The sequence below is a fragment of the Actinotignum urinale DSM 15805 genome, from assembly GCF_000420445.1.
Lineage (GTDB): Bacteria > Actinomycetota > Actinomycetes > Actinomycetales > Actinomycetaceae > Actinotignum > Actinotignum urinale.
This window is the reverse complement of the sequence record NZ_ATUY01000012.1, coordinates 1-41,108: the sequence shown is the minus strand read 5'-3', so window position 1 is coordinate 41,108 and position 41,108 is coordinate 1. Positions and strand designations below refer to the sequence as shown.

Here is a 41,108-nt window from a genome sequence, read left to right as displayed (position 1 = left end):
GGTTTGGGTTTACCAATTTCATGAACTATAAAATTCGTGTTCTTTTATATGCGGGGAAACCTAACTGGCGTATCCTTAACAACATTTTCCCTGAATAAAAATACCCTCGGCCACACAAAGCAATGTAAGGGCGGGCACAAGCCTGCCCTTTTAACACCCAAACATGACGGGAATCCTTATAAACACACACCAACACCCCTGCAAACCACCTCTAATGGAAAACACGGAACCAATCCCTCAAACACACCCACTCACAACACCACCAAAACACCACCCCAACAACCCCAAAAAACCACCCCCACCCCACCAAAATCCGAAGAGCCAGAAAACATCCATATCTAGCGAGGTAGAGATTTTCTTGTGCAGCGCCATATTTTCAGGGATCTGCATTTTTGCACAGTACCAGGCAACGCTAGCCTTTTCGTTACGCCCGCTCGAGCAAGTACGCCCATTACGCCATACTTTCCCGGTACGTTTGGAAACGCCCACTACTTTGGCGGCTTGCGTAAAATTCAGTCCCTGACGCAAAAGCTCTACATAATACTCGCGCCGAGCAACACACATCTTTGAACGGGACGGGTAAACAACACCCGAATACTCATACAACACCGTTGAAACATCCTTTCAAACTCGGTGCTGCAACCACCACTAGAACCCAAGACGCAAAAGGGTACTTATCAAATCCGATGTCTAAGTGGAGCGAGTGAGGAGAATCGAACTCCCATCATCAGCTTGGAAGGCTGAGGTTTTACCACTAAACTACACTCGCGGGTACCAAAGAAGTACCCAACTAATATACCAGCACTTTCCGTTTCACGCACTTTTCCAGATATTACGTGCCTCACATTTTATGTACGACGAAAAAGCGTCTCGTTTCCATGCCTCTTCCCTTCCTCCCCTACAATCCACATCACATGAATTCTTTTTGAATAATTCCCTCATTACGGTTAAACTAGGTGAGGTTCGTTTTTCGCACTCGTGGCTCATTGCTTGTCACCTACCGCATGTTGTACACGTTGCTTATGTAACGTTGTATTGCACACCGCGCTAGGCAAACAGCATGAAGCCAGTGAAATCGGAAAGTTTCCAAACGTATGCAAACTTTCTAGGTGTACGTAACTTTTACGCAAGTGCATGAACGTTTCCGGGACGTGGCGCAGTTGGTAGCGCACCCGCTTTGGGAGCGGGGGGTCGTGGGTTCAAGTCCCGCCGTCCCGACCATATCGCCTCCCGCGCATCGTAACGATGCCGGAATTTTTTATTTTTCACGACGGCACATCGTCGTCGTCCCTTGCAAAATTCCCCTCACAAAACAGGGCGGGCACCACACAAGTAGCACCCGCCCCACACAACGTTATCTTTTAGCTCTTAAATCAACTTATGGGCACCCAATACTACCGCTAAACGCACAATATCGTTGAGTTCGTAGGCACTGCCCAGCAACCCGGAATCTACCGCGCGGTCGGTGTGGAAGGTTGCGCAGTCGCGCGTCGCCTCGGGATGATGCATATCCCACACCATGAGCGCCGCCATAATTCCCGCCGTGGTGTCCGCGGGCATCGGCTTATATCCGAGCCTCTTCAAGCCCGCATACGCCGCTTCCAAACCCTTTGAAATCAATACGGAACCGGTAATCGAGAGCGGCGCAATATTGAAGGAGACGTCGCGCCCCTTGGCACGCTCAATATCCGCCACCCACCGCGGGATACGCTTGGCGATTGAGTAGCTCGGGCCTTGGACTTCCAGCAAAAGGTTCGTCACCTCTTCACCTTCAGCCAACCCGGGCAGACGTGCAGGACGTAGCGTCCGCATCTTCTTCCACAGCCAAACCGTGCGCCTAGACATGTTTCCGCCCATACGGTATGTCGGAATATGTGCGACGGAATATGCGTCACTCGGCGTCCCATACCAGGCAAAGGAGGCATCCTCACGAGCCTGCCCAACCAAGCTCATGACCGCAGCGGCCCCGGCCTCAGAGAGAATAAAATCAGCGCCCGGAGCATACAAAATATCTGCCACGGCGAGGCGCCCTTCGCGCGAAGCAATCCATGCCGCGATTTCTGCGGGGTTTTTCGCTATATCACTCGCGTTTGCCGGCGAAATTTCGAGCTTCCCCGCCCATTTTTCGGGCGTCCCCGCAAGCGCCTGGATTCGCGCAGAAGTCGGCCGCGCAACAGCAGCCACGTTCGCGCCCCAACGCAACAGGTACGGCACCGGGGACAGCTCCGCGCCCGCCCCCAACACGGCAACGGTCCGCCCGCGAAGTCGCAACATTCCGGGATTGTACACGAGCTCCTCAATCGCTTCCGCAACACCTGGCCGAATCACATGGTTTTCTTGCCAACGGTAGAGCGTATTTACAAGATCCACTCCCCCGAGCTCTACGCCTTTAATAGGTATCCGCAACTCTTCGGGCTCCGCGGTGCCTTGAACAACGGTTTCTCCGTCGGGAATGAATGCGGCGGGTTTAAGATCCGCTAGTTTCCCGCCTTGTTTCAGGCATATATTGTCCCGCAACCACGCGAGCCCCGCCTCTGCCACAGCCGTTCCGCGCGCTGGATTATCGGCCTTCGCGAGCGCCACATAGCTTCCGCGGTAATCTTTGCGCCAGTTTTTCACGCCCTCAAGTGCCTCGCCGAGAGCTTCGCGAGCCGCCTCGTCAATATCCTCGTTCTTGGCGAGCGCCTGAATGACACCCCGCGATATTGCCGTACTTGAGGGTTTGCCTTTCGCGAGTGGCAATGCAAGCCCGCACTCAAGTTCGCCATGTTTGTCCGCTATACCTTCACCGCTGTAGGTGAGGTGGATAAAGTCGCGTCCGTTTTTCGGATCGACGACGGCGTAGGCGCCCGGCCCGACCTGCCGCAACTCCACCTGCGCGGGTAATAGAATCGGCGCCCGGAAATACGCCTGCCCGGATGCGGGATGTTGCCCGCCCAATCCGAGAGTTTTCGCAGCCCACACCTCTCCTGCGACCCCGTGCAGAATCGGCGATTTAAAACCGAAGAGTTTCGCCGTCGCCTTGGAAATATGAACCGGGTTAATATCTCCGGTGAGCGCAGCCCACGCGCGGGCATCTTTTAACGTAAATTTTCGCGAAGCTAAAGCGTAGTTTTCCGGTAGTTTAAGGTAGCCGGTTTCGGTTTCCCCGTAGGTTTCGCGCAGGTTCGCTACCCGAGGAAGATTCACGTATTCAGTGTCTTCATCTTCTCCCAGCTCGACGACGGCATCCTCGCCTTTCGTACTTTTGTCAAGATAAATATTTTGCTCGCGGTAGCACGGCTCTCCCCCGTTTTCGGTTGCGAGGGATGCGTTAACAACGATTTTTGTACCTTCTGGGGTTCGGACGTATTTCACAATCGCCGCATCAATCTCTAGGCGAGATAGCGCGGGTACCTGGGTGATGAGTTCCCAGCTGCGTTCCACATGGAGGGTTCCCGCCGGGCTAAAACCTGCTTTTGAATCCGTGAAGAGTTTCATAATGGCGCGGAAGCATTGTGCGTGGAGACGGTCGATGCTGAGCACGCCTTCACTGGTTTCTGCGCCGGGTATTGTCATAGATACTGTGGGTAGGTTTTCTTGTGAGGGAACTTTCGTTTTTGTTATTTTATTTTTGAATGAGGCACCTAATATGTGTGCGTATGTTGACATTGTTCCCATGCCCGTTTGCCTTCCGTCGTTACTTGTGTTCAATAATACCAATGAGGTGCCCCTGTTCGGGAGTGGTTTTGGGTATAGAAAAACCCAAAAATTCCGTGGCGAACTCATATTTCACAAGCACCACACAAATTGCGCAAATGTTGGGATAAGTGTCGGGTCGGGATAGGGATAAAAGGTTTCGGGTATAGAAAAACCCCGGAATCTTCCAGGGTTTTCTGTGGGTGGTTCACCACCATGAAGCTTTTAGTCCGAATGCAAATTAGTCCGAAAGCAAGCCAGTCTGATAAGCCTTGGCGAGCTTACGCGGGATACGCACCTCGCGACCCCGCACGCGGACGGTCTGAAGCTCAGTGAGTTCAGCCTTCCACTGGGAGCGACGAGAGCGGGTGTTGCTACGGGACATCTTGCGCTTAGGTACTGCCATGTCAACCGCTCCTCTCTAAATCTTCCGTTGAACCTTCCGGCTCGCATTTCGCATATCGCATGCCGATACGCACAGCTAACCACTTTACCTGATAACCCTCTCGGAATTCCACTGACATCTTGTGAGATAGAGAGCACTTATAATGAACGTATGGTTGAGCTTGTCCTTCCCAAAAATACACGTTTTGAAGCAGAAATGCTAGAGAAACGGTCACGTTTTATTACGTTGCTGACTCGCGTCTCCACCGCGGAGGAAGCACGCGCCGCCATTAACGGTGAAAAGGACCGTTTTCCCGACGCACGTCATTGGTGTAGTGCCTATATTGTTTCGGTTCGCGCAGCCTCTCCTCTTCTTCATTCTTCCGACGACGGTGAACCTTCCGGCACTGCTGGACGCCCTATGTTAGATACTCTTCTGGGTTCGGGACTCACCGACGTTGTCGCCGTCGTTACACGATACTTTGGTGGGACACTCCTGGGCACGGGTGGTCTTGTTCGGGCGTATTCTGATTCTGTTTCCTTAGCTTTAGAGCAAACTCGCGGAAAAATTTTAGAACGCAGGCATGTGCCCTTGTGGAACGTCCTTCTTCCTCACGCCCAGGGTGGACGCTACATTTCCGAACTCAATAATGCGGGCTACACATTTACCCCGAACTATCTCGCCGAGGGCGTCAGCATTTCAATACCTACCGCGAACGGCGAGAAACTTCAGTCGGAGTTGGCTGCCATGAGTCAGGGAACGTTGATCGCAACCCCCGCTGGTGAGGATGTTATTGAAGTCCCCGTCAAGAAGCAAAATTGACATCCTCGTCAAAAACCCCTCATAGACGACGCTACGTTCAACCTGTTGGCGAGGATATTTTTAACACCCCCACCAAGAAAATGACATCCTCTCCATAAAATAAAATTGACAACACACGTACAGAACACACAATAACTGTGCGCATGGAATAATCCACCAGATAAAACAGTTCACTACACGAAAGCTCGACACTGCACATTCGGGCAGAAAATAAGGAGAACACCGTGACCATTTACAATGACGCAACAGAACTCGTTGGAAACACACCCCTCGTTCGTATTAACAAACTCAACGACGGTGAAGGAAACGTTATCGCCAAACTGGAATTCTACAACCCCGCAAATTCCGTGAAGGACCGTACCGCCGTGGGAATCATTGATGCGGCGGAAAAGTCGGGCGCGTTGAAACCCGGTGGCACAATTGTTGAAGGAACGTCAGGGAATACGGGTATTGGTTTGGCGTGGGTCGGTGCAACCCGCGGATACAAGGTTATTTTGACGATGCCGTCCTCGATGAGCGTGGAACGCCGCCTCCTTCTTCGCGCCTACGGTGCGCAGCTCGAACTGACGGAACCGGCAAAGGGCATGCAGGGCGCCGTTGACCGAGCACAAGAAATCGTTGCAAACACGCCGAATTCGATCCTCGCCTCCCAGTTCACCAACGAGGCAAATCCCGCAACCCACGAAGCCACAACCGGCGAAGAAATTTGGCGTGATACCGACGGAAAAGTCGACTACCTCGTCTCCGGAATCGGCACCGGCGGAACGATTACGGGCACGGGGCGCGCGCTTCGTCGCCACAACCCGAATGTGAAACTCGTTGCCGTCGAACCAACAGAATCCCCGCTCCTCAGCGAAGGAAAAGCTGGCCCCCACAAGATTCAAGGGATTGGTGCGAATTTCGTTCCCGACGTTCTCGATACCGAATTGTATGACGAAGTTATTGCTATCCCCAGCGATGTTGCCATTGAAACCGCTCGGGAGGCGGCTCACAAGGAAGGTTTGCTGGTGGGGATTTCAGCTGGCGCAGCTATTGCGGCCGCGTTGGAGATTTCTTGTCGTCCCGAAGCTGCGGGAAAGAATATCGTCGCCATTGTTCCCGACTTCGGAGAACGTTACGTATCTACCGCTCTTTTCGACGGTTACCGCGACTAGACGTTAGGTAACGGACGCAAAACGTTACTAGGCGCTAGGAAACAAACGCAAAACGTTACTACGCGCTAGGAAACAAACGCAAAACGTTACTAGGCGAAAGGTTACGGACGCAAAACGTTACAGTCACGTACGTGAAAAGTAACGCGTCACATTAGAATAGGTACGACGGCGAGGGCGGGCTTCGTCGTCGTATCTCAACATTGGAGGAAATATGCGAATGCCACGCGTTTTAGCGCGCATGAAAGAAGACATCGATACGGCAAAATCTCACGACCCCGCCGCCAAATCTTCCCTTGAAGTTGCTTTAACATATGCGGGCGTTCACGCCGTGTGGGGGCATCGTGTGGCTCACGCCATGTGGAAGCGTCGCGGATTGCGGTTGCCGGCGCGGGCGGTTTCGCAGCTGAATCGTTTTCTGACCGGTGTTGAGATTCATCCCGGGGCGCAAATTGGCAGGCGTTTTTTCATTGACCACGGTATGGGTGTGGTGATTGGGGAAACCACCGAGATTGGCGACGACGTCATGATTTATCACGGGGTTACCCTGGGCGGTGCGTCCAGTGAAGATGTGAAGCGGCATCCGACGGTTGAAGATGGTGTCATGATTGGAACGGGCGCGAAAGTGCTGGGGAATATTACCCTCGGGGAAGGCTCGCGAATCGGGGCAAACGCGGTTGTGATTAAGGATGTGCCCGCGCGTAATACTGCGGTCGGAATTCCGGCGAGGACGAAGCCGAAAACAGCGGAGGAAGAATACTTTATAGACCCCGCGATGTACATTTAAGCAATGCACATTTAGTTTTTATTGATTTTTACCGGTGTCCTAACGAGGTTCTCTCCTGCCTCAAAAACTTCGCTACAACTGCCTCAAGAGGAACGGTGCGCACAACCCTTTAACGTGGGTTTCGCGCACCGTTTTATTTATGTGTTCTTGTATTTTAACTACGTGTTGTCAGTTTTTTAGCGCTTGTCTTCGTAGTCGGCAATTTGATTAATGCGACGCTGATGGCGTTCATCCCCGCTAAAAGGTGTTTCCAGGAAGAGTTTCACCAGATGGAGTGCTTCTTCCTTGGTGTGCTGGCGTGCGCCGATAGAAATAACATTGGCATTATTGTGTTCGCGCCCAAGCTGAGCGGTGTCCTCGTTCCAGGCGAGGATGGCGCGAATTCCCTTAACTTTATTTGCGGAAATTTGTTCGCCATTACCGCTACCACCAATAACGACTCCCAAAGATCCAGGAGTATCCACAACTGCTTGCGCGCAGGCAATGCAGGGTGCGGGGTAATCGTCGAGAGGGTCATATTCATAAACGCCGTGGTCTACAACTTCGTAGCCATCCTTGGCGAGTTCTTCGCGCAGATATTCTTTGAGTTCGAAGCCAGCATGGTCTGTTCCAAAATGTACTTTCATAGGAAATATTGTATCGTGCATCACGTTACCTGTCAGGTTCATGCCAGCTTTACAAACATGTGTTGTCCGTGATAATTCCCTTTTCCCACAATTATTCGTACCTAACCCACACCTTATTTTTCCTACGCAACCCACACTTCTCGTCGAACTTTGCCGTCGAACATTATGACCTCAACAAACGCCATGTTTTTCCTTAAAAATACCCCCAATAATAGGTGAGGATATCGTCGAAAAAAGTTCGAGCCAAAAATAATGCGGGAGGTGTTGGGTAGGATAGTCAGCATGAAGAATACAGAAATGTCTCGTGTTGTTGATGGTTGGGATTCCCAGGTGCGAATCCAAGATGATCTATACCGTGCTGTCAACGGTTCCTGGATGGATACCACACCCATCCCGGATGATGAATCTCGCATTGGCGCATTCATGGATTTACGGAACGTTGCGGAAGAGCATATCCGGGATATTTTAACGTCCCCTGAAGGTGGCGAAACTGCGGATTTTGCTAAGGCTCGGCGTTTATACGATTCGTGGATGGACGTGGAAACCCTGGAAGCGTTGGGCACCACTCCCCTTGATTCTGATGTTGCGGATGTTCGCGGGGCCACCTCCAAAGAGGAACTTGCCACAATTATTGGTCGGCTTTCAACGCAGGGTGTGGGAACTTTCTTCGGCTACGGTGTTGATTCGAGTTTTGATGATCCTAATCTCAATGTTTTCTTCATGGGTCAGGCAGGAATTTCTTTGCCCGACGAAGCCTACTATCGCGATCCCACTTTCGCGCCAATCCTGGAAGCCTTCAAGGAACACGTTCCGGGAATGTGGCAACTTGCAACCGGAGATAGCGAAGAAAAAAGCGGGGAGGTAGCCACAACAATTATTGGGCTGGAAACCGCTATTGCTTCCTCGCATATGAGTGTGGTGGATTCTCGAAATGTTGATTTATTGAATAACCCCATGAGTTTCAACGAGTTTGTGGAGAAAGCTCCCGGATTTGAGTGGGCTAAATGCCTGGTAGCTGCCGGATATAAGCCGGAAGAACTTGGCACAATTACCGTGTTTGCGCCCGATGCTCTTGCTGGGGCGGCTCAACTTTGGGAAACAACCAGCCTTGACGATCTAAAAACCTACACTCTGTGGCGGATTATTCGCGCGCGTGCAACCTTCCTTACCCCGGAAATAGATGCAAAGAATTTTGATTTCTACGGAAAAATTCTTATGGGAGCCCAAGAACAAAGAGACCGTTGGAAGCGAGGAGTTCAACTTGTTAACGGAACTCTGGGTGAAGCCGTCGGCAAAGTCTATGTAGAACAGCATTTCCCGCCCGCAGCTAAAAAACAAATGGACGTTCTTGTTGCAGATCTTCTTGAAGCATACCGTCAAAGTATTACCGCTCTTGATTGGATGGGAGAAGAAACAAAGAAGCGCGCCCTCGAAAAAGTTGATAGTTTCGTCCCCAAAATTGGCTACCCCGAAAAATGGCGCGATTATTCAACCGTTAATACCGGGGCAAACCTTGTGGACAATATGCGTTCCATTTCGGAATATGAAGCAAGCCGTGAACGCGCCAAACTTGGCAAACCCGTGGATAGAACCGAATGGTTCATGAACCCGCAAACGGTAAACGCCTACTACAATCCCCAATGGAACGAAATCGTGTTCCCCGCAGCAATTCTGCAATTCCCCTTCTTTGTTGAAGGCAGAGATGCAGCCCTCAACTATGGCGGAATCGGCGCAGTTATCGGGCACGAAATCGGGCACGGATTCGATGATCAAGGCTCCAAATACGACGCACAAGGTGCTGTTTCCAACTGGTGGACAGAACAGGATCGCGAAGAATTCGAGAAACGAACAAGCAACCTTGTTGAACAATTCAACCAGTATGTTCCCGCGCAGTTTGGAGATAACTCCGAATTCCACGTCAACGGCGAACTCACGCTCGGCGAAAACATTGGAGATTTAGGTGGTTTAAGTATTGCGGTCAAAGCCTACAAGATTCACCTCGAACGCAACGGGCTCACACCCGAAAACACGCCAAATATCGACGGTTTCACCGCGCTACAGCGAATCTTCCTTTCCTTCGCACGCATTTGGCGAGGAAAAGAAAGGAACGAATTCCTCCAGCAACAAATAGCCACAGATCCGCACTCGCCCGGAGAATTCCGTTGCAACGGCATCGTAAAAAACATTGACACATTCAGTGAAGCGTTCAACCTTAAGCAAGGAGATGCTCTTTATCTCCCTCCCGAAACGCGAGTGAAAATCTGGTAACCACGCAAAATTTATCGTCGTCGAAAGAAAGAGCAGAAAATATGGCAGGAACAAACCTTACACGTGAAGAAGCGCGCGAACGCTCCGCAAATATCAGTACGATGGCATACACGGTTGCGCTCGATCTAACAGGATCCGAAACAACATTTAAGACAATCACGGACATACATTTCGAAGCAACCCCAGGCTCCTCAACCTTTGTGGACCTTATTGCGCACTCAGTGCAACGCATATTCCTCAACGGACACGAACTCAACCCCGCAATCTACAACAATTCCCGAATCCCCTTAAAAGATTTGCGTGGCACCAATGTTCTCCACGTTAAATCCACCCAATACTATTCCAATACAGGCGAAGGTTTACATCGCTACACCGATCCGAGCGACGGAGAAATCTACCTCTACTCCCAGTTCGAAGTAGCAGATGCGCGCAGAGTATTCCCCAATTTCGAGCAACCCGATCTTAAAGCAGAATTTACGTTTAGCGTAACAGCCCCTGACAGGTGGCAAGTATTCTCCAACTCCCCCACGCCTGAGCCAGAATACGTTAAGGACGGGATTGCCCGGTGGGATTTCACGCCAACCGAACGCATCTCCACATATCTCGCAGCAATCGTTGCGGGCCCCTACGAAGGTGTGGAAGGCGAACCCTATCGTTCCATCGACGGTAGAGAAATTCCGCTCGGAATTTATGCGAGGAAATCCCTTGCGCCCTACCTGGATGCGGATGAAATTTTTGAGGTCACCCGCCAGGGCTTCGAATATTACGAACACAACTATGCACACCCCTACCCGTTCCGTAAATACGATCAAGTATTTTGCCCGGAATACAATGCGGGCGCCATGGAAAACGCGGGGCTTGTCACCATTGTTGAAAGTTACGTTTTCCGCACAAAACCAACCGGTGCGATTATTGACCGGCGCGTCATCACCATTCTTCACGAACTTGCCCACATGTGGTTTGGCGATCTTGTCACAATGGAATGGTGGGACGATTTGTGGCTCAATGAATCCTTTGCGGAATTTATGAGCCATTTGGCGGCCGTGAATAACACGCGCTGGCGTGAAGCTTGGACAACCTTCCTCACTTCCGAAAAAGTAGGAGCTCTCCATGATGATCAGCTACCCACAGCACACCCCGTTGCCGCCGATATTCGCGACATTGAGGACGTCCTCGTTAACTTTGATCAAATCACCTACGGGAAAGGTGCCTCCGCACTCAAACAACTTGTTGCCTATGTGGGGCTGGAAGAATTCCTTGCCGGAGTACGCGCCTACATTGCAAAACACAAGTGGAGTAACGCAACACTTCGCGATTTACTCGTCGAACTTGAACAATCCTCAGGTAAAGATCTATGCGAGTGGACCAAAGTGTGGTTGCAGGAAGCCGGCGTCACAACACTTCGCACAGAAATCGACACGGATAACAACGGAAAAGTGACATCCTTCGCCGTTGCCCAAACGCCCGATGCCCACGCATCATTACGTCCCCACCGCATGAAAATTGCGGGGTATTCCCTTCACGCCGGGCAATTGACACAAACCTCATCCCAATGGGTCGATATTTCAGGTGCCCGAACACAGCTGGATCTTTTCGTAGGCGAACAGCGCCCCGATTTCATCCTCCTCAATTCCGAGGACTGGGCGTATGCCAAGCTCCGATTCGACAAGGAAAGCCTCCATGCAGGTTTAACGCATATCAATGCCTTCACCAATCACCTTGACCGGACAGTATTCGTATTCTCCGTTTACGACATGTTGCGCGACGGCGATATTGATGCACACACCTACGCCGATTTTGCCCTCAATGTTTTACGCGACGAAACCGACGGAACCGTACTACGTTACGTTCTTGGCTCGCTTCACACCGCGCTACGTTACGCCGATCCCGCAACAAGCGCAGATTTCAAGGTATATCTCGGTGATGCTCTCTTCGATATAGCATCACATGTGAAGGGCGGAAGCGATGCACAACTGCAAATTCTTACCAACGCTATCCGTTTGAGTCACAACGCTCACATTGACACCATCCGAGGCTGGCTTGAAGGCATTAATGTTCCGGAAGGCTTCACCGTTGACCAAGAAGTCCGCTGGAATATTACGGTTGCCTTAGCATCCAGCGGGCACTACACCCAAGAGGATATTGATGCCGAATTTGCGCGAGATTCCTCATCTTACGGGCAGATTTTTGCCGCTCAAGCAACAGGTGCACTTCCTAGCCCGCAAGCAAAAGAAGCCACCTGGCAAGAAATCCTCAACCCCACATCCAATACGAGGCAACGAAATCTTGCCCTAGGATTCATGCGTTCCACCCCGGAATCCATGGTGATAATCGCAGAAAAATATTTCGACGAAGCAGCACGCATGTGGGACAACAACTCGGTAGAAATCGCGTCAAACATGTTGAACTACGCCTACCCGGCACAGCTAGCAGGACGCACAGACCTTAATGTTGACCTCCTGCAGCTCGGGAAAACCTGGCTAGAAACAACCGTTGCCGCACCAGCATGCCGTCGCCTTGTGCTAGAACAAATCGACGGCACCCAGCGCGCATTACGCAACCAGGCTGTCGATCGCGAGGCACGCGCACAGCACATCTAACAACGCGCACAACACTAAACTCGCTCCTGGAAAATATCCAAATATCGTGGTGGGGTGGCACAATCACATTGCCACCCCAACTCGATACTACGCAACATTATTAACTACAGCGCGATTGCTAACGCCACTGGTATTCCCCAAAATACAGGTGGGGCGGTACTAAATATCTACCGCCCCACCTTAGAAAATTATTTTATCCTCACCTATTCTCCGTGAGCACGTTCGTATTCTTTACGGTATGTGTCGAGAAGAGAATGAAGGCGCGGATGTTCGCTCATGTCTTCAAGCAGAACAACTTCTTCCGTACCATCGGCAAGTGGAATCTTCCAATTCGGATACTCCAAATGCGTGCCGGGAACATTTTGGGAACGTCGCTCACCAACCGCGTCAACCACGGCAATAGCCTGCAACTGGGCGGGAGTTTGAGCAATAAATCGGTACATTGCCTCAATAATTTCTCGTTCTGTGGGGTTATCCCCCACAAATCCCTTGTGTTGTAACGTCTCAACCAGTTTCTCCCGTTCGCGATCTGCCTCCTGGCGAACTTTATCTTCTGGCTCGACTAAAGCACCCAACTGGGCACGCAAATCAACGTGTTCACCGGCAAGATATCCGGCTAAAGGCGGCAAATCATGGGTATCAACCGTCACAAGCGTTGCGCTCTTATACTGCTCTGTAGAACGGAACTCTTCCCCGTCCTTTTCGAAAAGCATCACGGACGTACCAAAAATACCGCGCTCCGCTAAGAACTCACGAACCCAAGGTTCCACATTCCCCAAATCTTCACCAATGAGGAAAGCACCAGCACGGTACGCTTCCAACATGAGCACACCAATCATTGCCTCATGGTTGTAGTACACGTAGGCACCGTTGGCTGCTTGTTCACCTTCCGGAATCCACCACAGACGAAAGAATCCCATCACGTGATCAATACGCAAACAGCCAGAATGACGCAACACCGTGCGTGCCATATTCCGCACCGGCGCATAATGCTGATTATCCAACTCAATAGGATTAAAAGGCGGCGGGCTCCAATTTTGCCCGAGCTGGTTATACATATCGGGTGGCGCCCCAGCACTCACACCGCGAGCAAACGCATCCGGGTTCCCCCAAACATCGCTACCCTGGCGTTGCACACCCACAGCCAAATCGTGCATCACACCAATCTTCATACCGGCAACATGTGCGCTACGTTGCGCCTGCGCAAGCTGTTGGTCAATAATCCACTGCAGCCAGGCGAAAAACTCAATACGCTCCGCCAACTGCGGTTTCAGAGCGAGCGCGTCGGGCGTCGTCGGCGAAGAAAGATTCGCAGGGAAATCGTAACCATACTTCTCGTACAGGGCACACCAAAACGCGAAATCCTCTAACCCCTGACCCTCGTTTTTACGATACAACTCAAAACCGCGTTGACGCGCCTGGGAACGCGGAAGCTTAAAAATAACTTCCAACGCGCTCTTCTTTGCCTTCCACACCGCGTCGCGATCAATCTCCGTGTTGCGCAAACTCGACTGCTTCACCGGCTCGCCCGCCCAAGAAATAATTGCCCGCTGAGCAGAATCCATGTAGGCAACCTCGCGAATATCCTCCGGGCGAATATAAATGGGGTTAAAGAAACGACGAGATACGGGCAAATAAGGCGATGGCGTCATCGGAGCAGAAGGCTCCGATGCATGAAGCGGATTAATGAGGAAGAACTGCGCCCCAAACGAGCCCCACATGGACAGCAACTCGCACAAATCAGCCGTATCGCCAATTCCCCAAGATTCACGGCTACGCAAGGAATAGAGTTGCCCCATCGCGCCCCACCCGGAAGTCTCAGTTTCTTGAGGAGAAGGCAAGCGTTGAGGAACCACAATAAGAGCTTCCTCATAGTCGTGACTTTCCTGAGCGCCCGGCACTGTCACCTGCGCACAAATCGTGTGATACCCCAAAGGAAGAGTCGATGGTACGACGAAAGAGGCCTGCCCGGTTTGAATCCCGTCAATCATACGGGGTTGTTCATAATCTTCAGCTTGACGAACTTCAACACGTTCACCCTCCTCGGTTATGATGTGGAGAGCAACCTGTGCGCCGTGCGGAACATGAACCTGCACAGTGTATTCATTGCCTTGGCGCACCACTGTTGTGGAAGGAAGAACTTTTCGCCATTGGCGGTGTTCGGCATACTCCAACGCAACCCGCGCGGCGCCCTCAGTGGAGGCATCCACACCCATAGCTGCAAGTATTCGAACCAGGGTGTCCGGTTGAACTTTTACGCATTGCCCTGAAAAACTCCAGTATTTAGGTGCAACACCATAAGCATCCGCAATACGATGTAATAATTCTTCCGGAGGCAACTCCGCCATAAACCCTCCTACGCGCAACGGGACATCCCGTGTCAACAAACATCCTTATCAAGGATAACCCAGATAACCTTACGAAACCTATGCATCCCATATGTTTTCCAGATATTTTCACTCCTAGGTTAGATTTTTCCGTTCGCCACCCGCGCCAGTTTCCGTTCGCAACCAGCAGTAATTTTGTGTTTGTAACCGGAGCGAGTTTCTATTCGTAACCGCCAATATTTTTGTGTTTGTAACCGGAGCGAGTTTCTATTCGTAACCGCCAATATTTTTGTGTTCACAACAGGCTCTACTTTTGTGTTCACAACTGCCACTAACTTTGTGTTGACAGTAGGCGCGTTTTTTACTTTTTGTCATCGCCATTTTTTCTTTTTTGCCGCCTGAGAACTTTTCTTTCATCGACGACCACCACAAACACACATTTGTTTTGGCAAATATGTACACTTCTGAGCACTCGACTACAATAGAGAGAAGATAGCTACTTGCAAAGGGGCAACAATGGATTCAACTAATCGCGTAGATATTCCTAAAACGTACACGGAACCGCTGGCATCGATTCTCAATAACCTACGCCTTGAAAGAATTCAGCCCGGGTTGTACCGCGGAGATAATCTTGTTCAAGTCACGGGGCGAGTTTATGGGGGTCAAGTTTTTGGGCAGGCAACTGTTGCCGCCGCTGATCACGTGAAGCGCACCTTGGATATCGACGACGATGAACGGCTTTGCCATTCCATGACGGCAGCTTTTTTGAGGCCGGGACGCCTTGACGCTCCCCTGCTTTTCCATGTCGAACAAACGAATGACGGCCATTCTTTCTCCACGCGCACCGTTCACGCCATTCAGGACGACAACGTTATTTTTTCGGCACGTATTTCTTTCCAGCTCCGCCAACCTAGCGTGAGCTTGGGGCTCACTCAGCCTGAGGTGACGGGTCCAGATAATTTGCGTTCATCTGTTGATTATTTTGCGTCGATGGATCACTGGTGGGCAAAAAATATGTCCTCAACTAACGCGATTGATATGCGGTGGGTTGAGGGTGATATTTATACAAAACCCGATCCTGTGCGTAGGCCACATCAATATTTATGGCTTAAAAGCCGTTCAGCAATGCCGGAGGGAACCTCGCGAACAGTTCAGCGTGCGGTTCTTGGGTATTCTGCCGACCAGTTCATGTTAGAACCGGCGATGCGTGCGATGGGTTTGCATTGGATGAGTCGTAATATTAGCGTGGCAACCTTGGATCATGAAATTTGGTGGCATCGTAATTTCGATATGTCCGACTGGATTCTTGCAGATATGACCTGCCTTTCAGCACAAAACGGGCGCGCTCTATGTACCGCATCCTTCTTCCAAAATGGCAAACATATTGCGACGATGAACCAGGAAGGCATGGTTCGTTTTAAGCACCTGTCAAGTTCCGTACCCACAGAATAAGAAAGCCGTTTATCACGCTCACATGAGATTATTGCCTTCGGAACACGCTTATGCCGGTATCTCGGAACCCATGTAGCTATTCGTTCGAGATACCGGCATAAGCGTGAGATAATTCCGGATTAGGTTAATTCCTATCGGGTGAGGCGTCGATGAGCGCCCGCGCCGGGCGTCAATGCTGCTTCACCTAGGCGTTCCGCCTTGTTCTTTTCGTAGCCTTCGAAGTTTCCTTCATACCAGTACCATTGTGATGGATCTTCTTCCGTGCCTTCCCAGGCAAGAATATGGGTGGCGACTCGATCAAGGAACCAGCGATCGTGTGTAATAACCACCGCACAACCTGGGAATTGCAGGAGAGCGTTTTCCAAAGATCCGAGGGTTTCGACGTCCAAATCGTTGGTCGGTTCGTCGAGAAGAAGAAGGTTTCCGCCCTGCTTGAGTGTTAAAGCGAGATTCAAACGGTTGCGTTCACCACCGGAAAGAATACCGGCTTTCTTCTGCTGATCTGGGCCTTTGAAGCCGAATGCGGAAACATAGGCACGCGACGGCATTTCGACGTTTCCAACCTGAATGTAATCTAAACCGTCAGAAACAACTTCCCACAACGGCATTTCTGGATCAATACCTTCACGGTTCTGATCAACATAGGAAATTTTTACGGTTTCACCGATTTTCAGTTCGCCACCGTCGAGTTTTTCCATACCAACAATTGTTTTGAACAGGGTTGATTTACCAACACCGTTAGGCCCGATGATTCCCACAATGCCGTTGCGTGGCAAGGAGAAGGAAAGGTTGTCGATAAGAACACGCTCCCCAAAACCTTTCTTGATGTTTTTACCTTCAAGGACAAGGTTTCCAAGGCGAGGCCCGGGTGGAATCTGGATTTCTTCAAAATCAAGCTTACGGGTACGTTCGGCTTCTGCCGCCATTTCTTCGTAGCGTTCCAAACGCGCCTTGGATTTCGCCTGACGTCCTTTTGCTGAGGAGCGAACCCATTCGAGTTCTTCCTTCAGGCGCTTTGCTAGTTTAGCGTCTTTCTTACCCTGAACTTCCAAACGATCCTTTTTGGTTTCCAAATAGGTCGAGTAGTTGCCTTCATAGGGGTACAGGCGCCCGCGATCAACTTCAGCAATCCACTGCGCCATGTTATCCAGGAAGTAACGATCGTGGGTGACCGCAATAACGGCACCTTCGTAACTTTGCAGATGCTTTTCGAGCCACAACACGGATTCTGCATCCAGGTGGTTCGTAGGTTCGTCGAGAAGAAGCAAATCTGGTGCTTCCAAAAGGAGACGGCACAGTGCAACACGGCGGCGTTCCCCACCGGAAAGAACATTCACGGGCATGTCTCCGGGAGGGCAACGCAAAGCTTCCATTGCTTGCCCAAGCTGGGAATCCAAATCCCACGCATTAGCCGCATCAATTTCGGTTTGGAGTTTACCCATTTCGTCCATGAGTTTATCGAAATCGGCATCTGGATCAGCCATTTCTTCACCGATTTGGTTGAAACGGTGAAGTTTGTCAATCATGTCCTTACGTCCAAGTTGAACGTTTTCCAATACGGTTTTATCCTCATCGAGAGGTGGTTCCTGCAGGAGAATACCCACCGTATATCCCGGACTCAACCGTGCTTCACCATTCGATGCTTCATCCAAGCCCGCCATGATTTTCAAAATCGTGGACTTACCGGCACCGTTGGGGCCAACCATACCGATTTTCGCCCCCGGGAAGAACGCCATGGTAACGTCATCGAGAATTGTTTTATCCCCCACGCGCTTGGACGCATGGATCATTTGATAAATGAATTCAGCCACTTATTTATCCCGCCTTAAAATTATCGTTTACGGCGCTTTATAGCGGTTTTCCGCTTGCCAACCTAACTAATCCTACCTGGTTGGGCACGTATTGTCAGTTGAGAAAATAACCTCACATCTTCACGTGTTTCCGCTTGCGCAGTGTAACCATATGCACGACGTAACCACACACATTTCCGCCTCCACAGCGTAACCACATGCGCGACGTAACCACACACGCATTATAGTCACATGCGTAGCCACACCATGAACGTATGTGCATTATCGGGAATCACAACCCAATCACGCGGGAACCTTATCGTCAAAGTGTTCCCATTCGTTGCGGCAAACCACAGCGTTACCGTCAAAAGGGGGCTGATCTCCACCTTCCTCCGCTGCGGCTTGCGAACTCATCGCACTGCCTGCGCCCGAGCTCCCACCGGCCTTCCCGGCTTCAAACACACCAGCCGATTTCGATTCACCATTCCCAGCACCGCCAGAACCAGTACCTGCGCCAGAACCAGCCACGCCACCGGAAACAGTAGCGCCATCACTCGCAACCTTCGGTTGCTTCACCCGCACAAAATGCGCTTCCCCGGTGTTGAGATCGATTCCCACAGAATCAACGGCAAGCGTTAGTCGCGTATTTGTTTGCCCGTTATCCCCCACCCAGGTGCGCTCCGTCAGTTTCCCGCGCGCCAACAGCGGAGTTCCCGTTTTTACGCTCGCTGCCATATTCGTCGCCAAACTGCCCCGTGCCCGCAGGGAATACCACACGGTTTGCCCTTCTTCGTAACTTTGCGACGTCGGGGAAAAATATGAGGAAGTCACCCCAACGTTCACGGTTGCCGTCCGGCTCCCGTCCTTATTGTTATACAGCGTTACCGCCGACCCAGCAAAACCCCGAATTGTTACGATTGTATCGTTTGCCATTGCGCATCCTTTCGCTCTGTTTCTTGCTTACAAGGCATATCTTTAGGATGCACGACGAATGAGTTCCGTGTTTCCGTCGTCCCTCAATCTGTGGATAACGCAGAAACCTCACCATCTTGTGGATAACTTTTATCCCCAAGCAACTCGTGACGAACGTTCATATAGTCGCCCTGGATTTTTTGTACTGGAACAAGAAGATTTTCCGTAACAACATGATTGACAGCGTCGCGTGCGGATTGGATGTATGCAACACGTGCCGTACGTCTAGCGCGCACACGTAACGCACGCGCCCAGAGACCGCCACACAACAGCATCGCACAGCCCACCATCCAGAACAGCCATTGCATCTGGAGACTAACGAAGAAAGGCAGAGCACAGAGCACGCACGCAACACACACAAAAATCAAAAGAACAGCAAAGCTACCCGTGTCAGAAACCCGCGGAATATCAACCTTTGCCAGGGCTTTACCCGTCTCCCGTCGTAAAATTTCGGGACTGGGAATAGCATCGTCAACGCCTTTCACCCACGAATCGGGCATCCCGCGCCCAGCTTTCACAACCCACGCAGAGCGCAAAGCCGTCGTTACAGAAATCGCCGGTGGCTGAGGTTTAGGGAGAACTTTGGAGGCCGAACCGCCTTCAACAAGCGCCTCGGCAACTGCCGGCACACCCGCTGCATCATACAGTTCTTCCGAAATTTGCTGAACATAGTCGGCAGAAATATCCTGTGCTGGTTGCGAATAGGCATGCCCCACGCCCCGTTTGATATCTTTCAACTCCAACGTGGCCGTCACCGATGCGCTATCTTCTTTGCGTCCCGCGCTTTCAAGATACTCCCACAACTGTGGTAGCCCCTCCTCGGTTAAGGCGGAGACTTTCAGTACGGGAATGTCCCCAATGCCGTCGGCGACCAGCAACTTATGAACATCTTCCGCCACCAAATCGACACTGGATTCGGGAAGCGTATCGATTTGGTTCAGAACCGCAACCATGCGATTCTTACGAGTTTTCATGTTTTCAATATAGCTGGAGTGAATCAAATCATCGGCGTATTTTTGCGGATCGAACACCCACACCAAAACATCCACCTGCGGCAAAATCGAATCCACCAAAAGACTATTTTCAAAAGCAATCGAATCGTGATCGGGAAGATCCAACAGAATAGTGTGGTTCACGTCGTAATCAACCGTGCGCAGGATAGTATCCGCGATAACGGTATTCCGCGTAGAAATACCCATTGTGCGCAGGACCTCTTTGGCGCCCTCGTCCCACACGCACGCGCTTACCTCCATACTTGTTGGTCGAATATCGCCCACCTGAGCGAAATTCCAGCCCACAATCTTGTTAAATAACGAGGATTTTCCAGAACCCGTGCCACCTACGAGTGCCACAACCGTGTAGCCGCTCCCCGCTTGGGCGCGTTCGCGAAGTTTTTCTACATCTTTTGTGGCACGATCCAGAATGTAGGGGCTGAAATGCTCGGAATGTTTGTCCAATGTCGTTAAGAACGACGCGACCTCTTCTTCGTTCCAAGCGGTTGGGTTGCTCGCTTTTTTCGGAGTTACGACGGACGGCTCGTTCTTCTCGCCTGTTTCGTGAGCAACGTCAGTTTCACGAGCGTCGCCAGTTTCGTTACCACCCGCTTCATGAACACCAGTTTCGCGCCCGTCGGCGACACTTTCACCATCAACCGCACGTCGATCCGACACGTGACGTTTTTCGTCGTCCATTGTGTGAGAATCCTCAGCAACACGGCGCACCCTACGCCACGCACGTTTCCCTCGCTGTTCTTTCATCTTTCCACCTAAAACCGATCTTTAAAATCAACGGCGCGCAACCGCAAGGTTCGCCCGCTCCCGAGCGGCACATCTACCAATTGTTCACAATACGTATCCACAACACGACCACACGCCTCTGCGCATCGTTGCGCAAGATTGCTTCGAGCCATTTCCAGCGCCGCATCCGAGCACAAAGCCACCGCAATTTTCACGGCGCCCGCAACGCCTCCCGCGCCAGCACCTAAAACGGACGCCATTCCCGCCGCACCAAACCAACCCTTGCCGTCCTTATTCGCAACAAGTGTTTTAATGTCGCCCATCCACGCACGTAACGCTTCGTGCGAAATTTCCTCAACATTAACGGCGTCCCGAGCGCGCGAGGCCAACTCCGGGACATTCACATCTTGTGTTGTCCACGCCTGGTAAATTTCTTGCACAAGAAGTTCGAGCGCCTGAGTGAGGGCCAGGTGAATCGCTGCACGAACCGAATCAAAAACAAGAGTTGCGGAGGTATCACGCCTAGCAAGCCCGCCCCTACGGCGGAATTTCGCGGATTTCGCCGGCTGTATATCCGCCAGCGGCCCGCCAGAACTCGCCACCGACAACCACGTGGTTGTGGGCGCACCGCTCCCGTACCCTCCCTGCTCGGCATGTTCCTGAAGTTTCGCCAACGTTTGCTCAGAAATATCGTGAACAATTTTTTTCAATTGTTCGACGGCAGATGCCTGCATATCCACAGCCTGGCTAATAATCTCAAGGTGTGTTGCCAAACGAGGCATCATGAGCGAGTTCGACCGCTGAATCAGGGCGTGCCCAAAATGCGAATTCGAAATTGAACAGAGCCAGCCGTAGGGTTCACGGATAATATCAGCCGGCAACAGACCCTCGGTTGGGCCATTATCCGAAACAACAAGAAGCGGGGCATCCTTCATTCCTTCCTGCCCCATTCTCTGCACAAGATCGCGACGCACAGTTTCCAGCGCACTATCGCGCACACGGTTCAAAACAATCGCAACAGTTAAGCCCCGGTTATACGCATCGAGCACAACACTCCACGCTATAGCGTCTCCGTAGCGGTTCGCCGTCGTCACAAATAACCACAAATCCGCGCAATCCAGCAACGTACGGGACAATGCGCGATTCTCTTCATCCACGGAATCCAAATCGGGTGCATCCACAAGAACGACCCCCGGGATAGCCGAATCGAGAACGTGGACGTCGCCTAATTCAAGAACTGCGTGCCCGGCCATGTGCGCGACATCGTCGGGATGCATGGCAATAACGGGTGTTCGAGTTGTTGGGCGAAGAACGGATGCGGGGGAAATCTCCTGCCCCACAAAAGAATTAAAAAGCGTGGATTTCCCTGCTCCCGAAGACCCCCCAAGGACGACGATAGCGGGGACTTCTGGGTTGCGTAAACGTGGAAGAACGCGGTTTTTTAATTGGGTAATAAGCTGCTGGGCTTGGGCGTTAATGTTTTGTGCGCCGGGGATATTGAGGGGCATGCGGGCGTTTTCGAGAGCCTCAATGGTTCTTTCGATGAGTGTTGAGAGGTTTCGCTTATCTTCCACGATTACTATTGTCGCTTATTCATTACGTTATGTCATACATCGGCGCGTTTTGCGCAACGGTGGGAGGTGTAATGGAGGTGGGAACTTTGGAAAGGCGCGATGGATGCACTACACAACGAAGTTTTTATTCACAGTGTACGAAAAATACGGTATATTTGTGTAGTTGCATTTTTAGCCCCCGTAGCTCAACGGATAGAGCGACAGACTTCTAATCTGCAGGTTGTGAGTTCGATTCTCGCCGGGGGCGCAGATTGTAAGTTTATTTCCAGCCAAGGGCGCAGATTGTAAATTAGATTCCCGCCAAAGGCGAAGGCTGCGAATTCGATCCCCGCCTTAATGTGTGAACATATTACGGCCGCAGAAGTCTATCAGAAAGAATTTGAACTAATTCCCAATTAACTTGGGAGCTACCCAAAGCAGTAGGGAAGTCTATCAGAAAGAATTTGAACTAATTCCCAACTTTGTGTCGGTAGATGTTTTTTCGGTGGTCGATGTCTACAGCGTAGATGGTTAATTCTTTGTCTTGTATGTTGCAAATGATTCGATAGTTTCCCACGCGGTAGCGCCATAAGCCTTTGAGGTTGCCTTGTAGGGCTTTTCCAGTGCTTCTGGGATTATCTATAAACTCGAGTTGTTTTAGGTAGCTCATAATGGCGTCAAAGGGTTTTTTGTCGAGTTTCAGCACCTGTTTTTCTGCTTTGCTGGACAACTTGACACGCCATTTAGCCTGCATATTTCGCTCGTACTTCATCAAGGGTATATGTGCGTGATTTTCCGGTACGAACGTCTTCTACTTCTTGAAGAATGTCCATTTCCCACATGAGTTGTTCTAGTCCGCGTTCGATGAGTTCCCGGACGTAAAAGCTTTTAGACCTGTTGGTTTTTTTCGCCAAAAGATCTAGCTGGTTTCCGGTTTCCGCGTTTATGCGTAGGTTTAGCGCTACTGTTCCTTGAGTACTCATGTAACAACTGTAACATGTGTATTACGAATTTTAAAGTCTATCAGAAGGAAATTGAACTAATTCCCAACACATACTCTTACGGTAATGATACTTTGTACAGTTTATCAGAGGAAAATGAACTAATTCCCAACCTCATCCCCACGTGCGTAGGAAAAATCAGAGCACTTTTGAGAAAAATTAACCCATTTAAAACAAGCACCTTGTAACAGCTTACGGTAAAGTTTATCAAAGGAAGTAATAAAGCAATCCCTTCCATCCACTAACTCACGTTTTTGCCTGCAAAAAACTCCCTTTAAACCGGTTCGGGGCCGAAACGCGCGCTTCGCTACGGCTTATTTTGCACACATTACGCAACAAAGCGCGCGTTTCTTTACATCACCTTTACTTCAAATCTTTGAAAACATCGCGCTTTACGTCGTCAATGGGCATGTCCACGCCGAACCAGATTTTTTCGCCGAGGGCGCCCTGGGCAACGAGCATTGTCAGGCCGGTGATCGGCGTCGCCCCAGCAGCTTCCGCGCGCCGTAGCAACTCGGTGATAACGGGAATGTAGGTCGTGTCAACAATCATTTGTCCCGGACGCATCCATTCCTGCTCGAGGTTGGACTGGTCGGCAAGATCGCCCATCCCTACGCGGGTTGCGTTCACAACGATGTCGGCTTCGCCCACCGTGGCCTTCAGAGCCTCCTTATCGGCTAAATCCACGAGCTAGATCGTCGCCCCGGTTTCTTCGGAAATGTGGGCGAGGTGCTTGCGTGTTGGCTCAAAGAATTGATCGTTTGCGTTGAAAACTTTGAGGTGTTTAACGCCTTTGATTGTGGCCTCCACAAACACGGCGGAACCTGCGCCTCCCGCGCCGAGGACAACCATTTTTGCACCCGGAAGGTCCACGCCTGTGGCCTCCAAAACTTCAAGCAGCCCCAGGCCGTCCGTGTTGTGCCCAATCATTTTGCCGTCTTTGAACTCCACGGTGTTCACGGCGCCCATGAGCGCGGCGGTGGGCGTGAGTTCGTCCAAATATTTCAGCGCGATTGTTTTGTATGGCATTGTCACGTTCGCACCCGCATAGCCGAGCGCCATCATTCCCCGGAGCGCAGCCTCGAAATCTTTTCCCTACTACTTGGGGTACGGAAGGCTAAAACTCACCCGTAAAAACCAACCCGTCACCAAGTTCGCTCACCAAGATCCGGCTTGCCTCTACCATGCACACGGGGCACCCACGCCAAGGGCGCAAAAAACGGGCGGGTAACTCGGAAGAGTTACCCGCCCGTTCGTTAAACATACGCCATTAGTGCTTCACACGGTTGAGTGTATGCGGGAAAGCCCCAGGTACTCACGGTGGCCGGCAGGCCTTGCGCGCTATTTAACGCACCTCCCGGCCATTAGCCTTCACTACCCGAATCAGCGCCAAAAGCCTTACATCGATTAGCAAGCCCGGCCACTAACCGCCAGCACCAGACTCAACAGCAAAAGCCTCGCGCTATTTAGCGAGCAGCCTGGCCGTCGACGTAATCGGCGTCCACATCAGTGTTCCATGCGAACATGGAACGAACTTCCCGCCCGGTCTTTTCGATCGGATGGTTCTGGTGTTCTTCACGGAACTTCTTGAATTCGGGTGCGCCGGCGCCCTGATCATCCATGAAGCGCTTAGCGAATGCGCCACTCTGGATATCTGCGAGAACTTCCTTCATGTTCTCCTTCACAACAGGTGTGATAACGCGCGGGCCGGAAACGTAATCGCCGTATTCTGCCGTGTCGGAGCAGGACCAGCGTTGCTTGGTGAGGCCACCTTCGTTGATGAGGTCAACGATGAGCTTCAATTCGTGGCAGACTTCGAAGTATGCCATTTCGGGCTGGTATCCGGCTTCCACGAGGGTTTCAAAACCGTAGGCAATAAGCTGGGAAACGCCACCGCAAAGAACGGTCTGTTCACCGAAGAGGTCGGTTTCTGTTTCTTCCTTGAAGGTCGTCTTAATGGCGCCTGCACGGGTACCGCCGATAGCGGCCGCGTATGCGAGGGCAATATCCCATGCCTGGCCGGAAGCATCCTGTTCCACGCACACGAGCACGGGAACGCCACGGCCTTCTTCGTACTGGCGACGAACGGTATGGCCCGGCCCCTTGGGGGCGACCATGCACACGTCGTGTCCCGCTGCCGGCTTAACATAACCGAAGTGAATGTTGAAACCGTGTGCGAAGAAAATAGCTGCGTTCGGCTTGAGGTTTGGTTCAATTTCGGACTTCCACAGTGTTGCCTGAGTCTGATCCGGAACGAGAATCATCACAACGTCCGCTTCCTTCACGGCATCCGCGACGGACTTAACGACGAGACCCTGTTCCTTTGCCTTTTCAACAGATTTGGAACCTTCGCGAAGGCCAACAACGACCTCCACACCGGAATCCCGCAGGTTGAGCGCGTGGGCATGTCCCTGCGAACCGTAACCAATAATGGCTACTTTCTTGTTCTGGATGAGGGACAAATCGGCATCTTTATCATGGAAGATTTCCGCCATGAGTTTCTCCTTTATTTGTTTGTTGGAAACTTTGTGAACTTTGTAAACTTGTTGATTTTATGAATTTGTAAGGTGGGCAAAAAACGTGCGCACCTCATTCGGCACCTCATCGGTTCTTAATCGAAACGCGAGGTTTTTCGTCGTAACACATCTGTGTTCCATTTGCGGCACGAGCCCGCACACGATACAAGCGTACTTATGCGCTTAACAGTCGGTATTTTCGTCCCATCCCTTCACGACGGGTTCGGCGAACTCGGCTCGTGTTGCTTCCATTTCCGCAGCGGCGCGCTCCGATAGTGAACGGGCTCCACGCGCGACGGCAACGGTTCCCGACTGCACAATTTCTTTGACCCCATAGGGATTCAACGCCGCCAGCAGTGCCTCGATTTTCTGTCGGCTTCCGGTCGCCTCAATGGTGAGGGCCTCGGGAACCATGTCTACCACGTGTGCGCGGAAAAGATCGGCAACTTGAAGCACGTTTGCGCGTGTTTCGTCGGTTGCGCGAACTTTAATCAAAATGAGTCTGCGGTGAACGGATTGAGCATCGGGAAGTTCGACGATTTTAATGACGTTGACCAGCTTGTTGAGCTGTTTTGTCACCTGTTCGAGGGGGTGCGCATCTCCGTCGACGACGAGGGTAATCCGGGAAAGAAGCGGATTTTCGGTTTGCCCCACGGCGAGGGAGTGGATGTTGAATGCGCGCCGTGCAAACAAGCCCGCAACACGGGTAAGGACGCCGGGCTTGTTTTCCACGAGCACGGACAGGGTGTAACGAGTTGACATGTTATTCCTCTCTTTAACTGTGCTCGTTATGCTTGATCTTCGCCTGCGACGGGACGTATTCCGCGGGCGTATTGGATTTCCGAATTGGATACGCCGGCTGGAACCATGGGCCACACTTCGGCATCTGGTGATGTTATGAAGTCGATAACCACCGGGCGGTCGTTAATACTCATCGCTTTTTCGATGGTGGCGTCCACGTCCTCCGCCTTGTCCACACGCCATGCTACGCAGTCGTATGACTCGGAGAGTTTGACGAAGTCTGGAATATAGTGCGGGGTCACGTCGCTATCGAGGTTGGTGAACGAGTAGCGTTCGTTGTAGAACAGGGTTTGCCATTGGCGAACCATGCCGAGGCTGGAGTTGTTAATAATGGCAACTTTAATGTTGATGCCGTTGAGACGGCATGTTGCCAGTTCTTGGTTTGTCATCTGGAAGGAGCCGTCGCCGTCAATAACCCACACGGTTTTTTCTGGCTTCCCGACTTTTGCTCCCATACCTGCGGGAATTCCGTAACCCATTGTTCCGGCACCGCCCGAGCTGAGGAACTGGTGGGGTTTTTCGAACTTAATGAACTGGGCTGCCCACATTTGGTGTTGGCCCACGCCGGTTACCCAAATAACGTCGTCGCTTCCCACGACTTCGCTGAGGCGTTCAATAACGTACTGGCCGGACATGAGCCCGTCCGTCGTTTCACCGTATCCGAGCGGGAATTTCTTTCGCAAACCGTTGAGGTACGCCCACCATTGTTCAAGGTCAGCTTCGCCGTATTGTTTTTGGGCGTTTTTCACTTCCTGTACAAGGATGGGAACCGTAAGTGCAAGATCGCCGACGATGGGTACGTCTGCCTCGCGGTTTTTACTGATTTCTGCCGGGTCGATATCGATGTGGACCACGCGCGCGTGGGGTGCGAAATCGTCAAGTTTTCCTGTCACGCGGTCGTCGAATCGGGCGCCAAGGCACACGATAAGATCGGAACGTTGCAACGCACCAACCGCCGGAACTGTTCCGTGCATGCCCGGCATTCCGAGGTTATTCGGATGCGAATCCGCCACGACTCCGCGCGCTGGGAGCGTTGTCACAACGGGTGCGTGTGTAATGTCGGAGAGATACGTAATCGCTTTGGAGACGTGTGCACGTGAGGCGCCACCACCAACGTAGAGAACCGGACGGGATGATGTGGCAATCAGGCGCGCTGCTTCGCGAACCTGGCGTGCGTTGGGACGTAACACCGGCTTGTATCCGGGCAAGTCCATCACGGGTGGCCACACAAATTCGATTTCTTCACCCTGTGCTGATTTTGCGACGTCCACAAGCACGGGCCCTGGGCGTCCCGTGGTTGCGATGTGGAAGGCTTCAGCAATACGTGCTGGAATATCTTTACCTTCTGTCACAAGAAAGGAGTGTTTGACCATGGGCATTGTTGCCCCCACAATATCGGCTTCCTGGAAGGCGTCGGTGCCAATTGCTGAGGCACCGACCTGTCCGGTGATGCACACAAGGGGGATGGAATCCATGTTGGCGTCTAGTAGCGGGGTGATAAGGTTTGTTGCGCCGGGCCCCGATGTTGCAATCATGACACCGGGCAGTCCGGTTGCGAGCGCGTATCCTTCTGCCGCATGCCCGCCACCTTGTTCATGGCGAACGAGGATATGGCGGAGTTGTTCTACATCGTAGAGCGGATCATAGGTGTGCAAAATTGCGCCACCTGGTAGACCGAAGGCAACTTTCACGCCCAATTCTTCGAGTGAACGAACAATTGCTTGTGCGCCCGTCATTCGTTCGCGAATCTGGGGGTGAGTTTCGTTCTCACCAGCATCGCTTTCGCGCTGTGTCGGCATGCGCCCTCCTTACGTATTCTTTTCGTCGCGTTATGTGGATTCTTGCGTTTTCGCAATCTTTTCCAAAAATATAGCCCCTCCATGTTGAGGGGCGCGCACTACGTGGTTGCCTCACGGCGGTAGTGCGCTACATAACGACGACGAGAATTTTTTCCATGTTTCATAGAGTACCTGAGCTTTGGGTGTAAGTGAAGTAAAAAATGATGAAATCTCACATTGTGGATTATGGTCTTATAGCGTGAGACTATTTACGGGGTTTCTGTTAGCTTATTTCAGCGTTTTATCGACGACGATTTTCGGTGCTTTTCAATGACTTTGTGGCAGAATCGCAATGTTTCCGTCGTAAAATTTTTCGACCCTGATGGGCCACTCATACACGTCACTGAGCCTCTCGCTTGTGAGCACTTGCATGGGATTCCCGCATGTTACTGTTTCTCCGTTTTTCATGAGGGTGATGCGGTGGCAGTATTGTGCCGCAAGTTGGATGTCGTGCATGATGGCGATAACCGTGTGCCCGCGTAGGGCGAGGGTGTGGGCGATGGACATAATGCGTTGTTGATGTGAGATGTCGAGCGCCGCGGTGGGTTCGTCAAGGAGAATAACGCGCGCATTTTGTGCAAGGACTCGCGCGAAGGTGACACGCGCCTGCTCGCCGCCGGAAAGGCGCATGACATCGCGATCCTCCGCATATTCGACGCCACTTGCTTTCAAAGCGGCGCTTACCGGGTCATTATCGTAACTAGGTGCGAGCGCATTCGTCTGATCATTATCGTCGTAACTAGCTTTACGATCGTTGTATCCTTTAACGTTTCCTATATTTAACGTGGCTGCGCTTTCACGGCCGTGCGTAGGCGCGTTTTCTCCGTTGCTTGCTGTGCTGTTTGCTGTGCTGTTTGCTGCGTTGTTTGTTGCACTGCTTGCAATATTGGTTGTTGTATTACTTGCTGTATTACTTGCTGTATTGCTTGCTGTGTTGCTTGCTACGTTGCTTTGCTCAGCGTTTATGTCATCCCATATGAATGGTTTTTCGGCAACGTCTGCACCCATGGCGACGACGTCGCGAACAAGATACGCGAAGGGAAATTCGCTACTTTGTGGCATGACGCTTCGTTGATGTTCGGGGTGTTTGTAGTGCGCGAGATTTTTCCCTGCGTAGGTAATTGTTCCCCGCTCCGGCTGGAGATCTCCAGCGATAAGGCGCAACAGTGTTGATTTTCCGGCTCCGTTGGGGCCGAGCACGCCAAGAATTTCACCTGGGAATACGTCAAGATCAACGCCACGAACTATCGGGGTGTTTCCGTAGGAAAAACACACATTACGCAATGCGAGTCCGTGTTTATTTTCGCCAACCTGCTCACTCACTTTTCCCCCAAACTGCTCGTTTTCGCCAAACCGCTCGCCCGCTTTTCCGTCAGACTGTACTTTTCCTCTATACTGCTCACTCACTTTTCCCTCCCCAAACTGCTCGCTCATTTTTTCTCCGTCGTTTTCTGCACTTTTATAGTCCTTGTCGCCCGCGTCGCAGGTTGCGTCGTAGAAGTATGAAGAAGGTCGGCCCGCCTACCAATGCAGTGAAGATCCCTATGGGCATTTCGCTGAAGGGGACGAGGGTGCGGGCTGCGAGGTCGGCGTAGGTAATGAGCACTGCCCCACCGAGGAATGATATGGGTATGAGCCATCGGTTGACGGGGCCGATGAGTAGGCGGATGACGTGCGGGACGATGAGTCCAACGAATCCGATAACTCCAGCGAAGGCTACGGCTGATGCGGTCAGGAGCGCGGTGAGGAGGATTGCCACTATTCTCAGTGCGTCTACGTTCACCCCGAGGTGTGTGGCTTCCCGTTCTCCGAGTGCGAGAATATCGAGTTTTTTTGAGATGACGACGGAAAAGGCGGTTCCTATGACGGTTGCGAGGGTAACGAGTCCTACGCTTTGCCAATTTGCCCCGGCGAGTGAACCCATTTGCCAGAAGATGATGTGGTCGCGGGCGTTGGTGTCTGCTATGTATATGGCGATGGATGTGAGGGCGCTTCCGACGGCTGTGACGGCGATTCCTGTCAGGACGAGTGTGAGTGATTCGGCGCGACCGTCATTTTTGGCGAGGAGGTAGACGAGTAGGCAGGCAATAAGGCCGAAAATAAAGGCAAATATGGGGACAAGTGCTCCGCCTAAAATGGTTGGGAAAAAGACAATGGCGAGAGCGGCTCCCATGGCACTTCCTGTGGAAACGCCGATGATTCCCGGCTCCGCTAGGGGGTTGGAGAACATGGCTTGCATAAGTGCCCCGGCAACTGCGAGGCTACCGCCTACCACTATTCCGAGGGCTATACGCGGGAAACGTATTGCCCATAATGCCGCCATGGCGTTGTCTTGGTTGGGCGGTTCTGTTAGCCCAAAACCTGCCACGAAGCCACGCAGAACTGTGGAAATACTAAGAGGGAATTGTCCAAGGTGTGCGGAAACGAGCGCTCCTCCTACCAGGAGGATTGTGAGCATCACGAGGGTGAGGCTTCGCCTGTAGGCGCGCCTCTGCATTCCGGTTGTGGCGTGATGCTTGTTCATGGGTTCAATGTTCACGCGCTTTGATTTTCCCCGGTTGTGGCGCTATCTTTCGCTAGCGCATCGCCATTTTCCGACACTGTACTGCCACTTTCCCCTTGTGCGTCGCCATTTTCCCCTACAACGTCATCATTTTCTGCAACTGTGGTGTCATTTTCCGCTTGTGCGTCGCCACTTTCCGTCACTGCGTCGTCGTTTCCCTCTGTCTCGGCATTATTCTCTTCCGTTTGTGTGGCTAACTGGTTGTTAGCTCCCTGGAATATGCGTCCTTTGTCGAGGGTGATAACGGCTTCTGCTTCGTCGGCGATATTGTGCCGGTGGGTTACTTCAATAATGGTGAGTCCTGGCATTTCTTCACGCAGGCGTTCGCGGATTTCTTCTTCTGTGTCGATGTCGAGCGCTGCCGCCCATTCGTCGAGAATAAGTATGGCTGGGCGCATGAGCAATGCTCGTGCGAGACACAATCGCGCCACTTGTCCCCCGCTGAGTGCATATCCTGCGGGTTGCCCATGTTGGGGTTTGCCTCCAACTTTTGTGTCGAGTCCTTCAGGCATATTTTGAACGTCTTGATCCATGGAGACGATATGTAATGCGTGTTCTAGTTCTTCGTCGGTGGCGTCTGGTGCGCCGAGGCGAAGGTTGTATGCAATGCTGGCGTTAATAAGATCGTTTTTTTGTGCGACGGCGCAGACTCGGCGATATAGTGAATTTCGCTGTATGTCGGTTAATGGTATCCCGTCGATGCTTATCTTTCCGGTATCGGGGTCTGCATAGCGTTGGATGAGGTGCAGAAGTGTTGATTTTCCGCATCCGGAATGCCCTGTGATGACGGTGTAGCTTCCTTCGGGAATTGTAAGGCTGATGCCCTTCAATACTTGTGAACCGTGCGGATATGCGTAGGTGATGTTGTCGATGTCGATACTCAGCCCGGTTTTTTCTGTCGGTAGTGTTTTTTCTCCGTCTTTTAAGTTGTCGTCATGTGTGCATATGTGATGCAGGCGTGTTACGGCCGCGATGGACACGTGCAGGGCGCTTGCCACAGTTTCAACGTCGCTTGGGCCTGACCATAGGCGTAACATTCCGACTGCGCAGGCTATTGTTAATGCGCCAAAATGTATGGCGTAGCGTCCGTCGTGTGTTTGGAGGGCCTGGCTGAAAAGGGTGTAGTATTGCTCGGTTCCGACCCATATTATCCATGCTGTTGCGCTGAGCATGGCGAATAGGTTGAGCGCTCGCCTTAGCGCCGTATAGATTCGTGCGGGTTTCGCGACTGCCATAACGCTATCGCTCAGTTCGTCGGTTTCTTTCAAGCGTTTTTCTTGGGCGCCGTAGGTGAGAACGTCGGGTATTCCGTAGAGGGTGTCGGTCAGGTGTTGGTTGAGTTTTCTTCTCTGTTCAAGTTCTCGTGTTGTTGCTTTTTGGGAGGAACGCGCACCTATCCATGGGATAACCACGAGCGCTAATAGTGCGCTGATTGCTGGCACTATCATGGCTTTCCATCCTATGAGGAACCCTCCTGTTATGATGCCGAGGGGTGTGAGGATATATGCGCAGACGAATGGGGCGAAGGTGTGTGCGTAGAGGACTTCTATTCGGTCGATATCTTTGGTGAGGGTTGTTAGGAGTTCCCCGGTTTTTGATTGTGCGACGATTCCTGGCGCTTTGGGCCAGAGTTTTGAGAATGCGTGGGTTCGCAGGAGTTCTAGTGCTTTGAAGGCGACGTAGTGTCCTGTGAATTGTTCGTAGTATCTGAGTATTGCTTTAAGTATGGCGAGGAGGACAATGATTCCTACTAACCCCCATGCTGAATATCTGTTTAATGCTATAAACAGCGCGTAGGCGATGGTTCCGAAGAGGAGTATGTCGCTTATGGTTGCTAGGGCTCTGCAGATGGTGGAGATGAGTAGGGGGCGGTGTACCGGGCGCGTAATGGATCGTATCCACTGCAACTGGCTACGTAATGTCGGCATGTTTTGCGCCTCTGTTTTATTTGTTGTCATCTGTTTTCACCTCTTTTATGTATCCCCTGTCCATGTAGTAGAAGTGTTGTCCGAGGTGTGCGAGGGAAGGCCTGTGTGTCACGATAATGAGGGTGTGTGTTGCCGAGAGTTCTTTGAGTGATTCAATAATTGCTTCTTGTGATTCGCTGTCAACTTGGGATGTTGGTTCGTCGCAGATGAGAATGTTGCGTTTCGAAAGGATGGCTCGCGCGATGCTGATGCGTTGTGCTTGCCCGCCGGATATAAGTCCCGAGTTTTCACCGATGTAGGTATCGAGTCCGCATTGCATTTGCTTAATGTCTGTGTCGATTCGTGCTTTTTTCAGGGCTTGCCACATTTCTTCTTCTGTTGCGCGTGGTGCGGCAATGCGTAGGTTGTCCGCAATAGTCCCTGTAAACATCCATGTTTTTTGTTCGACGACGGCAACGCGCTTTCTAATGTTTTCGGGTGTTTTTTCGTTGCGGTTTCCCTCAAAAACGAGAGTTCCGGCCCGGGGTGCGAGTCTGCCACTAAGGATACCTAAGAGTGTTGTTTTCCCCGCTCCGCTTGCCCCGGTGATAATAACGTTTTCTCCGGCGTTAATGGTGAGGTTAATATTCGTCAGTGCGTTTCCGCGTCCATAATCAATGCTAATATCGTTTAACTTATATAGCGTTTCGTGTGCGTTGCTATCCGCTTGTTCCTGACCTTCGTTTTCCTCGTCATGGAATTTTTCCTCTTCGGGTTCTCTTAAATCGGATTCCCCGCTCGATCCGCTATCTTGCGGGTGTGAGGCCTGTTCATCGTCGTGTATTTTCTCGACGGCGTCCGCACTCCCCGCAACGCCAACTTCCTCAAGCTCTCCTTCCCCGGAAACAAACTCTTCAGAAGCGCTCTGCGCAACGATGCCTTCCTCAGAAACACTCCCCGCAACGCCAACTTCCTCAACACCAGCGCTCTTAACAGCAACTGCTTCGACCGCAGATTCCCTCACACCAGAATCTCGAACACCGGAATGATTGTCTTTCGGGTGTGAAGGTGTTTTTTCTGTGTTCATGTAGCGGTTGATTGCTTTTTGCGCTGCTCGCCCGCCCATGCCGATATAGAAAAATCCTGATACTTGGGTGAGGGGTTCGAGGAGGAGAACTACCAGGAGTGCAATGGCGACTACTTGGGCAACATTCAGGTAGTCGATTCGCAGAATCGTGAGGGCGGTTGTGAGTGCAAGAAGAAGTAGACCGAATACGCCTTCAATCACGATAATAACAACCTGGTTTGCTGCCAATAATTTCATAATGGCTGTGCGGTTATTTTCTCCGCGCCGCGCCAGTTCTTTTTCGACACGCTGCCCGGCGCCACTTAAGCGAATGATACTCATATTTCTCAGCGCATCAATATAGCTTTCTGAGAGTTGTGCACGGCGCTTGCGCGACTCTCCGGAACTTTTGCGCACAAACTTCATGAAGATGTATAAACATGCCGGGATAAGCAGGTATCCAATAAGCGCACCTAAACCGATAACACTATCAATGCTCGTGGCTATTCCGAGTGTGAGGAGAATGGGGAATGTAACCGAACCTATTGCCGTGCCTAGGTACGCTTGCCTATATGTGGTGACTCGCTCCGCGCTATCTGTCAGGAGGGGAAGCAATCTGGCCGGTGTCTGACTTTGTGTTGACCCATGTAGGTTGAGGGCGTATGTTCGAGCGAGTAGCTCGTGGCGAAGAGCTCGTTCTTCGCCACGAGCCCCGTTTTCATTCATCACTGTTTCTACAAATGCAATAATAACGGCAAGGGCTATGCACATAAGTGCGGTAAGGATGACTGTCATTCTTTGATTAGTTCCGACGCCAAAGAGGAAGCTCAGCATACTGAAGGTTGTCGCCATGAAGCACAGGTAGGAGATTCTCCATCCTGCCGATCTTATAATTGATATTTTTTCGTTACGTTCCATGTGTGGCTTCTTCACTCATTAACCCAACTCGCCATCTAGCTAACTCTTCATTGCGCCACGGCGCAACTTTCTAACTCACTACCCGATCCATCTCGACAATACTCACAATTCTTTACTTACTCTATTTTCTTCCACCCTATTTATATAACGCTTTTCCTATTGCGCGGATAACATCTGCGCTTTGTGGCCCAAATGATAGGGAAATGTTATCTGGAATGGACACAATATTTTTTTCTTTGCCTGCTCGTGTTTGAGCAATTCCTGGCTGCTCAAGGAGTTTGTCAACTCCTCCGAGAGTTTTTAATCCTTGCGCCATCACAAAATAAACATCTGGGTTAACGGTTAATAGTGCTTCTTGGCTTGCTGGTTTCGATTCTACAATCCCTGCTTCACCTGCAACATCTTTACCACCGACTGCTGTAATAATGTCGCTCGCCCCGGCAGCTTTCCCCATAATGGTGAATATTTTTGCCTGAGGACGTATATTGAGGAAAACAATTTTTACTTGCGCGCCACCAGCTTGAGCACCCTTTGCCTGGCTATCCTTTGCTTGCGCACCCTTTACTTGCGAACCAGCAGCCTGAGCGCCTGGCTCCGAACCCTTCGCGCCCGAGCTAACCTCGTCCGAATCTTTCTCCTTCGCACCCGCACCGGCAACACCGGCACCCTGCGCCTTCGCAAGGACTTCTTTTTTCGCATCGGTTATATCTTTTTCAACAGTTTTCGCAAGTTTTTCGCCTTCGTCCCGCAATCCCACAGCATGTGCGACCGCCTCTATCCGCGCCGGAACCTCCTCAAAACTTATGGCCCGCTTCACATACACAACCGTAACTCCGGCTTTTTTTAACGATGCAAAAACCGCCTCTGTTCCACGCAATGTTCCGTCGGTTAACACAAGCGATGGTTTTAATGCCAAAATAGCTTCCACATTGAGGTTCGGCCCGCCCTTATTTATCTGCGTTGCGTGCGCGAGCCTAGCATCTGTATCCGACGCAGTTTTTCCCACAATATTCTTCCCCAGCCCAAGTTTCAGCAAAGTCTGAGAAATCGCGGAACTCATATCAATGGTGACAATCCTGGATACGTCCCGTACCTCCACTTTCTCACCTTTAGCATCCCGCACCTCCACGGGAAGAGCTGGCGAGGCAGGCGCTTCGGGAACCTCCATCTCAGGCACCTCCACCTCACGCAATCCGCTAAGGATGTTTGTCCCATGTTGCGTATTCGCCACATCTTTTTGCGACGACGAACTGTGCTGCACTATTGCACAACCCGCGAAAAAAAGCAGGGCTACCATTAGTGCAGAACACCTAGCAACGAATTTCATAGTTTCTCCTTTATCGGGACTTTTGCCACTAGGTATATTTTACAAAAAGACTCCCTCATTATTTTTTACTCGAACTCAAGGGGGCCTATAAACAAACCATCACACATGAGCGCACATAAACAAAACACCACACAAGGGCACTATTTTTATCTTCCAGCATCTTGGGCGAATACGAAAAGCTCCGCGGACACAACAATACAAAGCCGAGTAACGAAAACCTCAGCGAAACAGCAAAACAAAACCGAGTAACGAAAACCTACCTAACGAGAGTCCATCTAAAGATAAGAAACTCGCCTAACAAGAAGAGATAGGGGTAATCTTGCAGAGTGAGTACTTCAAGCAACCCCACCAACCCCACATATTCCGAGGCCCTTCAAGATTCAGGAAACCCCGCGGAAGTTGAAAATGTTAAAAATATCGCAACCCCACTACAATCCAATATCCCCGCATCGGAACAGCACGACCCTCGTCGTACACACAGTGTCTCTCAGTCACGCAACGTAACGCCACATCACGACGAAACACCACGCAACGTGGCACAAGACCAAGAACAAACCCCACGAACACGCCACGCCACACACCAAACCCGCGCTTCACACACCTTACACACCACACGCACCTTACACACCACCCACCCAAACCACGCCACACACCCCTCTCACGATTTTCACATTCCTCTCTCCCACCCCTCCCACGCAGAAAATGCCACCATTGAGGACACCCACGCCATGGCGCTCTCCCACAACCGACTCGCCTACCAATCTCACGTCATTTTGCGTCTCGGAACACTCCTGCTTGGCGCCGGCGCCTCGGCCTACCGCACAAAAGTCGCCATGCAACGCCTCGGGCACGCGGTCGGTGTGGACGCCGTGCACGTCTGCCAAACATACACCACGATTTCCATCACCTGCTACGCGGGCGGAACCTACCGCACAATGATTGCCGAGCAACGCACAATGGGCACAAACTCTGCCCGCATCGACGCCCTCAACCGCTTTGTCCTCAACCTTCCCTCGGCAATTCTCGTCGAAGATGCCAACGCCACCCTGGATGCTATCCTCGCCACACCTCCCCTTTACAAACGTTGGATGCTCCTCCTGGCGACCGGCCTTGCCTGCTCCGGTTTCTGTTTCCTCAATCATGGCGGTCTCGTCGAATGCGCAACCGTATTTTTTGCCTCGATGATTGGCCAGTTTCTTCGTCAACAGCTCACCGCGTGGCACTGCAATTCCGTGGGAGCATGGTTTATTTCCGGTGTCGTGTCCTCCTCGGCGTATTTGGGAATCGTTTTGGGGTACGGCGCGCTCACGCATGAGGTCACCCTGCACCAGGCGGGCGTCGTTTCCTCCCTCCTCTTCCTTATTCCCGGTTTCCCGCTTGTTACCGCCCTCTTGGACACGATTCGAGGCGACCTCACCTGCGGAATTATCCGCTTTAATTACGCCTTTATTCTCATGGCGAGTGCCGGCATGGCCGTCTGGCTCCCGACCTGGATTTTCCACGCGCATATCGCCCCCGTGGACGGCTATTCCATTACCGAACCGTGGCTTTTCGTGGCGCGTTGCCTGGCAACATTTGTAGCGTCGAGCGGTTTCGCCATGCTTTTCAGCGCCCCTTTGTCCGCCGCCCTACTCGCCGGCCTCAACGGCGCCATAATTAATTCGACCCGCCTCACGCTTCAAGACGCCGGACTTTACAACGTCATCGCCTGTGTGCTTGCCGCCACCTGCGTCGGAATTATCGCTTTTGTTTTCTCGCATTTTTCCAAGCATTCGCGAGTTTCCCTCTCGGTTCCCAGCGTCGTCGTCATGATTCCCGGAACCATGTTTTTCCGCGCGCTCGCCGCGATTAATGCCCACGACACCGTCGCCGCCATCGACCCCCTCTTTAATTGTTTCCTTGTCATTGTTGCCATTGGTGCGGGTCTCGCGGTTTCGCGCATGCTCACGGACCGAAATTGGCTTATTGAAACGCCCTCTACCGTCGTCCCCACTTTTGGAGACTCGCGTTCCACACTTACTCCCGACGTCATCGAACACGTAGAACACGCCAATTCCGAGAAGGAATAAGTTTTAAGGTGCAACTCCTATGAAAAATACTGTTCACGCACGTAACTGCAACTCAGAATAGCGTCCTCACATCTGCTTATGTCGCGTTTCGTTTTCACATTTTTTCACGACGACGAACCACTGTCGCCTTCCCTTATCGCTTTCTCTTCACAGTTCCGGGCGCAAAAAAGTGGGGTAACGGCTGGATAACCGCTACCCCACGAAGGTTATATTTTAATTGTGGTTTGTTCTACCTTTGAACCGTTAAGAGTTATATTTCTCAACGATCTGGCGTAGAACTTCAGGATTGACCTGTCCCACCTTATTCATGAGCATCTGGCGTTCAAGTTCTTCAAGATCCGCCAGGGACATGTGGGAGAGACGCTCAATAATAACCGCACGCTTGTCGTCCGGAGCCAACTGGGGCTTCGGTGCGGGAGATTCGGCAACACGGCCAAGATCCTTGCTTCCGCCACCCTTGGGAACCGTCATAACAACGGAAAGAATAGCGAGGATGAGGAAGATCAGGTTCACGCCGAGAGCAATCATAGCTGCGAGTCGGATATTAACATTGTCTTGGCGCCCTTGCTGTGCAATGAGCTCTGGAACTTTCATTCCCATGAGCGAGTAGTACACGGACAGGGAAACAGCCATACCGATAGCGCCACCGAGCGAGGATGCCATCTTGTAGATACCGGCACCGGCACCCGCCTGGTTTCCAGGAAGGCTGGACAGAGCGGCATCTGTGGACGGTGTTGCGTAGAACGCGAGACCGAGACCGAAGAGGCAGTAGGCAACAACGGCAAGAATCCTGTACTGGCCAATGAGCAGGTGCGTCATCATGAGAAGAATACATGCGACGGACACGATCAAGGAGCCCCAGATCATCGGCTTGCGTGGACCGAAACGCTGGAGGAGCTTTTCACCGACGCGGATGAAGGCGATAATGAAGACGCCGTAACCGATGGTGAGCAAGCCGGCATCCCAAGCCGTGTACAGTTCACCGCTAGCTTTGTGGCCTGCCATCACAATAACCTGCTGGGAAACAAGCAACATACCGATGGTTCCGTTGAGCAGGAAGTTGGAGATCGTTGCACCGGTGAACGTGGTGTTCTTGAAGAGGGCGAAATCGATGAATGGTGTCGCTTGCTTGCGTTCGTAAAGAACAAAGAGAACATAAGCGACAACGGCTGTTGCGGTAAGTGCAAGAGTTATTGGGCTACCCCAACCGAGCTTCGAACCGTAAAGGAACACAATCATCATTGCCAGTGTTCCAATAAGGAATACGAGGAGACCAACAAAATCGAACTTTGTCTTCTTACCCTTGTTCGGCGCATTTTCCGGGGTTCCGATAATCATGAGGAATGCGAGAACGGAAAGTGCGGCAGACAGGGAGTAAATTCCACGCCAACCGAGGTATTGCACAACTGCACCACCGAAGAGAGCTGAGAAGCCGGAGCCACCCCAGGAACCGATGGACCACATGGAAACAGCACGCTGACGTTGCGGGCCATCCCAGTAAGCCTTCACCAAAGCCATGGAGGCGGGCATAATGCATGCCGCTGCAAGACCCTGGAGAACACGGCCACCCATCATGAGGGGAAGGGCGAGCTTTCCGGCCGCAAAGACGATGAGAAGGGAACCGGCGCAGTTAAGAACGATACCTGCGAGAGTAACCTTCACACGACCAAATCGATCGGCAAGTCCACCGAAAAGAACGATGAAAAGACCAGAGAAGAGACCGGCAAGCGAAATTGCCAAGTTCATGGAGGCGGCATCAAGGTAAACAGTGCCGTCTTTCGGATTAATATCTGAAATGACCGCCGGGGCGACAACTCCCAAAGCTCCAGCGAAGAGCCAGAATGTCATAACTGCGAGAACGATGCCCCAAAGCAGTTTTTCGCTACCTTTGTAGCCTGTTTTTTCGAGTGCTTTCTGCATTTTCACTCCTTTCAAGATGAGAATACACTGATAATGTATCACCAAAAAAGGTTGTTTAAGAATAAAGACATGGCACTAGTCACAAAATAGATAATTTAAAAGATTCCATATTTGCAGTGTGCGGTTTTCGTTTCGCGAAATTGGCGGTTTATCAGGCGAAACTTATAGTCGTTGTGGAAACGAATCAATTGAACATCTGGCAAATTTTCAGAAAACAAAAAGTCGAACGTCTCACATTTCGAGAAAAAGGCTCGTATAAAACATACGAGCCTTAGAGCAGTTTTTATTTTGGAAATGATTTATGGTTATAGTCGTGGTTAAAACCAGTTATGTAGATACGATAGCAATCCAAGAAATGCTCCGATAGCAATCCCCTGCGAAAACTCGCCACTAGCTCTATTTATTTTTTAGAAAACCCTTGTGATTTGTCAGGAAGGTTGTCCTGCGGGGATTGTTTATTGACAATCTCAAGTTATCTGTGTTGTGTGGGTATGTGTGTGGGGAGTGTCGACGATAAACCGTTGTTTGGTTTTCGTGGACACTCCCCACACTGTATTAAGTTTTGATGGGTGGCAGTGACTTACTCTCCCACACCCTACCGAGTGCAGTACCATCAGCGTTAGTAGTCTTAGCTTCCGAGTTCGAAATGGTATCGGGCGTTACCCTACCACTATGACCACCACCCAAAACAATCGGGAAACAACCACACACACATATATATGTGTTTACTTGTTTGGTTGTTTTATACCCCGCACACACCACACACGACCCACACCCTCAAGGCAGGATCCGAGCTGTTCGGCCTGGTAGCCGGGAATCGTATAGTAGACGCGACACAACACTCTTGTTGCCCACACACACCTTAAAAGGTATGCCACATGTTTCATTGTTACCCATACCCACACACCACGACTAATACCATGATATGTGTTTTGTAGGCTATCGGTCATTAGTACCAGTCAACTCCACACCTCACAATGCTTCCATTTCCGGCCTATCAACCCGATAATCTCTCGGGGACCTCACCCAACAAAC

At 51.5% G+C, this 41,108-nt stretch carries 28 protein-coding genes, 3 tRNA genes, 2 rRNA genes and 1 pseudogene; 9 read left to right on the top strand and 25 right to left on the bottom strand.

The window, feature by feature from the left end; all coding sequences use genetic code 11:
- Positions 1-695: 695 nt before the first annotated feature.
- Positions 696-769, bottom strand: a tRNA-Gly gene (locus tag G445_RS0107960).
- Between the two features lie 376 nt (positions 770-1,145).
- Between G445_RS0107960 and G445_RS0107955 the strand changes: the two genes are divergently transcribed.
- Positions 1,146-1,221, top strand: a tRNA-Pro gene (locus G445_RS0107955).
- Positions 1,222-1,368: 147 nt separating this feature from the next.
- Here G445_RS0107955 and G445_RS0107950 read toward each other — a convergent pair.
- Both G445_RS0107950 and rpmF read right to left on the bottom strand, forming a co-directional pair.
- On the bottom strand, positions 1,369-3,558 hold the full coding sequence (locus G445_RS0107950; protein WP_169511077.1) for a MaoC/PaaZ C-terminal domain-containing protein: 2,190 nt from the start codon (positions 3,556-3,558) through the stop codon (positions 1,369-1,371).
- A 361-nt stretch (positions 3,559-3,919) separates the two neighbouring features.
- The gene (gene rpmF / locus G445_RS11265; protein WP_084676535.1) at positions 3,920-4,084 is read right to left on the bottom strand and encodes a 50S ribosomal protein L32; all 165 of its coding nucleotides are present in this window, start codon (positions 4,082-4,084) and stop codon (positions 3,920-3,922) included.
- Between the two features lie 150 nt (positions 4,085-4,234).
- Between rpmF and G445_RS0107940 the strand changes: the two genes are divergently transcribed.
- The 3 genes from G445_RS0107940 to epsC all read left to right on the top strand — a co-directional run bounded on the left by G445_RS0107940 (position 4,235) and on the right by epsC (position 6,823).
- Entirely contained in the window at positions 4,235-4,885 is a 651-nt protein-coding gene (locus G445_RS0107940) for an IMPACT family protein (protein ID WP_022867006.1), read from the top strand.
- A 224-nt stretch (positions 4,886-5,109) separates the two neighbouring features.
- On the top strand, positions 5,110-6,039 hold the full coding sequence (gene cysK / locus G445_RS0107935) for a cysteine synthase A (RefSeq protein WP_022867005.1): 930 nt from the start codon (positions 5,110-5,112) through the stop codon (positions 6,037-6,039).
- A gap of 211 nt (positions 6,040-6,250) precedes the next feature.
- Complete coding sequence (gene epsC / locus G445_RS0107930) at positions 6,251-6,823, top strand: serine O-acetyltransferase EpsC (protein ID WP_026421052.1); 573 nt, start codon at positions 6,251-6,253, stop codon at positions 6,821-6,823.
- Positions 6,824-6,999: 176 nt separating this feature from the next.
- On the opposite strand, the gene G445_RS0107925 is transcribed toward epsC, so the two are convergent.
- Positions 7,000-7,449, bottom strand: coding sequence for a ribose-5-phosphate isomerase (locus tag G445_RS0107925; RefSeq protein WP_026421051.1), 450 nt, complete (start codon positions 7,447-7,449; stop codon positions 7,000-7,002).
- Positions 7,450-7,731: 282 nt separating this feature from the next.
- On the opposite strand from G445_RS0107925, the gene G445_RS0107920 reads away from it, so the two are divergent.
- Positions 7,732-9,717, top strand: coding sequence for a M13 family metallopeptidase (locus G445_RS0107920; protein ID WP_022867002.1), 1,986 nt, complete (start codon positions 7,732-7,734; stop codon positions 9,715-9,717).
- Between the two features lie 41 nt (positions 9,718-9,758).
- On the top strand, positions 9,759-12,317 hold the full coding sequence (pepN, locus tag G445_RS0107915) for an aminopeptidase N (RefSeq protein ID WP_022867001.1): 2,559 nt from the start codon (positions 9,759-9,761) through the stop codon (positions 12,315-12,317).
- Between the two features lie 203 nt (positions 12,318-12,520).
- Here pepN and malQ read toward each other — a convergent pair whose 3' ends face one another.
- Positions 12,521-14,665, bottom strand: a complete 2,145-nt coding sequence (gene malQ, locus G445_RS0107910; RefSeq protein ID WP_022867000.1) for a 4-alpha-glucanotransferase — start codon at positions 14,663-14,665, stop codon at positions 12,521-12,523.
- A 246-nt stretch (positions 14,666-14,911) separates the two neighbouring features.
- Positions 14,912-15,061, bottom strand: coding sequence for a hypothetical protein (locus tag G445_RS11570; RefSeq protein ID WP_156825585.1), 150 nt, complete (start codon positions 15,059-15,061; stop codon positions 14,912-14,914).
- A gap of 99 nt (positions 15,062-15,160) precedes the next feature.
- Here G445_RS11570 and G445_RS0107905 point away from each other — a divergent pair, with 99 nt between their 5' ends.
- A complete protein-coding gene (locus G445_RS0107905) occupies positions 15,161-16,096 on the top strand; it encodes an acyl-CoA thioesterase (protein WP_022866999.1) in 936 nt (311 codons plus the stop codon).
- A 131-nt stretch (positions 16,097-16,227) separates the two neighbouring features.
- Here G445_RS0107905 and ettA read toward each other — a convergent pair whose 3' ends face one another.
- The 4 genes from ettA to G445_RS10405 form a co-directional block, all read right to left on the bottom strand.
- Positions 16,228-17,907, bottom strand: a complete 1,680-nt coding sequence (gene ettA / locus G445_RS0107900) for an energy-dependent translational throttle protein EttA (RefSeq protein WP_022866998.1) — start codon at positions 17,905-17,907, stop codon at positions 16,228-16,230.
- Between the two features lie 282 nt (positions 17,908-18,189).
- Positions 18,190-18,819: a single-stranded DNA-binding protein gene (locus G445_RS0107895; RefSeq protein ID WP_022866997.1), complete on the bottom strand. Its 630-nt coding sequence runs from the start codon at positions 18,817-18,819 to the stop codon at positions 18,190-18,192.
- Between the two features lie 83 nt (positions 18,820-18,902).
- Positions 18,903-20,615 (bottom strand): GTP-binding protein, encoded by a 1,713-nt coding sequence (locus tag G445_RS0107890; RefSeq protein ID WP_022866996.1) that lies wholly within the window; start codon positions 20,613-20,615, stop codon positions 18,903-18,905.
- An 8-nt stretch (positions 20,616-20,623) separates the two neighbouring features.
- Positions 20,624-22,168, bottom strand: coding sequence for a GTPase (locus G445_RS10405; RefSeq protein ID WP_022866995.1), 1,545 nt, complete (start codon positions 22,166-22,168; stop codon positions 20,624-20,626).
- Between the two features lie 174 nt (positions 22,169-22,342).
- Here G445_RS10405 and G445_RS0107880 point away from each other — a divergent pair.
- Positions 22,343-22,415: transfer RNA gene (locus G445_RS0107880), tRNA-Arg, on the top strand.
- A 201-nt stretch (positions 22,416-22,616) separates the two neighbouring features.
- Here G445_RS0107880 and G445_RS0107875 read toward each other — a convergent pair.
- From G445_RS0107875 to G445_RS10965, 12 genes and pseudogenes are all read right to left on the bottom strand, one after another.
- Positions 22,617-22,901: a type II toxin-antitoxin system RelE family toxin gene (locus tag G445_RS0107875; protein ID WP_022866994.1), complete on the bottom strand. Its 285-nt coding sequence runs from the start codon at positions 22,899-22,901 to the stop codon at positions 22,617-22,619.
- Entirely contained in the window at positions 22,891-23,130 is a 240-nt protein-coding gene (relB, locus tag G445_RS0107870; RefSeq protein ID WP_022866993.1) for a type II toxin-antitoxin system RelB family antitoxin, read from the bottom strand. Before relB ends, G445_RS0107875 begins: the two co-directional genes overlap by 11 nt.
- Positions 23,131-23,511: 381 nt before the next feature.
- A complete protein-coding gene (locus G445_RS10985; protein ID WP_051127043.1) occupies positions 23,512-23,835 on the bottom strand; it encodes a hypothetical protein in 324 nt (107 codons plus the stop codon).
- A 3-nt stretch (positions 23,836-23,838) separates the two neighbouring features.
- Positions 23,839-24,225, bottom strand: a pseudogene (locus G445_RS10980) (shikimate dehydrogenase family protein); the annotation flags it as partial.
- A gap of 389 nt (positions 24,226-24,614) precedes the next feature.
- Positions 24,615-25,643, bottom strand: coding sequence for a ketol-acid reductoisomerase (ilvC, locus tag G445_RS0107860; protein WP_022866992.1), 1,029 nt, complete (start codon positions 25,641-25,643; stop codon positions 24,615-24,617).
- Positions 25,644-25,847: 204 nt separating this feature from the next.
- A complete protein-coding gene (gene ilvN / locus G445_RS0107855) occupies positions 25,848-26,426 on the bottom strand; it encodes an acetolactate synthase small subunit (protein ID WP_022866991.1) in 579 nt (192 codons plus the stop codon).
- A gap of 26 nt (positions 26,427-26,452) precedes the next feature.
- Entirely contained in the window at positions 26,453-28,264 is a 1,812-nt protein-coding gene (locus G445_RS10395; protein WP_022866990.1) for an acetolactate synthase large subunit, read from the bottom strand.
- Between the two features lie 306 nt (positions 28,265-28,570).
- The gene (locus G445_RS10975; protein WP_022866989.1) at positions 28,571-29,737 is read right to left on the bottom strand and encodes an ABC transporter ATP-binding protein; all 1,167 of its coding nucleotides are present in this window, start codon (positions 29,735-29,737) and stop codon (positions 28,571-28,573) included.
- A 25-nt stretch (positions 29,738-29,762) separates the two neighbouring features.
- Complete coding sequence (locus G445_RS0107840; RefSeq protein ID WP_022866988.1) at positions 29,763-30,842, bottom strand: FecCD family ABC transporter permease; 1,080 nt, start codon at positions 30,840-30,842, stop codon at positions 29,763-29,765.
- Positions 30,839-32,824, bottom strand: coding sequence for an amino acid ABC transporter ATP-binding/permease protein (locus G445_RS10380; RefSeq protein ID WP_022866987.1), 1,986 nt, complete (start codon positions 32,822-32,824; stop codon positions 30,839-30,841). Before G445_RS10380 ends, G445_RS0107840 begins: the two co-directional genes overlap by 4 nt.
- Positions 32,811-34,757 (bottom strand): ATP-binding cassette domain-containing protein, encoded by a 1,947-nt coding sequence (locus G445_RS10970; RefSeq protein ID WP_084676533.1) that lies wholly within the window; start codon positions 34,755-34,757, stop codon positions 32,811-32,813. Before G445_RS10970 ends, G445_RS10380 begins: the two co-directional genes overlap by 14 nt.
- Before the next feature lie 136 nt (positions 34,758-34,893).
- Positions 34,894-36,084: a heme/hemin ABC transporter substrate-binding protein gene (locus G445_RS10965; protein ID WP_051127041.1), complete on the bottom strand. Its 1,191-nt coding sequence runs from the start codon at positions 36,082-36,084 to the stop codon at positions 34,894-34,896.
- A gap of 326 nt (positions 36,085-36,410) precedes the next feature.
- Here G445_RS10965 and G445_RS10355 point away from each other — a divergent pair, with 326 nt between their 5' ends.
- On the top strand, positions 36,411-38,153 hold the full coding sequence (locus tag G445_RS10355; protein WP_022866984.1) for a threonine/serine exporter family protein: 1,743 nt from the start codon (positions 36,411-36,413) through the stop codon (positions 38,151-38,153).
- A gap of 243 nt (positions 38,154-38,396) precedes the next feature.
- Here G445_RS10355 and G445_RS0107815 read toward each other — a convergent pair whose 3' ends face one another.
- From G445_RS0107815 to G445_RS11815, 3 genes are all read right to left on the bottom strand, one after another.
- On the bottom strand, positions 38,397-40,073 hold the full coding sequence (locus G445_RS0107815; RefSeq protein WP_022866983.1) for an MFS transporter: 1,677 nt from the start codon (positions 40,071-40,073) through the stop codon (positions 38,397-38,399).
- 567 nt (positions 40,074-40,640) lie between these two features.
- Positions 40,641-40,757, bottom strand: a 5S ribosomal RNA gene (rrf, locus tag G445_RS0107805).
- Positions 40,758-41,002: 245 nt separating this feature from the next.
- Positions 41,003-41,108: ribosomal RNA gene (locus tag G445_RS11815) — 23S ribosomal RNA — on the bottom strand; the annotation flags it as partial.

Coding starts and splice junctions, on each gene's coding strand:
- G445_RS11570 (WP_156825585.1), bottom strand. CDS start 15,061: ATGAAAGAAAAGTTCTCAGGCGGCAAAAAAGAAAAAATGGCGATGACA.
- ilvC (WP_022866992.1), bottom strand. CDS start 25,643: ATGGCGGAAATCTTCCATGATAAAGATGCCGATTTGTCCCTCATCCAG.
- G445_RS10965 (WP_051127041.1), bottom strand. CDS start 36,084: ATGAAATTCGTTGCTAGGTGTTCTGCACTAATGGTAGCCCTGCTTTTT.
- relB (WP_022866993.1), bottom strand. CDS start 23,130: ATGAGTACTCAAGGAACAGTAGCGCTAAACCTACGCATAAACGCGGAA.
- G445_RS0107940 (WP_022867006.1), top strand. CDS start 4,235: ATGGTTGAGCTTGTCCTTCCCAAAAATACACGTTTTGAAGCAGAAATG.
- G445_RS0107815 (WP_022866983.1), bottom strand. CDS start 40,073: ATGCAGAAAGCACTCGAAAAAACAGGCTACAAAGGTAGCGAAAAACTG.
- ilvN (WP_022866991.1), bottom strand. CDS start 26,426: ATGTCAACTCGTTACACCCTGTCCGTGCTCGTGGAAAACAAGCCCGGC.
- G445_RS0107895 (WP_022866997.1), bottom strand. CDS start 18,819: ATGGCAAACGATACAATCGTAACAATTCGGGGTTTTGCTGGGTCGGCG.
- G445_RS0107950 (WP_169511077.1), bottom strand. CDS start 3,558: ATGACAATACCCGGCGCAGAAACCAGTGAAGGCGTGCTCAGCATCGAC.
- G445_RS0107875 (WP_022866994.1), bottom strand. CDS start 22,901: ATGCAGGCTAAATGGCGTGTCAAGTTGTCCAGCAAAGCAGAAAAACAG.
- malQ (WP_022867000.1), bottom strand. CDS start 14,665: ATGGCGGAGTTGCCTCCGGAAGAATTATTACATCGTATTGCGGATGCT.
- G445_RS0107920 (WP_022867002.1), top strand. CDS start 7,732: ATGAAGAATACAGAAATGTCTCGTGTTGTTGATGGTTGGGATTCCCAG.
- G445_RS0107905 (WP_022866999.1), top strand. CDS start 15,161: ATGGATTCAACTAATCGCGTAGATATTCCTAAAACGTACACGGAACCG.
- G445_RS10975 (WP_022866989.1), bottom strand. CDS start 29,737: ATGAGCGAGCAGTTTGGGGAGGGAAAAGTGAGTGAGCAGTATAGAGGA.
- G445_RS0107890 (WP_022866996.1), bottom strand. CDS start 20,615: ATGAAAGAACAGCGAGGGAAACGTGCGTGGCGTAGGGTGCGCCGTGTT.
- rpmF (WP_084676535.1), bottom strand. CDS start 4,084: ATGGCAGTACCTAAGCGCAAGATGTCCCGTAGCAACACCCGCTCTCGT.
- pepN (WP_022867001.1), top strand. CDS start 9,759: ATGGCAGGAACAAACCTTACACGTGAAGAAGCGCGCGAACGCTCCGCA.
- epsC (WP_026421052.1), top strand. CDS start 6,251: ATGCGAATGCCACGCGTTTTAGCGCGCATGAAAGAAGACATCGATACG.
- G445_RS10380 (WP_022866987.1), bottom strand. CDS start 32,824: ATGACAACAAATAAAACAGAGGCGCAAAACATGCCGACATTACGTAGC.
- G445_RS10970 (WP_084676533.1), bottom strand. CDS start 34,757: ATGGAACGTAACGAAAAAATATCAATTATAAGATCGGCAGGATGGAGA.
- G445_RS10395 (WP_022866990.1), bottom strand. CDS start 28,264: ATGCCGACACAGCGCGAAAGCGATGCTGGTGAGAACGAAACTCACCCC.
- G445_RS0107925 (WP_026421051.1), bottom strand. CDS start 7,449: ATGAAAGTACATTTTGGAACAGACCATGCTGGCTTCGAACTCAAAGAA.